Origin of the sequence: Coleofasciculus sp. G1-WW12-02, from assembly GCF_040219735.1 — a bacterium.
Classification (GTDB): Bacteria; Cyanobacteriota; Cyanobacteriia; order Cyanobacteriales; family Coleofasciculaceae; genus Coleofasciculus.
The window spans coordinates 1-57671 of record NZ_JAVJRX010000202.1 but is presented as its reverse complement, the minus strand read 5'-3'; the positions used below and the strand labels follow the sequence as shown (position 1 = coordinate 57671).

General features: G+C 44.3%; 40 protein-coding genes and 1 pseudogene (1 of these 41 running past the window's edge). 23 read left to right on the top strand and 18 right to left on the bottom strand.

The genetic code is table 11. From position 1 onward, the window contains the following. From RID09_RS31740 to RID09_RS31730, 3 genes are all read right to left on the bottom strand, one after another. Window positions 1–1723 carry the 5' portion of a sodium:solute symporter family protein gene (locus RID09_RS31740; protein ID WP_446339974.1) on the bottom strand. The gene continues 68 nt to the left of window position 1, outside the view, so 1723 of the gene's 1791 nt are visible here — the first part of the coding sequence; it begins with the start codon at window positions 1721–1723; its stop codon lies beyond the left edge, outside the window. A 223-nt stretch (window positions 1724–1946) separates the two neighbouring features. Next, window positions 1947–2495 (bottom strand): hypothetical protein, encoded by a 549-nt coding sequence (locus tag RID09_RS31735; RefSeq protein ID WP_446339946.1) that lies wholly within the window; start codon window positions 2493–2495, stop codon window positions 1947–1949. 3 nt (window positions 2496–2498) lie between these two features. Next, window positions 2499–2852, bottom strand: a complete 354-nt coding sequence (locus RID09_RS31730; RefSeq protein WP_446339944.1) for a hypothetical protein — start codon at window positions 2850–2852, stop codon at window positions 2499–2501. Window positions 2853–3205: 353 nt separating this feature from the next. On the opposite strand from RID09_RS31730, the gene RID09_RS31725 reads away from it, so the two are divergent. Continuing rightward, complete coding sequence (locus RID09_RS31725; protein ID WP_446339942.1) at window positions 3206–5164, top strand: BamA/TamA family outer membrane protein; 1959 nt, start codon at window positions 3206–3208, stop codon at window positions 5162–5164. Between the two features lie 297 nt (window positions 5165–5461). On the opposite strand, the gene RID09_RS31720 is transcribed toward RID09_RS31725, so the two are convergent. From RID09_RS31720 to RID09_RS31705, 4 genes are all read right to left on the bottom strand, one after another. Further along, on the bottom strand, window positions 5462–5815 hold the full coding sequence (locus tag RID09_RS31720; protein WP_446339940.1) for a slr1659 superfamily regulator: 354 nt from the start codon (window positions 5813–5815) through the stop codon (window positions 5462–5464). Between the two features lie 58 nt (window positions 5816–5873). Further along, window positions 5874–6467, bottom strand: a complete 594-nt coding sequence (locus RID09_RS31715) for a DUF6272 family protein (protein ID WP_446339938.1) — start codon at window positions 6465–6467, stop codon at window positions 5874–5876. A 333-nt stretch (window positions 6468–6800) separates the two neighbouring features. Beyond that, window positions 6801–8918, bottom strand: a complete 2118-nt coding sequence (locus RID09_RS31710; RefSeq protein WP_446339936.1) for a SpoIIE family protein phosphatase — start codon at window positions 8916–8918, stop codon at window positions 6801–6803. A 66-nt stretch (window positions 8919–8984) separates the two neighbouring features. After that, window positions 8985–10577: a SpoIIE family protein phosphatase gene (locus RID09_RS31705; RefSeq protein WP_446339934.1), complete on the bottom strand. Its 1593-nt coding sequence runs from the start codon at window positions 10575–10577 to the stop codon at window positions 8985–8987. A gap of 122 nt (window positions 10578–10699) precedes the next feature. Between RID09_RS31705 and RID09_RS31700 the strand changes: the two genes are divergently transcribed. After that, on the top strand, window positions 10700–10954 hold the full coding sequence (locus RID09_RS31700; RefSeq protein ID WP_446339932.1) for a hypothetical protein: 255 nt from the start codon (window positions 10700–10702) through the stop codon (window positions 10952–10954). Window positions 10955–10987: 33 nt separating this feature from the next. On the opposite strand, the gene RID09_RS31695 is transcribed toward RID09_RS31700, so the two are convergent. The 4 genes from RID09_RS31695 to RID09_RS31680 all read right to left on the bottom strand — a co-directional run bounded on the left by RID09_RS31695 (window position 10988) and on the right by RID09_RS31680 (window position 13008). Beyond that, window positions 10988–11509 carry a hypothetical protein gene (locus RID09_RS31695; RefSeq protein WP_446339931.1) on the bottom strand — a complete coding sequence of 174 codons (522 nt, stop codon included), beginning with the start codon at window positions 11507–11509 and terminating at the stop codon, window positions 10988–10990. A 20-nt stretch (window positions 11510–11529) separates the two neighbouring features. After that, window positions 11530–11958, bottom strand: a complete 429-nt coding sequence (locus tag RID09_RS31690) for a hypothetical protein (protein ID WP_446339929.1) — start codon at window positions 11956–11958, stop codon at window positions 11530–11532. 194 nt (window positions 11959–12152) lie between these two features. Continuing rightward, complete coding sequence (locus RID09_RS31685; RefSeq protein WP_446339927.1) at window positions 12153–12335, bottom strand: CsbD family protein; 183 nt, start codon at window positions 12333–12335, stop codon at window positions 12153–12155. A 283-nt stretch (window positions 12336–12618) separates the two neighbouring features. Further along, window positions 12619–13008, bottom strand: coding sequence for a hypothetical protein (locus RID09_RS31680; protein ID WP_446339925.1), 390 nt, complete (start codon window positions 13006–13008; stop codon window positions 12619–12621). A 288-nt stretch (window positions 13009–13296) separates the two neighbouring features. On the opposite strand from RID09_RS31680, the gene RID09_RS31675 reads away from it, so the two are divergent. Next, entirely contained in the window at window positions 13297–13818 is a 522-nt protein-coding gene (locus RID09_RS31675; protein WP_446339972.1) for a tetratricopeptide repeat protein, read from the top strand. A gap of 62 nt (window positions 13819–13880) precedes the next feature. Here RID09_RS31675 and RID09_RS31670 read toward each other — a convergent pair whose 3' ends face one another. Next, the gene (locus RID09_RS31670; RefSeq protein WP_446339970.1) at window positions 13881–14723 is read right to left on the bottom strand and encodes a glycosyltransferase; all 843 of its coding nucleotides are present in this window, start codon (window positions 14721–14723) and stop codon (window positions 13881–13883) included. Window positions 14724–15348: 625 nt separating this feature from the next. On the opposite strand from RID09_RS31670, the gene RID09_RS31665 reads away from it, so the two are divergent. After that, entirely contained in the window at window positions 15349–16413 is a 1065-nt protein-coding gene (locus RID09_RS31665) for a tetratricopeptide repeat protein (RefSeq protein ID WP_446339923.1), read from the top strand. A 192-nt stretch (window positions 16414–16605) separates the two neighbouring features. On the opposite strand, the gene trxB is transcribed toward RID09_RS31665, so the two are convergent. The 3 genes from trxB to RID09_RS31650 form a co-directional block, all read right to left on the bottom strand. Beyond that, entirely contained in the window at window positions 16606–18006 is a 1401-nt protein-coding gene (gene trxB / locus RID09_RS31660; protein WP_446339921.1) for a thioredoxin-disulfide reductase, read from the bottom strand. A 75-nt stretch (window positions 18007–18081) separates the two neighbouring features. Further along, window positions 18082–18339, bottom strand: a complete 258-nt coding sequence (locus RID09_RS31655) for an LmeA family phospholipid-binding protein (protein WP_446339919.1) — start codon at window positions 18337–18339, stop codon at window positions 18082–18084. Window positions 18340–18645: 306 nt separating this feature from the next. Then, entirely contained in the window at window positions 18646–20442 is a 1797-nt protein-coding gene (locus RID09_RS31650; protein WP_446339917.1) for a hypothetical protein, read from the bottom strand. Window positions 20443–20972: 530 nt separating this feature from the next. Here RID09_RS31650 and RID09_RS31645 point away from each other — a divergent pair. From RID09_RS31645 to RID09_RS31630, 4 genes are all read left to right on the top strand, one after another. Further along, the gene (locus RID09_RS31645) at window positions 20973–26576 is read left to right on the top strand and encodes a trifunctional serine/threonine-protein kinase/ATP-binding protein/sensor histidine kinase (RefSeq protein WP_446339915.1); all 5604 of its coding nucleotides are present in this window, start codon (window positions 20973–20975) and stop codon (window positions 26574–26576) included. Window positions 26577–26667: 91 nt separating this feature from the next. After that, entirely contained in the window at window positions 26668–27063 is a 396-nt protein-coding gene (locus RID09_RS31640) for a response regulator (protein WP_446339913.1), read from the top strand. An 89-nt stretch (window positions 27064–27152) separates the two neighbouring features. Beyond that, window positions 27153–29303, top strand: a complete 2151-nt coding sequence (locus RID09_RS31635) for a PAS domain S-box protein (RefSeq protein ID WP_446339911.1) — start codon at window positions 27153–27155, stop codon at window positions 29301–29303. Window positions 29304–29385: 82 nt separating this feature from the next. After that, window positions 29386–29664: a hypothetical protein gene (locus RID09_RS31630; protein ID WP_446339909.1), complete on the top strand. Its 279-nt coding sequence runs from the start codon at window positions 29386–29388 to the stop codon at window positions 29662–29664. A 225-nt stretch (window positions 29665–29889) separates the two neighbouring features. Here RID09_RS31630 and RID09_RS31625 read toward each other — a convergent pair whose 3' ends face one another. Further along, a complete protein-coding gene (locus RID09_RS31625) occupies window positions 29890–30030 on the bottom strand; it encodes a hypothetical protein (protein WP_446339907.1) in 141 nt (46 codons plus the stop codon). Window positions 30031–30109: 79 nt separating this feature from the next. Between RID09_RS31625 and sfsA the strand changes: the two genes are divergently transcribed. The 4 genes from sfsA to RID09_RS31605 all read left to right on the top strand — a co-directional run bounded on the left by sfsA (window position 30110) and on the right by RID09_RS31605 (window position 35499). Continuing rightward, complete coding sequence (gene sfsA, locus RID09_RS31620) at window positions 30110–30877, top strand: DNA/RNA nuclease SfsA (RefSeq protein ID WP_446339905.1); 768 nt, start codon at window positions 30110–30112, stop codon at window positions 30875–30877. A 184-nt stretch (window positions 30878–31061) separates the two neighbouring features. Continuing rightward, entirely contained in the window at window positions 31062–31247 is a 186-nt protein-coding gene (locus RID09_RS31615; protein ID WP_446339903.1) for a hypothetical protein, read from the top strand. 154 nt (window positions 31248–31401) lie between these two features. Then, window positions 31402–32844, top strand: coding sequence for a polysaccharide biosynthesis/export family protein (locus tag RID09_RS31610; RefSeq protein WP_446339901.1), 1443 nt, complete (start codon window positions 31402–31404; stop codon window positions 32842–32844). Window positions 32845–33144: 300 nt separating this feature from the next. Then, complete coding sequence (locus tag RID09_RS31605) at window positions 33145–35499, top strand: GumC family protein (protein WP_446339899.1); 2355 nt, start codon at window positions 33145–33147, stop codon at window positions 35497–35499. Window positions 35500–35632: 133 nt separating this feature from the next. Here the strand turns inward: RID09_RS31605 and RID09_RS31600 are convergent, their stop codons facing one another. After that, window positions 35633–36637 carry an NAD-dependent epimerase gene (locus tag RID09_RS31600; protein ID WP_446339897.1) on the bottom strand — a complete coding sequence of 335 codons (1005 nt, stop codon included), beginning with the start codon at window positions 36635–36637 and terminating at the stop codon, window positions 35633–35635. A gap of 69 nt (window positions 36638–36706) precedes the next feature. Here RID09_RS31600 and RID09_RS31595 point away from each other — a divergent pair, with 69 nt between their 5' ends. From RID09_RS31595 to RID09_RS31560, 8 genes are all read left to right on the top strand, one after another. Beyond that, on the top strand, window positions 36707–38431 hold the full coding sequence (locus RID09_RS31595; protein WP_446339895.1) for a DUF6798 domain-containing protein: 1725 nt from the start codon (window positions 36707–36709) through the stop codon (window positions 38429–38431). Further along, a complete protein-coding gene (locus RID09_RS31590; RefSeq protein ID WP_446339893.1) occupies window positions 38406–40157 on the top strand; it encodes a hypothetical protein in 1752 nt (583 codons plus the stop codon). Before RID09_RS31595 ends, RID09_RS31590 begins: the two co-directional genes overlap by 26 nt. Before the next feature lie 156 nt (window positions 40158–40313). Beyond that, a complete protein-coding gene (locus tag RID09_RS31585; RefSeq protein WP_446339891.1) occupies window positions 40314–42023 on the top strand; it encodes a hypothetical protein in 1710 nt (569 codons plus the stop codon). Between the two features lie 136 nt (window positions 42024–42159). Further along, window positions 42160–43740: a glycosyltransferase family 39 protein gene (locus tag RID09_RS31580; RefSeq protein WP_446339889.1), complete on the top strand. Its 1581-nt coding sequence runs from the start codon at window positions 42160–42162 to the stop codon at window positions 43738–43740. Between the two features lie 114 nt (window positions 43741–43854). Next, the gene (locus tag RID09_RS31575) at window positions 43855–45552 is read left to right on the top strand and encodes a hypothetical protein (RefSeq protein WP_446339887.1); all 1698 of its coding nucleotides are present in this window, start codon (window positions 43855–43857) and stop codon (window positions 45550–45552) included. Window positions 45553–45674: 122 nt separating this feature from the next. After that, window positions 45675–47294 (top strand): ArnT family glycosyltransferase, encoded by a 1620-nt coding sequence (locus tag RID09_RS31570; protein ID WP_446339885.1) that lies wholly within the window; start codon window positions 45675–45677, stop codon window positions 47292–47294. A gap of 711 nt (window positions 47295–48005) precedes the next feature. Next, window positions 48006–51731, top strand: a complete 3726-nt coding sequence (locus RID09_RS31565) for a PAS domain S-box protein (protein ID WP_446339883.1) — start codon at window positions 48006–48008, stop codon at window positions 51729–51731. 160 nt (window positions 51732–51891) lie between these two features. Continuing rightward, window positions 51892–53268 (top strand): hybrid sensor histidine kinase/response regulator, encoded by a 1377-nt coding sequence (locus tag RID09_RS31560; RefSeq protein WP_446339881.1) that lies wholly within the window; start codon window positions 51892–51894, stop codon window positions 53266–53268. A 142-nt stretch (window positions 53269–53410) separates the two neighbouring features. Here RID09_RS31560 and RID09_RS31555 read toward each other — a convergent pair whose 3' ends face one another. Continuing rightward, window positions 53411–54181, bottom strand: a complete 771-nt coding sequence (locus RID09_RS31555; RefSeq protein ID WP_446339968.1) for a hypothetical protein — start codon at window positions 54179–54181, stop codon at window positions 53411–53413. Between the two features lie 248 nt (window positions 54182–54429). Between RID09_RS31555 and RID09_RS31550 the strand changes: the two genes are divergently transcribed. From RID09_RS31550 to RID09_RS31540, 3 genes and pseudogenes are all read left to right on the top strand, one after another. Further along, entirely contained in the window at window positions 54430–55692 is a 1263-nt protein-coding gene (locus tag RID09_RS31550; RefSeq protein WP_446339879.1) for a DUF3747 domain-containing protein, read from the top strand. 37 nt (window positions 55693–55729) lie between these two features. After that, complete coding sequence (locus RID09_RS31545; RefSeq protein ID WP_446339877.1) at window positions 55730–56395, top strand: class I SAM-dependent methyltransferase; 666 nt, start codon at window positions 55730–55732, stop codon at window positions 56393–56395. Between the two features lie 113 nt (window positions 56396–56508). Beyond that, window positions 56509–57453: pseudogene (locus RID09_RS31540) on the top strand (NAD(P)/FAD-dependent oxidoreductase); the annotation flags it as partial. Window positions 57454–57671: the final 218 nt, after the last annotated feature.

The following is a 57671-nucleotide window of genomic DNA, read 5'->3' as shown; positions in this document are numbered from 1 at the left end:
GACGCAGCCACATTGCACCACTCACCGTGGCGATGAGGGACACCCAACCCGTCAGGGGTTGCAGCAGCAAAAACCCTCCGATCGCAAACATAGCACCAAATAACAATAAAATGGCAGCAAGTACCCGTTTAATATCCTGTCCCAGGTTTTGCATCGGTAGTAACCCTGTGCTTTCCTGTTGACGTTGCCAACCAGGACCTGCTGGACGAACCTGGCGATAAAACGCCTCCAGAGTCGCCTCAGATTCTGGCGGTGTCACCAACATTGCCGTAATCCATAACACACTGGTAATGGCTGTCGTCACCAACAGACGCAAGCCAAACTCCTCAATCTGGATAACCGGGACAATACTAGTCGTCAACCCCACAATAAACCCACCCAACATTGCCGTCAGTTCAGCCGTCGCGTTGATCCGCCACCAAAACCAGCGTAGAATTAAGACTAAGCCAGGACCTGTGCCAATGGCAATCACTAACCGAAAGACAGTCGCCACATCCTGAGAAAAGAACGCTGCCATAGCCCCCAACGCCGTCACCACCACTGAAGCAATTCGCCCCGCTAATACCAACTCTGACTGTTGAGCATCAGGTTTCATGAAGCGCTGATACAGGTCATTGGTTAAATAAGACGCGCCCCAATTGATAGATGTGGATACTGTACTCATAAACGCAGCCAGTAGAGACGTGACGACTAACCCCAACATCACGGGGGGTAGAAAATCCAACATCAGTTTAGGATAACCCAATTCTCGGTCTGATAAATCGGGATAGACGACAATTGCCACCAGCGCCACGAGTATCCAGGGCCAAGTTCTAACTACATAATGGAGAATATTAAATAACCACGCCGCTTTTTCTGCCTCCGCTTCATCCTTAGACGCCGCCAGACGCTGCACGAATTCCCCACCACCATCACTACGACGAAACGTCCACCACTGGAGAAAGATATAGGCAAAAAAGGTACTGGCGGTAATCCCAGCCGTTTCACTCCAGCGAAAATTATCAGTGATGGGAAAAAAGGATAAGATATCATGTCCAGTTATCTGCTGCACTTTTGGCACAAGAACATGAATTCCACCCACATGATTCACCGCCGCGATCGCGACAACAATTGCCCCAAAAAGTGCTAAAAAGAACTGAAAAAAATCGGTAGTGACCACACCCCAAAGCCCAGCAAAACCTGAGTAAATTAAAACCAGAATGCTAACGCCAACCACACTCCAAATTTTCAGATTTTCTCCCGGTTCAATCCCCAAACTCTGCCAAAGTTCCAGAGCATCCACAACTTTAATCATGGCAAGCATGGCGTAGCCAATAGCAATACAGTTAATCGGTACTGCAAATAAAAATGCTTTGGTTCCCCGCAAGATTGCTGCTGTTCGTCCGCCATAACGCAGTTCAGTCAATTCCGCGTCGGTAATAATTTCCGAACGTCGCCACAATCGGGCAAAGATATAAATCATCACCAGATGAGCAATGCCAAAACTCCACCATTCCCAGTTTCCGGCAATGCCTCGATTACCCACAACCCCGGCAATGTAAAGGGGCGTATCAATGGAAAACGTTGTCGCCGCCATACTTGTACCCGCTAACCACCAGGGGAGCGATCGCCCGGATACGAAAAAATCCACCAAACTCCCTGAAGCTTTGCGAGATAGATAAAGCCCTAAGCCCATTGAACCAATCAGGTAGAGCAAGACAATCAGCCAATCAACCTGTTGCATAGTTTTGCGATAACGTTTGACCTGAGTTGGATATAGTACACCACTTTCGGTCATGTCATTTCACTGGTTAGAGTTTCATTGGCGGAGTTTTTGGTTTAGCTACCGTATCAATTCAGATGAGCAATTGGAATTTAAGCCCCTTATTAAATCTAGATTTTTAGGTTGCAAAATCCGAACAAACAGTTTTACCTATTCCGATAATCAATATCTCCTTCCCCCGTTCTTAAACTAAGCTGTATGTTTTGACGATTTCGCTAATTTCTTCCTTCCTACTGCGATCAATCATTAGTAACTGAACGATAGTCCTTGCAATATGTCTAAAAAATTTGTTTGAAGAACCTATCTGACTGTGAGCAGCTTGATCAAATCTCAGCATACCCGACCCAAATTCTCCAAGTTTTTTTTCAGCTAAAGACTCAATAGCACCATCCAGTACACTTTGGCTGTATTCGCTGGGAAGTCCCAGTCTTATCTGATCGAATTCAGAAGCGATTGATTCAGCATAAATATTTTCATGCTCTGTGGATACTAATATCTCTATTCCAAAACTATCTGAATCATTAGGGATAAATTCAGCTCCCAAAAATCCGTAAAAAAATCTAGCACCAACAGGTATTAGTATTTCGACACTTCCTCTTTTATTTTTGTTTTTTTTTGTTAATCCATTTGCGATATTTTTCGATATAATCTCAGTTGCGGGATATATAGCTCGTGGGTTTTCGTCAATCCAGACACGGGCTTGTACATGACGATCTAGTTTAATAGTTTGCATCTTTTATTCAATACCCCAGAATTTTTTCCAATTTGAATTAAAATCATCAGGGAACGCTAATATCACATCGGGATGATAAAGACTAAATGGTGACACTTCATAGTCCTGAATAGCTTGGTTGTGAGCTGCTGTGTAGGTATATCCATTTGCCATTAATTCAGCTTCTTTTAGTTCGTGAAAATAAAAACACGCATCTGCCCCACTAATTTTTTGATTATTATCTAAAGCTTGCTGTAGTCTTTTGATCATAATATCATTAGGCTGCCAAGGGTGGAATTCTTCTTCAATATGTTTCTTTATAACTTCTATTCTTTCTTTCTCAACAATAAACTCTTGCTTTTCTAATTTGCCAAACAAGGTAACTTTGGTGTAATGGTAAACAATAGCAAGAAGTAGGACACCACACGAGTGATATATCTAGTTTGTCATAAAGTTAATAAATATATGTCAAACTCCGCAACGATGATTTCCTAAAGAGCAGGCGCTCTCCTAATTCTGACAGTTAGTAGGTAGGGCTTGGGTTCCAGTATTGTAGCAGCAAAATCCACCCAGATCGAGTACAGCCGCAGCAGAAAGGATTGAAGTCCTGAACTTATTGTGTCAGATACAAAGGTGGCACATCTGTTGGAACTTCACGGGTTCAGCCTCGGTCAGGTTAACCAAACGTAAAACTTTCTTTACCAACGAACAGGACGATTGAGGCTAATTTTATGCTATACAAAGCTGTTGCTTTTTCCACTTTGGCTGTGCTTGTCGGTGGGGACTTAACTAACCCAGTCAACGCTACTCCAGATCCCACAACTGCTAACCCGCCGTCGGAAACCAGAAACTATGTTGTACCGACAGAAGCCGCCCCAGCAACGCCTTCCCCTAGAACCGTCGCCTCTCCAGAAGCGACGCCAACCCCAGAATTTGCCCAATCTGTTCCCACATTTAATCAATCACAACCGTCTAACGATTTAGTGGTCCTCGCTACAGACGTGCAAGTCGTTGGTGTGTCTGAAGAATTGCAGCAGCTTGTCTTAAAAACGATTAGAACTCGTCCGGGGGGTCAAACCAGTCAAAGCCAATTGGCTCAGGATATTCAAGCAATTTTAGATACAGGCGTATTTGCCAACGCCACTGTCACGCCAACCGCTAACTCCACTGGCTGGGAGGTGGTTTATCAGGTTGAACCCGTTATCGCGCGATCGCTACAACTTTCGGGTAACCAGGTTCTCACTCCAGACGTTGCTAATTCTATTTTTAATCCTCAATTGGGTCAACCCGTTAGTCCCGCTAGCCTACGTCAAGGCTTACAAAAATTAGAAGCATGGTATAAAGACAATGGCTATATCTTGGCACAGGTTTTAGACGTGCGATCGACACCGGATGGTGTGATTACCGTTGAAGTGGCTGAAGGCGTTGTCGGTGACATTAATTTCCGCTTCCTAGACGAAGAGGGCGAACCCACAGACGGACGAACTCGCCAGGATTTCATTGATCGCGAATTGAGCCTACAACCGGGTCAAGTCTTTAATGTTGAGGTTGTGCGCCAAGACTTGCAACAACTTTACCAAATGGGATTATTTGAGAAGGTGGACATTTCCCTCAATGGCGATGCGACAAATGTGGATGTTATTTATAATCTCATCGAACGCCCAGCCCGTGGGGTAAATGCAGGGGCAGGATATAGCAATGATAGCGGTGTTTTTGGCACTCTCAGCTATAACGACTTCAATCTCGGCGGTGTGAACCAAAAAGTCGGACTGAATGTGCAGTTTAGCCGTCGGGACTTGCAGTTTAATGGCAACTATGGTAGACCATATCGCGCCAGTAATCCGGAACAACCGGGATATGAGGTGAATACGTTTCGACGTCGTACTGTATCCCAAACCTTCGATGATGATGTTGATCTCGCCAATGGGGATGATCCTCGTGAAGGACAGTTTGGGGGTGGTGTAACCCTATCCAAACCCGTGAATCAGGAATGGGATGCGTCGGTGGGAGTCAACTATACCCGTACCAGTATCCGCGATAGTAACGGCAAAATTAATGCGGTTGATGAATTAGGCAATCGTCTCTCCTTTAGTGATAACGGAATTGATGATTTAGTTACTGTCTCCGCCGGAGTGACGCGAGACAAACGAGACAATCCCGTCAATCCTACTCAAGGTTCTTTGGCTCGTCTGAGTACAGAACAGTCTGTACCGATTGGTAATGGTAATATTTTGATGAATCGGCTGGAGGCGAACTACTCCCAGTATGTTCCCGTTGATGTATTTAATAACAATACTCAAGAAGTCTTGGCATTTAACGTTCAGGGAGGAACTACGATTGGTGACTTACCCCCCTACAACGCCTTTAACCTCGGCGGTCAAAATTCGGTGCGAGGCTACGATACAGGAGATGTCGGCACAGGGCGCAGTTATGTGTTAGCGTCGGCGGAATATCGAATTCCCCTATTCAATCCAGTTGGCGCCGTTGTCTTTGCCGACTTTGCATCTGATTTGGGTTCTGGTGAAACCGTACCTGGAGAACCGGGTGTGGTGCGGGGTAAACCGGGAATAGGGTTTGGTTATGGTGCTGGATTGCGTGTTAATTCCCCCGTGGGTGTCATTCGCGCCGATTTAGGATTTAATGATCAAGGAGATAGCCGACTCCAGTTTGGTTTGGGTCAACGGTTCTAAGCTTTAAGCAATGGTGCGTTACGCTTCGCTAACGCACGATGGCGGCGTGACCTAGCTAAAATGGTGCAATAGATTGGCTTCGTAGTGAGGGCTTTAGCCCTCTCCAGCTAGGTTAACAAACACAGTCCTATTTTAGTTGGGTCACGGCACTACAATTTAGCTTACCCTTGAATGGTGCAAGATGTAAGTATAACCTAGTCCTTGTCAAGCGGACGAAAGTTTGTGTAGCAGCGATTTTAATCGCCGTGGAAAAAAGGGGGGTTATTTCAATTTTTTGCTATAAATCCGTGCTGTCAATTACTCCAACTCCAACTTTAATCCTGGCATTAATCGCTGCAAATTCTTTAAGGATTTTCCTTGCCAAGGAATTTGGTCAGAACCTTTAATTTCAATCTGGATAGTCTTCTTCTTGCGTACATTCAGGACAAATTTTGACAACATGCTAATCCCCGAACTATTGAGAAATTCTAGCTCCCGCAGGTTTAACGTAATCAGGGAATGGTTTTGCTGAATCATCTCATCGAGGATTTTGACGATGGGTTCGTACTCTTTCATCCCACCCAGTCGCAGTGACCCTTTAAAGTAGACGGTTGCTGTTTCTGGATCACCAATTACTTGGTAGTTTTCACCCTGAATTTCTTGCTTTTCCATAAATACATCTGCTCCTAAGACTACACATTTCAAGTAAGACTGATTAAAGGTTTCAATTCTATACCTTAAGTTGCACCATTGTTGTCACCGTAATCACTTCTGGTTCTTTTTGAACGGTTTCAAATTTCCAACCTAATTTGGCAAAATAATCATTTTTCATGGTTAGTAGCCCCAGCCCAGAAGTCCCCCCACTTTCATCTTCAGCACTTTTTTCTAACTGATGGATATAGAGTTCATCCAGATCGGATTCTAGTAGTTCTTTAATGAAGGATTGGAACTTATCCACAGATTGATGAGAAACACTATTAGTTGCCAACATAACCAACGTTATTTCTGCCGCCACCTCTAGTATATGTAGCCCAAACTTAATCGGATAGGAAGAACTATCGTCATTAAACTTCATCGCATTTTCCAGTAGCTCATTAGCAATATAACTCACCGCTCCTTTTATTTCTACCCGCTTTCCCTCAGGGTCGGGATCTTCGTCAATAGCGGGAAAAAATGTAGTTAAGTAATCAGCGACAAAATCAGCCGATAAACCATTGTTGCGCCAGCGTTGCTGAATGGGAATGGAGCTTGGTGAAAAGCCAAGAATTAAAAACTCATGTTCATTAGAAAGACGTTCATGAAATTCTCCGAATATCTTATGCATAGCCATCAATTACTAATTAAAAGACTTAATTTATTCATGATTTCATCAAGAATGTTCTGATAATCTTGGGGGTTAATTATTCATGAGATTTGACTAAAGGATAGACAGGAGGAATTGGAAAATAGGGGCGTTCCATGATTAAAGGAAATTAATATAACTTGCCAATCGGTTAATATCCATGATCAATCAGCGCTCCTGGAATAGCAGCAACCTTCCAGGAGGGATATACTCTCATGATCTCACAAAATTGCTCTCTTTCATAGAGTTCTTATTTTATCTGTATAGAAAAAATACTATCGCCAACGTCTAACTGTACCCGGAATCCCAAACTATCTATTTTTGTTTGAGTACCAATAGTGTGATATCGTCGTAAACCTTTTGAGAACCAATATGTCGCCGCACATCATCAATCACGATTTGTTGAATCGCTTCTGCTGCACCTTGCCAATTTTGACTGACAATTTGACATAACTGTTCTAAACCGTACTGTTTTCCCTCCATATTTTCGGCTTCGGTAATGCCATCGGTATATAGCACAATACCATCTCCAAACTCTAATTGCACGGAAACGTGACTGATAAACTGAGTGATTTCCTCATCCAAGCCAATCGGAAAGCCTAAATCTATCGTATCGACTCGCTCAATCTCACCCGATGCTCTCACGACTATAATCTCTTCATGCTGTCCGCTAATGCTGATTCGTCCGCCGCAATAGTTTAAGATTGCTAAGGTCATATTCCGGTCGGAGTTCATTCGCTCAACATTGTGATAAATGGTGCGGTTGATAACATCCAAAAATTTAACCAAGTCAGTTTCCTGCATTTCCTGAAGGGTTCTAATTGCCGTTTGTGCCATCAGCATAACTACACCACTTTCCAACCCATGTCCAGCCACATCACCAATGCCAATCGTCACAACATCATCGTGATGGAGAATATCATAATAGTCTCCTCCCACTTCGTCAACGGGTTCCATAAACCCCGCAATATCTAATCCTTCAATTGCTTCTAATTCTGCTGGCTTGGGTAAAACCATTTGTTGTAACTGTTTGGCGACATCGAGTTGGGCGCTCATGCGGAGGTTTTCGGCTTTAAGACGTTGGTTGAGGGCGCGAATTTCGCCATTGGCTTGAGCCAGTTGAGCGGTTCTTTCTTCTACTTTTTCTTCTAAAGTTTCAAAGGACTCATGAAGCTGTTTCGCCATGCTGTTAAAGGATTTAGCCAACTCTCCCACTTCATCCGAACGATTAATCTCGACGATTTTTTCCCATTTTCCTTTAGCAATCTCTTTGGCAGCCGTATTCAGGGATAAAATGGGTTGAGTCACCCATCGCGCTGTGAGAATACCCAGAATTGTAGCCACCCCTAAAGCAGCAAGACAGAGCAAAATAGTGGTGCGAGTATTGGCGGTAATTTGTGCCATGAAGTCCGCTTCGGGAACCCGAACCACAATCAACCAGTCTAACCCCTGTACATCGGTTAACGGTGAGACTTGTACCAGTTGTGTTTTATTGTTGAGTTCAAAGGCAAATTGTAGAGGTTGATTAATTTGATTGAGATTATCAACCTGTTGGAATAGTTCTTGAGTCGTCAATTTAATACTGGGCTTTTGGCTATTCAGAGCATTGAGGCGAATCGGTACTGAATTAGTGGAGATATAAGGAAGTTCATCGGTGGAACTAGCAACGATGTTAGCTGAACGTTCAATAATAAAGGCTTGTCCAGATTTGCTAATCTCTAAGTTCCGTAAAAAGCCACTAATTTGAGATAAAATTAAATTCGTCCCCAAAACTCCTTGCAGCGTTCCTTGTTGGTCATAAATTGGCGTCGCAGGCGTAATTTGCAAAATACCTAAATCGGCAGAAATATAGATGGAACTCCAGGTTTGGGTTTGCGCTTTCAGGGTTGCTTGATACCAGGGGCGAGTACGGGGGTCATAGTCTTGGGATTTGAGCAACTCAGTCCGCTCTCCATCCTCGTCTAGAGCATAAATCAGCCGTTTAGGGGCGGTGGCGCGATCGCGAAACTTCACCACTTTGCCACCATCCCTATATTCTTGCACACCAATGAAATTACCGTCTTGATCCCCTAAGAAAATATAATCAACAGCATCCGACAGTTGGATATCCGACCAAAACTGTTGCTGCAAGCTGGTAAAATTATTAATATCTAGATTTCCATTACGGATTGATGATACGGTTATAGCCTGCATAAAGTGTGGCGTTTCTAAATAATTTTTTAGGTGTTGATTAATCCGCTCTGTTACCCTAGTGCTTAACTGAATAGCGAGTTCATTGACCGCTTTTTGTCCCGTGCGAAAGGACAGGTATCCAATTAATCCCACTGTAGCAAAGATTTGCACTACAAAAGGAACGACCAAAACCATGGGTAGTGGCACACTGCCTGATGTTTGGCTAACTAAATGTTTTATTTTCCTAAACATTATAAACATTGTGCCTCAAGGGTTTATGCTTTTTTATACCCAATACCTAAAATTATAATTAATTTTTCCCTAAATTCATTTCTGTTTCAGCACGAGCAACGTGATATCATCATAAATTTTTTGGCTGCCAATGAAATGCAAGACATCAGCAATCACCTCCTCTTGAATAGCAGTCGCGGTTAAATGTCGATTCCGTTGAATCACCTGACACAGCCGTTCAAGTCCATAAAAATTGCCGTTGATATCTTCCGCCTCCGTAATTCCATCCGTATAAAGTACGGCGATATCGTGGGGATTTAATTGAACAGAAATTTGATTTATAAACTGAGAAATTTCCTCGTCCAAGCCAATTGGAAATCCTAAATCTATCGTATCAATCCGTTCCAATATACCGGATGAGCGGACGACAATCATTTCTTCATGCTGTCCACTCACACTCAGTCGTCCGCCTACATAGTTGGCAATGACTAGGGTCAAATTTTTGTCCGATTTCATCCGCTCAACATTGCGGTAAATCGTGCGATTGAGAACATCAATAAATTTTATCGGATCGGTTTCTTGCATTTCTTTCAATGTTCTAATCGCCGTTTGTACCATGATCATCACCATCCCACTTTCCAACCCGTGTCCGGTGACATCACCAATGCCAATTGTGACAATTCCATCATAGTTCAGGACATCATAATAGTCGCCGCCAACTTCATCAGCCGGTTTCATAAACCCAGCAATATCTAAGCCTTCAATTGAGGTTAGTTCCTCCGGTTTGGGCAGAATCATTTGCTGCATCTGACGAGGAATATCCAGTTCCGCACTCATCCGCAGATTTTCCAATTGAAGCTGCTCGTTTAGCCGCGAAATCTCTTCATTCGCTTCCACTAAATCAATTGTTCGTTCCCTGACTTGTTGCTGTAATTTTTTGGAGTGCTGACGCAAACGACGGATTGATAAGGCTAATCCAGAAATTCCCACAATTGACAAACCACCCAGCATCAAAAATGTTTCCTGTAATCCGGTACGAGTTTGGGTTTTAAACTGATCCAGAGATTGGGTAATTTCTAATACTCCGCGTACATCTCCCACTTGCCAATCTGTTTTAGGTGTACCCGGATATGTATTGTGACAAGCTACACAGCTTGGTGTCATTACATCAGCTTCAGCGTAGAGTAGTGTCGGCTTACCACTACGGGTTTCAACTCGGAAAAAGGATTGATCTGGATTAGCTTTTAAATAGTTTAGGGCGTCCCATTCAAATTGATTTTTTGGTCCCCCTTCGTCACGTCGCCAAGGAAAAGGATAATCGCTGTAGAGTCGAACGGACATATCTGTTTTTTTTTCCTGAATTTTACGACTCAGTTCGAGTAAGTAGGTTGCAGGTAGAGGAATCGCGCCTGCTTGATTCAAATAGTCATGAGTAACCCGAATCCCATCCACGGTTTCAGCTCGACTGACGATTTCTGAACTATAAACGGTTCGGGCTTTTTTCATAAGTTGTGCATAAACTTTAGCGTTTTGGAGTGCTTGCGATTCGACCAGTTGAAAGGAAAGATGGGACATACTTAATAAAGTCCCCAAAACTCCAGCACAAAATAGAACTGTCAAAACAGTAATAATTTTCTTGTCAACGACTACAATAAATGTATGCCACACTTTTCGCCATAACCGATTCATGCTTTACTCCTTAAATAGCAGGGGGAGCAATGTTCCAGACGTGCCATAGCACGTCTGGGAGCAGGGGAAGACAAAAATAGGTAATCTTCTACCGGGAAGGGAATAGATGAACCTACACAGATATGGCGCAGGATACTGCTTACTGTAGCGCGTATCTTAACGATATTGGCAGTCAGTCAGTGAAAGTCGGGGCGGGTTTAGTTAGATCTGGGTGCAACCGAAAAGACAGTCGTGAAACCCGCCCCTACAGATATGTCATGGCACGTCTGGAACCTTCAGATGCTATGTTTTCTTTCCGAAGTGAAGGATCAAAACTTACCTGCCTATCCTGGGGATTAGAAACCAAAGCTATAAAAAAACCTGCTTACGCAGGTTGATGGCAATGAACAATTAACTTAAACCTTGAGTGATTAGCGACGATGTCCAAACCATTTTGAGGCAACTGCCCCCATAACCGCCCCAACTAAGGGATTGCTAAGGAATTTGACAATGGCAGGTTGATCGGCTAAAACCTCCTGGAAGATATCTGGATGAGAGTGATAGGTAAAGGCGGCGAGTTTAGCCACATCATCCTCTGTCATCCGACTGGCGTGATGGGTTGAAAGTCCCAGTTGCTTTTCTAAGTCGCGATCGCTCAATCCGCGTTTCTTGAGTTGCTTGAAAAACTCACGCGCCACATCATCCCGTTCATTGGGCTTAATCTGGGCGATAGCCTGTCGCAGTTCAGGTTCCATCTGACTGGGAGGTATGCGATCGGGATGCAGGGATCTGCCAAACAATTGGCGTCGTTCATCTCGCGAAGAACGTTGAGCAAAGTCATCAAAGTTTTGATACTCTTGCTCTGGCTTTTCTGGAACAGGTTCCAGAGATTCCGTATTACCACCCGCCAAATCATTCATGATCTGGCGTTTATACTGGTCGCTAGTTGCCATGGTTTATTATCTCCCTTTTTTTATTGATACGTAACTTGATTGGACTGATTATTGTAATTCGCTGTCACAATGAGTTCTTTATCCGGGGCGTATACCAATACCTTCAGATCTCGATTGGGAAAATTCTGGTGAAACCCTTGAACTAAAGATCGGGCTAAATCCTTAACCTCTTGGGGACGAACTTGCGGTGTAATCACAACACCTAACTTATCGTTATCGCGCACGTAGGCATCACTAATTAATCCCTTTGCCGTTTGTACCACCCACTTCCCAAACTCTTGACCTGCTGGCGTGTTACCTTGTTCTAATTGTTGATAGGTTACACTAGGATTTAGTGCCGTTGGCGCTTTTGCGTTGGTTTGGTTGGCTTGGCAAGCCGATGTTGTAGCTAGGACTAAAATTAAAGCCAAAGCTGTGAAAAAGTGGCGAGTTTTTTGACCTAAACTCACAGCAACCTCCTGATAAAAGTACTATTGGGTTTTGAACAAATAACCAGAAGGTCTAGAGCAAGATTGCCTAGACCTCCCACTCTAGTAAGGCAGGTAGAAGTGAATCAGCCGACTAAAATAAAATCAGATACGGCTTTGGCGGCGTTCCCAATCGCGCACAACTATCTACCTGCTTCCTATTATTTACAATGCAATTAGTCAATTGCTTTTTTAGCTTTGTCTTTCACGTCTTCGACAGCGTGGCGAGCTTCAGCTTCCTTTTGCTTTGCCTTACCTTCTCCTTGATCTTCAGGATCACCAGTAACATTACCCATGGCTTCCTGTGCCTTACCTTCAATGTTTTTGGCAGTTGCTTTAGCTTTATCTTCAGTACTCATATTTTAAGAGTCTCCCAATTATGATGATTATGAATTTGCCCACCAAACTAGTAAATAATTGTTTAGGCAATTTCTTTTCCGTTAATATCCAATGTATCTGTATTTTTTATTACAATCGTCAATCTACGGGTAGATTATGCTGATCCCAGCCTTATACCTAAAGTATGAATGGGTTATATCCAATCGGGGTTTACTACTTCCTTTGTAGAGATTCCCCTACAAAATTGTCGAGACACTCTGCTAGAATATCTCGACACCCTGGAAGATAGAGTTTAACTAAAAATTAATCGAGATAACCAATCAGTTCATCAATTTCTTCCATAATATTGGAGGCGATGGGGCGATTCCCCAGAATCATTTCTGTGCCCGTAAGATGCAGGGTACTCACAGAAATCGGGCGATTTCCTGACACAGCCATGATATCTCGGACTTGCATGTTACTCGCCGAGATCGGGCGATCACCCATGGATGAAAATGTGCCAACAACTTGTAACTCACTGGTATCAACAGGACGCATCCCCCTTATTGAACCTTGATCACTCACTTTTAGGGAACTGGTGGCTATAGGACGATTTCCCGGTAGAGGGATTGAAGGTTCAACCAGAGAAACTTCCCCAGCTTGCTGCTTTTGAATAGCTAGCTTTGTTGATTGGGTTTCGTTATCTTTTGCCATAGTTGTTTCCTCGCTTTTTTTAGGGGTACGGCTATTAGTTTTACTATTAGCTTTTCTTTGGCTAGTGGCGCTACTTGCCATAGTCAATTCCTGAAATTTCTAACGGCATTTGTTAGAGAGTAGGAGACACAACCCCTGTTGGGGCGTTGTCGCTACTTTGGCTGAGACTTTGAGAATTATTATAAACGTATATCTATCTTAAAGAATAGGTATAAAACAATACAAACTTGTAAAGATTTGTAAAGATAGAGAAAAATCGACTGTGACCATTGAGGGGGAGCATCAGCAATAGACAAGAGTGAAATCGCCAGCTTTGACCAAGCGGGGGTGTTAAACCCCCAGGATACGCGCATCTGGCTGAATCGAGGCATAGCTTTGGCAGACTGGGGAAAGCATGAAGCCGCGATCGCGAGTTTTGATCAAGTGATTGAACGAGAACCCACACTTGCACAAGCCTGGAACTCTCGCGGGAGTTCCCTGATGATGCTGGAACGTAATAAAGAAGCCCTCGCCAGTTTCGATGAAGCGATCGCCTGTAATCCCAACTACGATAAAGCCTGGAGTAATCGCGGTAACGCCTTAACCAACCTCGGACGTCACAAAGCCGCCCTCAAGAGTTTCGCCAAAGCCTTGCAAATTAGTCCTGATCACCCGGAAATATGGTTCAACCAAGGCTGTCTGTTGATGAAACTCGAAAAACAAGACGATGCGATCGCGTCTTTTAATAAAGCCTTGGAACTCAAACCGAATCATGTCGGGAGTTGGATTAATAAAGGAATCGTCATTTCGGAAATGGGTCGTGAAAAATAAGCGGTTTCAGCGGGTGATTGGAGGAGAGAAGCTTTAAGCCGGCTGCTTATTGGATCAAGCAACTATAGTTTCCTAGTAAAACGTACTAAAGAAGGGGATAAAATATTAATTATTTTCCTGATCTTAACTTTTTTAGTATCCCACTTTTTGCGACTACCATATACTTGGTACACTGCCTCAATTATCTCTTTCAAATAAGAGTTTCTACTTTTAGAGGGAAACTCTAAATTAATCGTAAAGTCCGACCCCAATCTATAGAGAGGTTGCCATGCGGCGCTTACATCAAAATTAGTACGTACATTTTCTCCATGAGCAATCATGAGCCATACAGGCTTAGTTATTATTTGGCGATTTCTATAGTTTTTAATCTCAGTATGATTATACTGAAGAACTGTTTTAAAATCATTTATGTTTTCTATTAATGTATAGAATGGAGAAGTCAGCCATTCTCTTAGGTAGAGACTCTGTTCCTTCATTCGATACAAATAACCAAAAGGAAAATTGATAAATTCAAAATCTTGGCGACTAAATTTTTCTTGAACTAGGGAAACAAAATTCTGGCTAATTGCGTCGTCACTATCAATACTTGTCGTTATTAAATACCTTGTTTCATTGCTTATATTTTGCTGAATAGTTTTTCTAACTGTATTTATTAATGTGTTTTTATTCTGAACATAAACTGGTATTATTTGAATTTTTGATGCCTGGGAACAGTAACGTTCAACTTTCTGCTTAAACGAGATAGGTAAAGCCGCATCAAATAAAATTATCCAAAAAAAATTTTTGTTATTTTGGCTTAAAACCGAGGGATAACAAATTTTGTCAAACAAATTAAATCTATGATCCAGAAAAACGGAACTGTTCCGGTCGTGCCGATGCCTTGATAAGTTCCAATCCACATTCATTCGAGTAATAAGAAAATGTTCAAACAGTTTAGAGTGTTCCATTTATTTTATACTTCCATCCTAGAGTAATATTCGCCCTCATACTTCCATTTTCTAATCCAACGAATAAACTGTCAAGTTTTCTCGTAACAAAATCACGAACAAATAGCGAACATGAACCGTAAACATGAGATAGATCGCCGTTGTTTGTCCTGGAATCGAGACAAAAACCCTGATAACCCGCACTATCTGGAAACTGCATCACACCAGCCTTGGTATAGCACTACGAGGAGCGGTTATCCCAAGGGGAAGGGGAACTCATCGGCAGTAAAGAATGTCCTAACCTGTATGCGTAGTGCTATATCTGCCAGATGAATCCTTCCATCGTACCTGCCTATACTGATCCGGATTTCGGGGAGTTGGAGAAGAATAAGCAAGTAAAGGCGTTGACTAGGATAAGTGAGGAGACAACCCTAAGCCGTGAACGATCGCGGTTCTGATTGCTAAACCCTAAACCCTAAACCCCACATTCGTTTCCCGACTCCTTTATGTATTGCACTCAATCGAGAATCGTCAAGAACGTTCCCCCTCAACGCTGGAACCTGTGAAGCCAGGTCAAAAGCCTCTCATAGCCAAAAATACATCGATGAGTACTCTCCTTCTAGAAAACCCTCAAGCCGCAAACGTTAGCTACAATCACCCCTTGGAAGTCACAACCCATGAAGCTTGGTATAACTTGGGTATTGTACTGATCCAGTCCGGACAGTTTGAAGAAGCGATCGCGACAGTTGACCAAGTTTTAGAACGTGAACCGGATTTATACCAACTGTGGTATAACCGGGGAATCGCCCTGGATAAGGCGGGACGCCATGAAGAGGCGATTGCTAGCTATGACAAGGCGGTGAAATTGCAACCCGACTTTTACCAGGCTTGGTATAATCGGGGCAATGCGCTGGTGAATTTAGGACAGTATGAAGCTGCAAATGTCAGCTATAATAACGCCCTAGACCTTAAACCGAGCCTGCACCAAGGTTGGTACAATCGAGGCAATGTTCTGTTTAGCTTACAACGCTTTGTTGAAGCCATCGCTAGCTATCAAGAAGCCCTGAAAATTAAGCCGGATAAATACGAAGCTTGGTATAACCAAGGACATGCTTGGGTACACCTAAAACAGTTCCAAGAAGCCATCGCTAGCTATGATGAAGCTCTAAAAATTAAACCCGATGCTCACGAAGCTTGGAATAACCGAGGGGGTACACTGTATCGCCTTGAGCGTTTTCAAGAAGCCGTGGCAAGTTACAATGAAGCCCTAAAACTTAAGTATAAACAACATAGTACTTGGTATTATCGCGGCAATGTCCTCGTCAACTTGAGATACTTTCAAGATGCTGTAGCCAGTTACGACGAAGCTCTGAAAATCAAGCCCGACAAATATGAGGCTTGGTATAATCGAGGGTATGCATTTTTACAATTGGGAGACTACCCAGAAGCCTTGGTTAGTTTCGACAAAGTGATAGAGTTAAAACCTGACAGTGCTAATGCTTTTTACAATAAAGCTTGCTGTTATGCTTTGCAGGGCAATGTTGACCTAGCGATCGAAAACCTGCAAAAAACTATCAATCTGAATCCTGATCAGTACCGGAATTTAGCCAAAAATGACTCCGATTTGGCTAGTATTCGGCAGGATGAGCGATTTCAGAAATTAATCTAGTACACCAGAGACGTTCCAATACTGCTCGGTTAAGAAAAATTGTAGGTTGGGTAGAGCGCAAGCGTTACCCAACAAACCCAGTAAAACGTTGGGTTGAGGTAACGAAACCCAACCTACCTGCCCTTGTGCTCAAGGCTTATCCGAGCAATATTGAGAGACGTTCCGCTGGAACGTCTCTACGAACGGCTATTACTAGACCGACGCTCTAGCTGCTGAAACTTCGGCGGGTAGGTACTTCTCAATCATCTGACGGTATTCGCTTTTTTGTTTTAATCCCTTGAGTTGATCTAAGATTTCTTTGTCTTTGAAAAATTGTACCGTAGGTGTCCCAGTAACCATGGCATTTTCAGCGATTTCGGGTTCCGCTTCAATATCAACCTCGACAAAGTGAATTTTCCCCTCATATTCATCTACCACTTTATTTAAAATTGGCTTCAGGGTATGACAAGGACCACAGTTGGGTGAAACATACTTAACTAGGATCAGGCGATGGCTATCGTGGAAGAGTTTGCGTAGGGCATAACCGCCAACATGCCGTGTCTCATTGATATCAAAGGTTTCTTCTGTATCTGCTGTCGGTTTATCTTCCAACCTCTGGATAGGTTGTTCAGATTCGGGTTTCTGGTGATATTCCTGAATCAGGTTATGGGTAGATAACCAGCGTTCGGCTAACATAGCTGCCATACAGCCGGTTCCCGCCGCCGTGATGGCTTGGCGAAATTCATGATCTTGCACATCACCCGCCGCATAAACCCCTTCTACGCTGGTTTCAACCGAACCCGGTTTGGTGATAATGTAGCCCACTTCATCCAGGTCGAGTTGTCCTTGGAACAGGGAGGTGTTGGGGGTATGACCGATCGCGTAAAATAATCCTTTAACCGGTAAGTCGCTCTCCTCGCCCGTTTGGATGTTGCGGAGTTTGACCCCACTCATCCGACCATTTTCGCCAAATACATCCACCGCCTCCGTATTCCAGTGAACGGTGATATTGGGATTATTTAGCACTCGATCTTGCATGGTTTTTGATGCCCGCAGTTGGTCACGGCGCACCAATAAATGCACATGATCCCCGTATTTAGTTAAATACACGGCTTCTTCGGCGGCGGAGTCACCCCCACCCACCACGGCTAGGGATTGACCGTGAAACAGGGGAGTCGCACCATCGCAAATCGCACAGGCGGAGATCCCATGACTCCAATACTGATGTTCGCTCTTGAGTCCTAAACGTTTGGCGGTGGCACCGGTGGCGATTACAATACTGTGGGCTTGAACTTCTCGCTCGTCAGAACGGATAATAAAAGGATGCTGACTCAAATCCACAGACGTGACATCCTCGGTATAGCACTGTGTCCCCCAGCGTTCGGCTTGGGCTTTCATCCGTTGCATCAGTTGCGGACCTGTGATCCCTTCCGGAAAACCGGGAAAGTTTTCTACGTCGGTGGTCGTCATTAACTGACCGCCAGGAAGTCCCCCGGCTTGGAAGCCCTCAAACATCAGGGGTTTGAGGTTAGCACGGGCGGCGTAAATGGCAGCCGTGTAACCCGCAGGACCAGAACCGATAATCACCAGATTTTCTACAGTGGGGTTGGGCATATAAATAAACTCATAACGACTCCGTTTAAAGTTTAGTATAGCCGAATATGAACAGAGGAGTTTTGACCTCCCTTGCTAGTGCAGCGCGGCGGAAATACTTGAGCTTGACAGGCAAAGCATTTCACTCCTTGAGTCCCCAAAGAAATGTAGCTTCAAGATGAAGGAAGACTCTCCACATGAGATTGAGACTGAATCCGCCTTGCCCTGAACTGCCTTGAGGGGATTAGTCTGAATGTCTACATCCAACTCCTCCACCTCATCGAGTTGACTAGAAAACCCAGCTTCTGCTGCCTGACTGAATGCTTGTTCACTGAGTCCTTTATCCTTTGACATGATATCTCTATAGCTTTCATTTTTACTTCACTACTGGTTATTTTATAGACGGCGCGATCGCAATGTCTCTATTTAGGGATAGAATTTGGCGTTTAAAGCCCAAACTCCGCCCGTCAAAATCACTAAATGATTGTCTATAATTAAGTTGATCGGGTTGTGGTTTTAAGTTCAATGGCACTGAAAAGCGTGGATTTTTGGTCGCCGAAACCCCTGATATACCGTAGGGTGGGCAATGCCCACCAGCCTTAAGCAGCATGCCATTGTTTTAAGTTTAATACTGTAGTCATAACAGTAAATCCTAACCGTTTAGCGATCGCGTCTTTTTTGTAAGATACACTCTGCCTCTAGAACCATCAATCCCTGTGTCTCCCAAACAGCACAATCACTTCTCAACGATGCCAACACAGGTTGTTTCCCCGCTTCAAGTTTAGCTATGGCTTGATTCGCCGCAGGTTGGTACTGCATCAACCAAGAATCATTAGCAATTGATTCGGCTGTTAATGGTGTAGTCGGTAGCAGCCAAAAATCAACCCCGTATTTTTTGATAAACTCCTGGACAATCGTTAAATCTGGACTATATTGCGCTTCAATTAAATCTGACATCCGCTGCCGAAATTGGCGATAATAACCCCAATGATAGGGAATCGCATATTCGCGACCGACTAAAATTGAGCGTTGTGCATAAGTGGGTAAATTATTCGCTTCTTCCACTAAGGATGCAATTTGACTGTCCTTGGGTTGCTGTTGAAAAAACTCATATAAAGTTGGGACATTACCACCAATATAAGCCGTCCAGGGAAACGTATTCAAAACCAAGTGAGGATATCCCACGAGAGTAATCGAAATTAAACCTGTTAAACTCAGCGCCAAAGGTTTCGCCAATTTTGGAGAAATCTTGCTGACTGGGTTGGTAGTGGGCACTAAAGTGCCAGAAGCGCCGCCTCGCTGACGACAAAACTGAAAATTAGACTTAGCCGCCACCAAAACCGCGTCTAGGATTAGGGTGAGAACTATTGCCGCCGCCAGCGCGATCGCAATCCGCAGGCTATGCTGAGTATAACGGCTAGGCAGGTGCAGTTTGAACAGCAGGGCATGGGCGGCTAAAAATAAAATAGCTGACGCCAATAAAAACTTGACTAAAACTCCCATATTCCCAGTTATCTGCTTGGCGAGGGGAAAGCGAGAGGGATAGCGTAACACAACGGGTAATAGCAAGCCCAAATAACTCAGAGGCGGCGCTAAGGCTGTATCAATGCGGATACCACTGCGTCCATTAAACCAGAATGACCAAGCATCGTCGATAAAAAAGCGAGTTCGCCCTTGAGATAAGAAATCGGGTAAACTTTTGGCTTGTGTAGCCGTGATCACCGGGGCAAATTCTGACAGACTCATCCTGTAGGGTAATAACACCGCAAACGCCACCGCCAAACCCGTGAAACAGAAGACATAATCGCGGCGATTGTGAGACACACAGGGAAATTTCCGGTTAAACCGCCACAAGTGCAAAATCAGAAACGCCGCACAGACTAGCACTAATGAGGGATAGAACAATCCTAACAGCGCGATCGCGATTCCCATCCCAATCAGTGACTGGCGCATCCCATAATACAAAAACCCTAACAGGATAGGATAGATAAACGCCTTGGGAGTTCCCGATATCAACCCATCCTGCATCCACAGATTTTGATTCAGCAGTACAGATGCGATAAATCCAGTCAAAGGTATTGGTAACAATTGCACCGCCACGCCAAAACAGTAACCTGTGGTAACTAATCCCAAAACCAGGGGCAAAACTTTACTCAAAACAATCGGATCAATCCCAATCCCTGCCATGAAATCGTACAGGACACGATATCCTAATGGTGCAACCGATTGGAAATAATCGGCAATGATATCATTAGGAAATAACTCTGGGTCTAAAAATCGCCGCATCCAGAAGACATGCTGTCTCGCATCATCCTGTACCACGTATTGGCTGCTGAAGGCAAACTGAAGGGCTAAAGTGCCGTAAAGCGTGGAAATTACCAGGCTCAGCGTCAACCAAACAATCAAGTTATGCTTCGTTGTACCCGTGAGAAAACGGTGCAAATGGGTTATCCACATTCGGTCAATCAAAAGGGTTTCGATTTAGACTACAGGGACGCTAGTGCAGATACAACATCTGGCGTCTGGAAGGACAAGAGTTTACGGTTGCTGTATTACAAGTCCTATAGATGTATGATAGAAAAAAGTAAGATCAAGCTGATTTTAAGAGTTCAATAATCCCTTAACCGAGTATAATTACATAAAACTGTGCCAAATAAAGGGAAGCCACGCTAACGCTTCATTTTAGGGTGTCATTTACCATTGCCTTTGCCAGGTGGGTTTCGCGATCGCTCTGTTATAGCTAACGTGATTAGTATTTGCTATGCCAAATAGAGGGAAGCTACACTAACGCTTCATTTTAGGGTGTCATTTACCATCGTTGGTGAAGAGTCGGGGCGTTCGTCTACTCCCTAGGAGAACTCATAGAGTCATATTCGCGCCCAGATTTTTCGGTTCGACGGCTAAACTTATATCGCGACGGCTCTACGATTACCACATTATATGGTTTTTGTCAACTCTGAGTCCTCGATTTCCTATTCACACAACGTATGACGAATAACACCGCCTTAAAAATTGCCAATTACCGCATTCTGTCCCAACTCTACGAAAGTGCCAATACCATAGTTTATCGCGGTATTCAACCAGAGGAAAACAAACCTGTCATTCTCAAACTTCTCAAACAAGACTATCCCACACCCCAAGAGTTGACTCGATATCGACAAGAGTATGAAATCACCCACCATCTGAATATCGATGGCGTGGTTAAGGCGTATAGTATCCAACCCTATCAGAGAACCTTAGTGATCATCTTAGAGGATTTTGGCGGTGAATCCTTACAGCAGTGGATGAGTAACCTGACAAAGACATCCTCGTCTCTACCCCTGCGGGACTTTCTCAAAATTGCGCTCACAATAGCGGAAACTTTAGCACAGATTCACGCTGTTCATGTCATTCACAAAGATATTAACCCAAGCAATATTGTCTTTAACCCCGAAACCGGACAACTCAAAATCATTGACTTTGGTATCTCCACCCAGCTTACCCGCGAAAATCCCACACTCAAAAATCCTCATGTCTTAGAAGGAACATTAGCCTATATTTCCCCCGAACAAACCGGGCGGATGAATCGTTCTTTAGACTATCGCACAGACTTTTACTCCCTAGGTGTCACCCTCTATGAACTGCTAACCGGAAAGCTGCCATTTGAGACAAAAGATGCCATGGAATTAGTCCATTGTCATATTGCAAAAGTCCCAACTCCTCCCCACGAACTCGTCGGGATGCACGGATGGGAAACCATTCCGCCAACCGTTGCAAATATTGTCATCAAGCTGATGGCAAAAACCGCCGAAGAACGGTATCAAAGTGCTGGGGGAATTGTCGCTGATTTGCAAACCTGTCTGAGACAATTAGCAGAAACTGGAACAATTGAAGACTTTCCTCTCGGTTCTCAAGATATTTCCGCACAATTCCAAATTCCCCAAAAACTCTATGGACGAGAAGCGGAAGTGGAAACCTTGCTCGCCGCTTATGATCGCGTCGCGAATCGAGACGACAAGGAAACCCAGAAATCGGCAGATACCCCCGTCGCTAAATGCCCACTTCCCACTCCCCATACCCCCATCGAGATGATGCTGGTGGCGGGGTATTCTGGTATTGGTAAATCATCCTTAATCGCCGAAATTCATAAACCTAACACTCGACTACGTGGCTATTTTATATCGGGCAAATTTGACCAGTTTCAACGCAACGTTCCCTACTCGGCTATTGTCAGCGCCTTTAAGGAATTGGTACAGCAAATTTTGACAGAAAGCGAAGCCCAACTTAATCAATGGCAAGAAAAACTCTTAGCCGCTTTAGGAAGAAATGGTCAAGTGATTATTGATATAATCCCTGAAGTCGAACGGATTGTCGGTCAACAGCCTGCGGTGCCAAAATTAGGGTCACAAGAAGCCCAAAATCGTTTTAATATTGTCTTCCAAAAATTCATTCGAGCATTTTGCTCACCCGAACATCCGTTAGTTATTTTTCTCGATGATTTGCAGTGGGCAGACTTGGCGACGCTCAAGTTAATTCAACTGATTATGACTGATAGCGAGATACATTATCTATTTTTAATCGGTGCCTATCGGGATAATGAAGTCAGCGCGACTCATCCGTTGATGATGACACTGGATGGATTGAAAAAACAAGGAGCGACGGTTAACTTTATTAAGTTATCTCCTTTAAAATTAGACCATATTAGCCAAATTATTTATGACACATTAAACCCCAAAAAACAATCCGCCCACCATTTAGCCGAACTGGTGATGAACAAAACGGCAGGCAATCCATTTTTTGTGAATCAGTTTTTGAGGAATCTCTATGCTGAAAACTTAATCACCTTCAATTTTCAACATTATCAATGGCAGTGGGACATTAGTAAAATCAAGGAGAAAAATATTACCGATAACGTCGTCGAGTTGATGACCAACCGCTTAAAAAGGCTTCCCGATTCTACCCAGCACGTTTTACAATTAGCTGCTTGTATCGGTGCCAATTTCAACTTGTCCACCCTGGCAATCGTCTGTGAACAACCGGAGGATGTGATTTTCTCTAACTTAGTCACAGCCGTTCAATCTGAATTAATCATACCCCTATCTGAACTCAATCCCGATCTGCTGGTTCACGAGTATAAATTTTTGCATGATCGGGTACAACAAGCCGCGTATGCATTAATTGATGACTGCCATAAGAAAGAAATTCACCTACAAATTGGTCGTCTGCTTTGGCAAAGTACTGACTCTGAAACCTTGTCTGAGAATATATTTGAAATCGTTGATCATTTGAATCAAGGAATCGTCAATACGGGTGAAAACACATCGGGAGAAATTAGTCAGGATGAACGCCATCAAATCGCCAATTTGAATTTAATCGCTGGTCAGAAAGCCAAAAGCTCAGCCGCTTATGGCGCCGCGTTCAATTATTTAACTGTGGGACGAGAACTTCTCGGTGCAGATAGTTGGCAACAGGACTATGACTTAACCTTAGCCTTATATGAAGAAGCCGCAAAAGCCGCCTATTTAAGCGGAAATTTTACGGCGATGGACGAATTAATTGAAATTCTCTTGACCCATGCCAAAACCGTGCTGGAAAAAGTCAATGTGTATGAAGTCAAGATTCAAGCCATTGCCTCACAAAATAATCTTAAAGAAGCCATTCATATTGGACTGCAAGTACTAAAATTACTGAAAATCAGCTTACCCAAAGAACCCAGTTTTGCAGATTTACAAAACGGATTAGCAGAAACGGCTGCGATATTGGTCGAATATGAGATTGAAGATTTAATTAACCTTCCGGAAATGACCGCCGCTGAACCTCTAGCCGCTGTACTAATTCTATCCAATTTAATTGCCGCTGCTTATATCGCCGCACCGGAACTTTTTGTTCTGATTGCCTCATCTATGGTTCAGTTATCAGTTAAGTATGGTAACGCTCCGTTGTCAGCATTTGGGTATGCCTGTTATGGATGTATTTTATTGGATCGTCAGCAAAATTTTGAGGCGGGATATCAATTTGGTAAATTAGCGCTTAGTTTAGTGGATCAGTTTAATGCTCAGCAAGTCAAATGTAAAGTTTTAGAGGTGCTGGGCGCTCATAATTTGCATTGGAAAGAGCATTTTAGTCAAACTGTACCCATCCTGATTGAGGGCTATCACAGTGGTGTGGAAACGGGAGATTTTGAGTTTGCGGGGTATTGCGCCTTTTATACCTGCGATCATTTATATTTTAGTGCGGTTGAACTGACACAGGTGGAACAAGAAATCGCCACGTATAATCAGGCGGTGCGGCAAATTCGTCGGGAAAGTCCATTTAATTGGACAGCAATTTTTTTACAAGCGGTGCAGAATTTACGGGGTCAAGGCGAAAATCCCACGCAGTTAACGGGGAAGGCGTACAATGAAGAGAAATCATTACCCCGGGCGCTGGCTGCAAATGACCGAACAGAACTGCATTTATTTTATTTGAATAAGCTGATTCTGTGTTATCTATTTGGGGAGTTTGAGCAAGCGGTGAAAAATGCGGTTTTAGCCGAACAGTATTTAAATGGGGTTACGGCGATGATTGTGATTCCGATATTCTATTTTTATGATTCTCTCGCCCATCTTGCCATTTTTTCTGAGGCGACATCGGCACAAAAAGAGGCGTTAATTGATCGAGTTAACGCCAATCAAGAAAAAATGCAGATTTGGGCAAAGCATGGTGCGATGAATCAGCGCCATAAATTTGATTTAGTTGGAGCCGAAAAAGCGCGAGTTTTGGGTGAAGTGGTTACGGCGATGGAGTTATATGAACAAGCGATTAAAGGGGCGAGGGATAATGGCTATATTCAAGAGGAAGCCTTAGCCTACAATTTAGCCGCAATGTTTTATCAGAATCGCGGGATGGACAAGTTTGCTCATACTTATATTAAAGAAGCCCATTACGCTTACACGCGCTGGGGAGCGACGGCGAAGGCGAGAGATTTGAAAGCCCAGTATCCCCAGATTTTTGCTCCATCTTCTCGTGTCACTTTTATTACAGAAACCCGCACGACGGTGAGTAGTATTTCCGGGAGAAATCAGTCAGCATTAGATTTTGCGACGCTGATGAAAGCCTCTCAAGCCATTAGTAGTGAAATTAATCTGAATAAGTTACTGGCGGCTTTGATGGAAATTTTAATTGAAAATACGGGAGCGCAAACGGGAGTACTTGTTTTAAATAAATCGGGACAATGGGTAATTGAGGCATCGCTAAATGTCGAGACTAATCAAGTCAATGACTTGCAATCTTTATCGTTGGAAAATAACCTACCTTTATCGATTATTAACTATGTCACTCATACCCAAGAAACCGTAGTCGAAACCAATGCAGCTAAGGTCGGCAAGTTTACTAACGATCCTTATATTCAAACCCATCAAACCCAATCGATTTTGTGTGCGCCGCTACTGAATCAAGGTCAACTCAGTGGTATTGTTTATCTGGAAAATAATCTAACCACAGACGCCTTTACCCCAGACGGGCTGGAAGTTTTACAACTCCTATCCGGGCAAGCCGCGATCGCGATCGACAATGCCCGACTTTATAACAATCTAGAACAAAACGTTGCCGCACGCACCCAAGAGTTAAAAAACACTCTCGACTCTCTCAACGCCACGCAAGATGAACTGATTCAATCGGAAAAAATGGCAGCCTTGGGACAATTAATTGCTGGGATTGCCCATGAAATCAATACACCCTTGGGAGCGATTCGTTCCTCAGCCGGAAATATTTCTAAATTTTTACGCCAAACCTTGGAACAATTACCCACACTTTTTCAATCATTAACTTCAGAGGAAGGGCAGGATTTTCTAAAAATGTTGCAACGTTCACTCCAAAACGAATCGAATCTAACGGCGAAAGAAGAACGCAAACGACGGCGAGTATTAATTCGTCAATTGGAAACTGAAGATATTCAGGACGCTGATACCATAGCCGATACTTTAGTTGATATGGGGATTTATAACAACATTGAAGAATTCTTCCCTCTGTTGAAACGTCCCCATAGTTCGCGCCTCTTAGAAACGGCTTACAAACTATCTGGATTACAACGGGGAACTCAAACCATCAATATAGCAACTGAACGAGCCTCTAAAGTAGTATTTGCATTAAAAAATTATGCCCGTTATGACCAATCAGGAACAATGATTCCGGCTAACCTAACAGCAGGCATTGAAACAGTGTTAACCCTCTATCAGAATCAACTAAAACATGGGATTAAAGTAAGCCGAAACTATGAAGAGTTACCACCGATATTATGTTATGCAGATGAACTCAATCAAGTCTGGACGAATCTGATTCATAATGCTTTACAGGCAATGGATAATCAGGGAACATTAACCATTGATGTCAAGGGGCAAGACCAACAGATAAAAGTTAGTATTACCGATAGTGGGAAAGGAATCCCTCCAGAAATTAGAAGCAAAATATTTCAGCCCTTTTTTACAACTAAGTTAGCTGGAGAAGGAAGTGGATTAGGACTCGATATTGTGAAAAAGATTATTGAAAAGCATCAGGGAAAGATTGACGTTGAATCCATTCCAGGTAAAACCACTTTTACTGTTTCATTACCTTTTCGGACGGCGGGAGACTAGATCAAGAAGACAGAGGACAGAAGGAAACGAATAATAATTGTTTAGATAGACTTGATCTGACAAATGACCAATAACAAAGGACAAATGCCCAATGAATAAACCCGTCATTTTGTGTGTTGATGATGAAAAAGTCGTTCTCAAAAGTCTGAAGACTCAGCTCAAAGAAGCCTTTGGGGATGCTTATACTTATGAACTTGCAGAAGCGGCTGATGAAGCGTTAGAATTAATTGATGAGCTTGTTGAAGAAAATGTGAGCATTATTCTGATTGTGTCGGATTGGTTAATGCCGGGAATGAAAGGCGATGAGTTTCTGGTTCAGGTTCATCATAAGTTTCCCCATGTCATTAAAATTCTGCTGACAGGTCAAGCGGATGCAGAGGCGATTGAACAAGCAAAAAGGAAAGCAAACCTGCATTACTGCTTATACAAACCGTGGTCAGAAGCAGAATTAGTGGAAATCATTAAATTAGGATTATCTCAACTATAAGTTATTTGTAAATTATCCAGCAAAGCCGATAATTCAAACCCAGTAAAAAATCCTTGTGACTTCTGCGTGACGGTATAGGTAACCTAAGTATGACTAAACAGGTAATTATTTGTGTCGATGATGAGAAAACAGTACTCAGAAGTCTAAAGGCTGAGCTTAAGGAGGCTCTTGGCAAGAATTATCTGATCGAAATTGCGGAAGCGGCAGAAGAGGGATTAGAGTTAATTAAAGAACTCTTAGAAGATAACTATGAGATTCCGTTAGTTATCTCTGACCATATCATGCCAGGGATGAAAGGTGATGAACTATTAAGGTGTGTTCATGAACTTTCACCCAAAACGCTAAAAATTATGCTAACCGGACAAGCTGATCTTGAAGCCATAGGCAATGCAATTAATTATGCTAAACTCTATCGTTATATCGCTAAGCCTTGGCAGGCTTCAGACCTAATTTTGACAGTAAAAGAAGCAATCAATAGTTATCTTCAAGATAAAAAAATGGCTGAACAAAATGCCAAACTTAAACAGTTGAATCAGGATTTAAAACAATCTGTCAAATTACTCAGTGCTAGTGAGCTAAAATTTCGGGCAATTTTTAATCAGACATTTCAGTTTACGGGGATGCTGAGTGTTGATGGAATCGTCCTGGAAGTCAACCAAACTGCCCTTAATTTAGGTGAGTTACATTTAGATAATGTGGCAGGAAAACCCTTGTGGGAGTGTTACTGGTGGACTATTTCCTCCCAAACTCAAACCCAGTTAAAATTAGCCATTTCTCAAGCTGCTAGCGGTAAATTTATCCGTTATGAAGTTGATATTTTTGGCGAACAACAGCGTATTGCCACGATTGATTTTTCAATTAAACCGATTATTGATGAAAATGGTAGTATTGACTTTTTGATTGTTGAAGGTCGAGATATTAGCGATGTCTATTATGAGCTGCGTTTACGCAAACAAGCTGAAGCTGCACTGGTGAAGGCAGAACAAAAATATCGCTCTATTTTTGAAAATGCCCAAGAAGGAATCTTTCAGATTGCTCTCGATGGCAGTTATCTCAGTGCTAACCCCGCTTTAGCCCACATCTACGGCTACGATTCCCCCCAAGAATTGATCGCAATCCTTAACAGTATTCAGCATCACTTGTACGTTGATCCCCGTCGGCGTCAGGAATTTATGACACTTATGCAGCAGCATGGTGTTGTGTGTGAGTTTGAGTCAATGATCTGCCGCAAAAATGGCACAATTATCTGGATTAGTGAGAATGCCCGTACTGTTTATGATGCGTCTGGAACTCCAGTTTACTATCAGGGGTTTGTGGAAGATATTACATCTCGCAAACAAGCGGAGGCGGAGCGAATTCAGTTCACAAATGAACTGTTCCAACTCAATCAATCTTTTTCTCGTTTTGTCCCCAGTCAATTCTTACAGATCTTAAATAAACAAAGTGTCGTTGATGTAGAATTAGGCGACCAAGTTCAGCAGGAAATGTCAGTCCTTTTCTCGGACATTCGGGATTTTACTACCCTCTCGGAACGGATGAATCCCCAGGAAAATTTCAAGTTTATTAATGCTTTTTTAAAGCGGATGGAGCCAGCCATTATCGAACATCATGGCTTTATTGATAAATATATGGGCGATGCGATTATGGCACTATTTAGTGGTATTGCTGATGATGCGGTTCAAGCCGGAATTTCTATGGTACAGCGGTTGTATGAGTATAATCTGCGTCGTCTGCAATCGGGTTATACGCCGATCAAAATTGGCATTGGTATTAACACCGGCTCATTGATGCTGGGTACAGTTGGGGGAAAACACCGGATAGATAGTACCGTGATTAGTGATGATGTTAATTTAGCGGCTCGCTTGGAGGGACTAACGAAACAGTATAAGGTGTCGTTATTAATATCGGGACAGACGTTGACTCGTTTACATAACCCAACGGAGTACAGCCTCCGCTTTGTGGAGCAGGTTAAGGTAAAAGGTAAGTCAAAAGCGGTGGCAGTTTTTGAAGTGTTTGATGGAGATTCATTAAAAATTAAGGAAGGCAAGTTAGCCACAATCTCCATTTTTGAAGAAGGGTTGTTTCTCTACGCCAAGCAGGTGTTTGGCAAAGCGAAACAGCGGTTTGAAGAGGTTTTGAGAATTAATCCCCAAGATACGATTGCTCAAATTTATCTTAACCGTTCCCTGGCGCAACTCCAGCAAAAGGGGGTTTTTTTGACCATGAGGGATGAGGGATGAATTTTGGTGAAGTTAGATATATTAGATATAATAGAGAGTAGAGAGCAAAATTAATTTGAACTCAGTCAACTGAGAGAAATCAATGCGGAAAACCGTACTTGTCGTTTTATTTATTTTAGGGCTAGTATTATCAACCACTTTCAGACTAGCTCCAGCGCAAGCGACACTCCCTGATCCCCAAGTTTATACATGGGGTTTTATTCGTCCAGGAAGCCAGCAATTAGTTTGTAAGCAAATTACTATCCATCCGGAAAAGGAGGTTGTTTCCCAAACCTCGCACCATAAATCGGTAAAGATGTCCTCTAAATCTACAATTGTTGAGGAGCGTTATTGTTCCCGTTTAACTAAACCGTCTCTATAGCAGGGATCGGTGTCACAATAGGTAATGTAGAGACGTAGGATGCTACGTCTCTACTAGCGTTTCAGCCTAGGCTTAAATCCCCAGTTATACCAAATCCGCATGTTCTCTCGAATAAACTAGCAGGATAACCCAAATTCTCTGGAGTTTTATGGTCAGTTTTTTCCAAAAGGTTATCGGGAAAACCCGCCCCGGAGAGAACTAATGGGAAGCTTTTGCTGTGAAGGTTTAACCTCGTGTCATTTTGATATGAGCCATAATCTGTTGCTTTTTAGCATCTGAAGTCATCGAAAAGCCTTGCTGAGGAATTGTGATCGAGCGTTTGATGTGTTCCATGATCCGCTGTTTCCGTTGGTCTGAGTTAGCCATTTTGAGTCCATTGAATGTCACTGCGTGTTAAGTTATTTTAATATACTTATTAAGTAATGTGAACAGTTCCCAAAAATTAATGGACGATAACTCCGATTGGATTTACAAATACCCGACATTAGAGCCGGGGACGTTACTCAGACGCTATAAGCGGTTTTTTGCCGATATTCAGCTTGCATCAGGGGAAACAATCATCGCTCATTGTCCGAATACTGGTCCAATGACAGGGGTTTCCACCCCTGGAAGTTTAGTTCAGGTATCTCACAGTAATAATCCCAAGCGAAAGTTAGCCTACACCTGGGAGATGATCCAAGTCAATGACACCCAACCGACTTGGGTAGGGATAAATACCGCACTCCCGAATCGGGTGATGAAGATTATCCTGGAACAAGGGCTAATTCCGGAATTAGCCAATCGCTACAGCCAAATTCGCCCAGAAGTGGTTTATGGTGAAAACCGGAAAAGTCGGGTTGATTTTGTACTGACGGGGGAGAATGAAGCGCCTCCCATCTATTTGGAAGTCAAGAATACGACTTGGGCGCAGGGAACCTTAGCCTTATTTCCTGATACTGTTACCACAAGGGGACAAAAGCACCTGCAAGAACTCCAGAAGTTATTGCCCAAAGCCAAGGCGATCATGCTTTATTTTATCAATCGGGGGGACTGCGATCGCTTTAGCCCGGGTGACAGTACTGATCCCGTTTATGGCAAACTCTTGCGAGAGGCGGTTCTCCAGGGGCTTGAGGTGTTACCCTGTCGTTTTGAGACGAATCCCCAAGGGATTCGTTATTTAGGGTTAGCCGAGTTTGTCAGTGATGCGGGATTAGAGAATTCTTTAATGGGTTGAAATTGGTATAATTTTTGGGCAGGATAACGACAAAGACAACAGCTTTGTCAAACCTGAAACGTCTTTGTGATGAAATCTAATCCCCAAAAATCGTGAAGACTCAATCAGCCGTTCAAAGACTCCTACTCAAAACAGGTTGTACCAGTCTAATCGGATTAATCCTGCTGGTAATCTTTCTATATGTATGCCATCAGAGTTCATTCCTGCCCAATATTCTGCCTCGAAAGGAACCGAAATTGAGCAGATACTCCAGAATGTTCAGGGTGCTAAGCAACTGGTTTTATTCCCGATCGCTGGACACAACTTACTTGTCACGGTTGATAAAAAACGTTGGGCTCAAAGTGTGGAACAGTTTCTCAGGAGACTATAACGTTCTGCGGGTATGAACTTTTTCGTGCCAATTAGCTTCAACGGTAATGGGAGCTAATCACGAATGAGCTAAGACATCTGTAATAAATATGACTAAACTAAGAATTAAAAGACCCATTGAGAGTTTTCGCACCATAGGGATCGGGAGGATCAACTTGAGCAAGCATTTAACACCATCTGTGGCAGGTTTAACCCTATTCGCCTTTTTTGCCGTAACCGCACCGCTTCCGGGAATAGCGCAAGTCCCCACATTTTCGCCCTCTACACCCACGACAGTCACGAATCCACCACCCGATTTACCCTATACCCTAGGACCAGGCGATCGCGTGGGCGTGACACTCTTTGATGTCCCAGAATACAGTGGGGAATACCAGGTTTTAGTCGATGGAACCCTCAATTTACCGATTGCCGGCAGTATCCCTGTCGAAGGGTTAACCATTAATGCTGCCACTCAACGAATTTCTGGGCGATACGCTCCCTTTGTCAGACGCCCCTTAGTCACTCTAACCCTGATTGATGCTCGCCCCCTAAAAATTGCGGTCGCCGGGGAAGTCAGTCGTCCGGGTTCCTACAGCGTCACCCTCAACGAAGGGCAACAATTTCCCACCGTGACTCAAGTGGTTCAGCTCGCTGGCGGAATTAGCCGCTCGGCTGATGTGCGAAACGTCCAAATCCGCCGCCGGATGAACCCAGCTACCCGACAAACCTATACGGTTAATCTCTGGGACTTATTGCAAAATAGCGATCTATCCCAAGACGTGACCTTGCGGGATGGTGATGAAATCTTGATCCCCACCACCACCGGCATTGACCCCCTGGAAAGCCGTCAACTGGCAACAGCGAGTTTTTCACCAGAGGCGGTAAAGCCGATTAAAGTTGCCGTAGTCGGGGAAGTGGTGCGTCCAGGTCCTTATACTGTCACAGCCGCCACATCGGGAGCCGCTACGGCTGACAGGGCTAGTGGCGGTGGCGGCGGTGGCAATAATACAGAACCGCCAACGGTAACTCAAGCCATCCAAGTCGCCGGAGGTATTACTCAATCTGCCGATATTCGTAACGTGGAAGTGCGACGCACCACCAGAGATGGTACTGAGCAAGTACTTGTCATAAATCTGTGGGAGCTTTTACAAGAGGGAGATCTCTCTGAAGATGTGATTTTGCAACAGGGAGATACGATTAGAGTCCCCGAAGCCGAAACCCTGACAGCTTCAGAAGCCACGGAATTGGCATCAGCAAGCTTCTCAGCGGCAATTATCAATGTAAATGTGGTGGGAGAAGTCGAGAAACCGGGTGCAGTCTCCGTCCCCGCTAACGCCCCCTTGAATCAAGCCCTGCTAGCGGCGGGCGGATTTGATAACCGTCGCGCCCGTAAGAGTTCTGTGGAGTTGGTTCGTCTCCAACCGAATGGTACCGTTAGAAAACGGGAAATCGATGTGGATTTTACTGCCGATGTTAACGATCAAAGCAATCCGCCATTGCGCCCCAATGATGTGATTATTGTCAGACGTTCCGGTTTGACCCGAGTCACGGATACTTTGGGAACAATTGTCAGTCCGATTGGCAGCGTGTTCTCTGTGTTTAGATTTTTTGGATTTTAGAGCGTCGGTTGGCTGCTGTAGAGACGTTGCATGCAACGTCTCTACAGAAAAAAGGGAAGATATTGTCGCTTGTGTTACCGTTTTTGAGGAATTTCAGTAGATAATTGAATGACTGAATCGGTGTTCTAGGACAGATAGGGAATCAAGAGTTGATTTTAAGGGCTGATTCCCTACTCCCATCAAATTTGTAAATTTCAGCGGGATTGGTGACGATTTTGAGCCAAGCTGATACACAATTAAACAAGGTAAAATGATTTTTTGACAAACGCGCTCAATCCACGCAGAAGGAGTAGGGGGAAGATGGAGATCGGTCAGATTCAGGAACCATTATCACCCAATGGCAATGGGAAACACCCAAAGTATTCACCACCGCTAGTCTACCGGACTCCACCTCCGGAACCCGATCCTGATGAATGGACATTGCGCCAGTTGGTCAGCGTGATTCGGCGTCGTGCTTTAGTAATTGCTGGAGTCGCGATCGCGGTAACCTCGGGGATCAGTTTTTGGACGTTGAATCAGACCCCTAAGTATGAGAGCAAGTTTCAACTGCTGGTTGAACCGGTTACTGAGGAAGGAGACTTAGACAAACTCACGGAAGTGGTGGGTGGCGGTGAGGGACGGAATTCGGCACTGGATTACGATACCCAGATTCAGGTGTTACGCTCTCCTCAGCTAATGGACGCTATTGTCCAGGAGATCCAAAAGCACTACCCAGAGGTGAGCTATGATTCCTTAATGAGTCAGCTCATCGTTAGCCGACTGGGGGAAACCAAAATCCTAGAAGGGCGTTATCGAGATACTGAGCCGGAAAGAGTGCGGCGGGTTTTACACGAAGTCGCCAGAGGATATCTGCGCTACTCTTTACAAGAGCGACAACTGAACCTGAAACAGGGAATTCTGTTTGTCGATGACCAGTTACCCATGCTGCGCGATCGCGTGAATAAGCTGCAAGGACAACTGCAAGCCTTTCGCCAACAACACAACCTCCTTGACCCGGAAATCCAAGCCCAAGAGTTATCCCAACGGGTGAGTGGGATTGAACAGCAGCAGTTGCAAACTCAGGTTGAGTATCAAGAAACGCGCTCCCTTTATAATACCCTTCTACAGCAGTTGGGATTATCACCCCAACAAGCCGTTGCCACAGTCACCCTCAGTGAAGCCCCTCGCTACCAACAGTTACTCAACCAACTCGCGGAACTTGAAGCCGAGATTGCTCTAGAATCGGCACGGTTTACGCCCCAAAGTCCCACGATGCAAGCCTTACGCCAGAAACGGGATAATCTCTTACCCTTACTCAACCAAGAATCCCAAAACGTGTTGGGCGTCAGCCTAAGCGAGGCTGGGGTGTCCGGTGCTTCTCCCAATTCGATTCGCACACAATTGACCCAGCAACTGGTGCAAACCACCAACCAAATGCAAGTCCTGCAAGTGAAACAAAGTGCGATCGCGCGAGCCGCTCAACTGCTCAACCTCCAGGTTAAACAAATCCCCGTCATCGCCCGCCGCTACACAGATTTACAGCGAGAACTCCAAGTCGCCACCGATAGCTTAAATCGCTTTCTGGCGGTGCGGGAAAATCTGGAAATTGAAGCCGCCCAGAAAGCCTTACCTTGGCAAATTATCGTCAAGCCGCAAATTCCAGAAGTCCCCGTGTGGCCCAATACCCAGCGTAATATCACATTGGGTGCGATCGCGGGGTTATTGTTGGGCATGGGCGTTGCTTTGCTGATCGAACGTTTGGATAATGTCTTCCATTCTCCCGATGAACTTAAAGACTTAACCAAACTTCCCCTACTGGGCATTATCCCCTACCAAAAACAACTCAAACAGATGATGTCTACGGCAAACCTAACCCAGACGACATCAGCGCCCCCTTCCCCCAACCCGCGAAAATCTCGCCGCCCATCCCGAAACTACAATGCTTCTCCTTTTTTAGAATCGTTCCGTTCGCTCCAGACTAATATTCGCTTTCTGGGTAGCGATACGCCCGTTCACTCCATCATTGTGAGTTCAGCCACACCCTCAGAAGGAAAATCTACCGTTTCCGTCCATCTCGCCCAAGCCGCCGCCGCCATGGGTCAACGAGTTTTGCTAGTGGATGCAGACTTGCGACGCCCTCAGGTTCATCACTATTTGAACCTAGATAATAAAGTCGGCTTAAGTAATGTCATCGCCACGGGACTAACCGCGAAACAGGCAATCCAACGCATCCCGATGTGGGATCGGTTGTATGTCCTCACCGCCGGTCAAGTCCCGCCTGATCCGAGTCGTCTTCTGTGTTCTAAGAAGATGCAACATTTAATGGAGCAATTTCATGCGGTTTTTGACCTGGTGATTTACGATACACCACCTGTGTTAGGACTGGCAGATGGTCGTATCTTGGCGGCTCACGCTGATGGTGTAATTATGGTGGTTGGTTTGGGTAAGAGCGATCGCTCGGCATTAATGCAAGCCTTAGATACTATGAGAATTTCTAACGCGACCGTGTTCGGAGTGGTTGCCAATGGCGTTAAAGGGTATACCACCCGGTCTTACTATTACTATCACAATCACTATGGCACCGAATCCGATATCCTCAAAGCCAAACAGCTTTTGCTCAAACGGATGGAGGAAAATATCCAGCCGGATGACGAAATCCAGAAGGATGATAAATGAAAAAGGTTTGACCCTTCGCTTCGCTAGTTGGGAATGGTGTCTTTGTAGGGGCGGGTTTTACGACTATCTTTTCTGTTGCAAAAAGATGTGACTAAACCCGCCCCGATTCAATCTAAATTATTGACAAAATAGACTAAATGTTGTAATAAGACCGATACCATTGAACAAATTGTTCCACACCCACTTCAATGGGCGTATTTGGTCTAAATCCCACATCTTGGATTAAATCATCCACATCCGCATAAGTAATCGGCACATCTCCGGGTTGCATGGGTAGCATATTTTTCACAGCGGTTTTGCCCAAATATTGTTCTAGGGTTTCAATGAGTTGTAGCAGTTCAATCGGTTGATTATTGCCAATGTTGTAGAGTTTATAAGGGGCAGAACTTTTTGATCCTGGTGAAGCATTTCCTGAAGCTTTCGGCTGCGGAATCTTACCCATGACTCGCACCACACCCTCGACGACATCCTCAACGTAAGTAAAATCCCGTTGCATCCGACCATAATTAAACACATTAATCGGCTGCTCGGCGAGGATAGCTTTGGTAAATAAAAATAGTGCCATATCGGGACGATACCACGACCCGTAGACAGTAAAGAAGCGCAAGCCGGTTGTGGGTATGTTATACAGATGACTATAGGCATGAGCCATTAATTCATTCGCTTTCTTGGTGGCGGCATAGAGGCTAACGGGAGAATCGACATTATCCTGTACCGAAAACGGCACTTTCGTATTCGCGCCGTACACCGAACTGGATGAGGCAAACACCAGATGCTTAATGTCGGAATGGCGACACCCTTCCAGGATATTGGTAAAACCCACTAAGTTACTATCCACATAAACGTAGGGATTTTTCAGGGAATAGCGAACACCCGCCTGCGCCGCCAGATGGACGACAAACTCAAAAGATTCTTGGGCAAATAACTGGGCAATCCCCTCTCTATCGGCTAAGTCTAGTTTATAAAAGCGAAACCCAGGTTTATTCTCTAGTTGTGCCAGTCGGGCTTGTTTGAGGGAGACATCATAGTAAGCATTCAGGTTATCCAGTCCAATTACGGTATCACCTTGGGCAAGTAACCGTTGACTGAGGTGATATCCGATAAAGCCGGCTGCACCTGTAACTAAAACGTTGACCACACTTTAATTCCTCTTGTAAACTTCAGAATTGGTTAATTTCTCGCGTCCGCCTCGACAAATCAACGGGTTATGTGGCAAAGCTATTCACGAGACGCTGACACTACTATACTCAGCAACGATTATGCTTTAATTCTGGGAAGTATCACGCCAGTGACCAACAAGATGATATCAAGCCATTCCATACAAACCAATCCGGTTAATCAAGAACGAACCCACTGGAAGCAAGTCCTCGTTCAAATTCTGGTCGTAACTGCATTCCTCAGTTTGGGGTTCCTGCTGGATGGCAATATGGGCGGCGGTAATGAAGTCAATATTTTACCCTTTGCCAGACAGTATGCTGACCCGACTTGGATTCCGGGAGACTGGTATCTCAATCAGCCTCCGGGCTATCGCATCCCCTTCCTGGCGTTGTTTGGCTCAATGGCGGCGGCTTGGGGGTTTTTAGCCACGTCTTTAATCGGGCGGCTGCTGTGTTACACCCTGATGGCTTCAGGGTTAGTGTTTCTGGGTCGAAAGCTGGGGTTGAGTTTGCCGTTACTGCTGCTGGCGGTTGGTTTGTTTCTATATGTGGATGACCATCAAGGGATAGTTGCCCGTGAATGGTTGGTGGGAGGAGTTGAGCCGAAAGCTGTAGCTTATGGTCTATTGCTGTTCGTCATTGGGCTGATGTTAACGGGTCACTATCGCCTAATGGCACTTCTTTTGGGGCTAGCTACATTCTTCCACATTTTTGTCGGGGGTTGGGCGTCTCTGGTGATAGGAGGATGGTTGCTCCTCAGACGCCACCACCATTTTAGAAGTATTCGGTATCTGGGTTCTATTGTGGGGATTTATCTGATAGCCAGTGCGCTATCGATTTACACGGTTGTGGAACATTTATTGACGCCTAGTCCCACAGGTGCTGTAGAACCGTCCTATGTTTATGTATTCATCCGCACTCCTCACCATCTGAATCCCCTGTATTGGTCACAACAGTGGTGGATTAAACTGGCTGTATACTTGTTGGTGTTGGCGCTGAGTGTGGGAGTACTGCGGCGCAAGCAACAGTCTTCAGAAAATGCGGTGCGGATGGGGCTGGCGGAGTTTACCCTACTGACTTTAATACCTTTTGGCTTAGGACTTGCGATCGCGCCATTTGATGATCAGGGTAAGTTCTTACAATATTACCCCTTTCGGCTGGGGGATGTTATGCTGCCCCTGAATACTTGTCTGCTTTTTGCTTGCGCCCTTGAGCAAAGCTTTACGGGTATTGCACGGCGCATTTTGTTATTCCTTTGCATCGTGCTATTGAGTGGGGCTTGTAGTATTCAAGCTGTACAATTTCACCAAGCTTTAGTTGCACTCTCTGAGTTTCCCAGTGAACAACAGGGGATAGATTCGGAAGGGAAAGCGCTATGTAATTGGATTCGCACGAACACCCCTGATGATGCTGTGATTGTTACACCACCCGCAGAACTTACTCCCTTTACTTGGTTAGCACAACGCCCCACCGTCGCCAAATTTAAGTTTATCCCCCCGACTAAGGTGGGAGTGCTCGACTGGTATGAACGTCTGTCGGACTTGAGTGGTACATTCAACCCTTGGCCCCAACCGGGTGAACGAGTTACATTCAGTAAGATGAAGCAGGCGCTGAGCACAGGTTATAACAGCTTAACCACTGACCAAGCCCGGGCGGTGATGAGTAAGTATGGAGCCGATTATTTGGTGACGAGTAGCACTCAACCTCTGGATTTCGCGATCGCGTATCGAAATTCGCGCTATATTCTCTATGCTAAGTCTTCAGACGGGGAATAGGGTACTGACTGGCAAAGTCTCTCGCACTCAGCAGGTGTTTTGGTTGAGTTTGAGCTTGACTTTTGCGGCTATTTATGCATATCCGGCATTACAAGAGGCTTTGAGTCATGACTATATTGTCCAGGATGATGCGCGGCAACATGTTTTTTGGATGCGTCGGTTTCTCGACTCACAGTTGTTTCCTGGGGATTTGATTGCCGATTATTTTCAATCGGTTGCACCGATAGGATATGCTACATTCTATCGGCTCTTTGCCGCAGTAGGAATTGATCCGATGGCTTTAAGTAAGATTTTACCCCTGGGGCTGGGATTAGTGGCAACTGCCTACTGTTTTGGCATTACTCTACAAATTTTGCCTGTACCCGTTGCTGGGTTTATCGCGTCGTTGCTATTGAATCAAAATCTCTGGATGAGAGATGATTTAGTATCGGCTACACCTGCAGCCTTTGTCTATCCTCTGTTTCTCGCCTTTGGGTATTATTTATGGCGACGGTTATTACTGCCAACTCTTGTCGCGATCGCGCTTTTGGGGTTATTTTATCCTCAGTGTGTCTTTATTGTCGCTGGATTGTTGATTGTTCAGCTAGGGCGGTGGGAACAAGGGCGGTTTCGCTTATCTGTAGTGCGCTCAGATTATTGGTTCTGTGGGTGGGGATTAGGAGTTGCATTTTTAGTTCTCTTACCCTATGCTTTAAATCCTTCAGAATTTGGTTCTGTGATTACGTTAACACAAGCGAGGAGGTTACCCGCTTTTTCGGCTAAAGGATGGTCAAGTTTTTTTAATACTGACCCTTGGAATTATTGGATTTGTGGTAAGCGCAGTGGTATGCTGCCAACGGAATGGTGTCGGTTGATGGCAAAGTATTCGATTCTTTTAGTACCGCCACAGGTTTGGGTGAGTTTTTCTTTGCCGTTTCTGTTGAAATATCCCTCTCGGTTTCCTTTGGTTAAACGGGTTAGTAGGGGTATTTGGCTGTTACCTCAGATGCTGCTGGTATCGATGGGTATGTTTGCCGCTGCTCATTTGTTTCTATTTAAGCTACATCTTCCTAATCGCTATACAGAACACAGTTTGCGGATTTTGGTGGCGTTGGCGGCGGCTGTGGCGCTGACTATTTTATTGGATACAGTTTTTCAGGTGGCTCAAACTAAAGGGAAACCGCTTTTGGCTATTGGGTTTACGGGGGTTTTGGCTGCTATCCTACTTTTTTATCCCAGTATTTTGCAAGCTAATGATTATCCATTTCCGATTAGTCGTTACACGGTAGGTGATGTGCCAGAACTTTACAAGTTTCTGCAACAACAACCGAAAGATACGGTGATTGCTTCGTTGACGGAGGAAGCGAATAGTCTACCGACGTTTGCCCAGCGTTCGATTTTAGTGGGGGGGGAAGGATATGCGTTGCCTTATCATTTGGATTATTACAATGAAATTTATCAGCGGACGGTTGATTTGATTGAGGCTCAGTATAGTTTAGATGAGGGATTGGTGCAAGATTTTATTCGGCGGTATGGGGTGGATTTATGGTTGGTGGAACGGGGGGCGTTTACGCCGGAGTATGTGATGGGTAATCGTTGGATTCAAGAGTATGAGTCGGCGGCGATAGGGGCAAGGTTGAGTCTGGAAGGGGGAGGGGTTCAGGTTTTGGTGGAGAGGATGGAACGATGTAAAGTGTTTGATGGGGAAGGGTTGGTTGTTTTGTCTGCGGATTGTTTGGGGGATTAGTTGTTGGTATTTTGTTGGGTTAGGTTTGTTGTCTCATGCTTTTTTTTTAACGCAGAGTAACGCAGAGGGAAGCGCAGAGGAACGCAGAGGTTTTTGCGGTATGTTAATGGGGGGATTGGCGGTTTTGGGGAGGGAAATTTTTTCTCGGAAAATGCTATGACAAATGAGGAAGGAGGAAGGAGGAAGGACAGATTATTCCGTTCTCAAAGTATTTTTTGGTTGAGTCTCAGTCTGACGTTTTCTGTGGTTTATAGTCTTTTGGCACTTCAGCAGGCGTTTAGTAGTGACTATTTGGTGGATAGTGATGCCAGACAGCATGTATTTTGGATGCAACGGTTTTTAGAGCCAGGGTTATTTGCTGATGATTTAATTGCTGATTATCATCAGTCGGTTGCTCCAGTTGGGTATGGGACGCTTTACCATAGTATGGCACGTTTGGGGATGAATCCCTTGGTATTTAATAAGCTGGTGCCGACTATTTTGGGGGTGATTACCACGGGTTACTGTTTTGGTATTGGTTTGGAATTGTTACCTGTGCCAATTGCTGGATTTACGGCGTCTCTATTGTTGAATCAAAATCTTTGGACAACCTATACTCTGGTTTCGGGTACGCCGAGAGCGTTTGTTTATCCGATAGTTTTGGCGTTTTTGTTCTATTTACTGCGGCGCTCACTGTTTCCTTGTTTGGGTGCGATCGCGCTTTTGGGGGTATTCTATCCTCAGTATGTGTTGATCTGTGCGGGAATCCTGATTTTGCAGATGGGAGACTGGGAAGGGGGGCGGTGGTGTCTTTCGGGTAATCGGCGGGATTATTGGTTGGGTGGGTTGGGATTGGCGGTGGCGGTTCTGGTTCTGCTACCATACAGTTTACAGTCTAGTGAATTTGGACCTGCGATCGCGGCGTCTACGGCGAGAGGGTTACCGGAATTTATGCCAGAGGGGAGAACCCCTTTTTTTGATGCGAATCCTTGGGAGTTTTGGCTGTTTGGTAAGCGTAGCAGTCTTTTGGGCGGATTGTCTCTACCGCCGTTATTGTATCTGGGGTTGCTACTGCCGGTGCTGTGGCGCTATCCTTCTCGCTTTCGGTTGGTGAAGCAGGTGAGGAGGGGTGTGGTTATTTTACCTGAGATGGTGATAACGGCGGGTGTGACGTTTGTTCTCGCCCACCTTTTCTTGTTTAGGCTGCATCTGCCTATTCGTTATACTACCCATAGCCTGCGAATCGTTATGGCATTGGCGAGTGCGATCGCGTTTGTGGTAGTAGTAGATGCATTGGTTTATTGGGCAAGGGTTACGTCTCACCGCTTTAGAAGGTACTTCGCCTGGGTAGTTACGGCACTTTTGGGGATGATACTTATTTTATATCCCTGTTTTGTGAGTTTCCCGTTGACTCGATATAAACAGGGTCAATATCCCAGTTTATATGAATTTTTGGCTCAACAACCCAAGCCTAGTCTGATTGCTTCGGTTGATGAAGAAGCGAATAATTTGCCGACGTTTTCCCAGCAGCCTGTTTTAGTTAGTGAGATGTATGCGATTCCTTATCATGTCGGTTACTATAATCAGATTCGTCAACGGGCGATTGATTTAATTCAGGCTCAGTATAGTCCGGACTTATCCCAGGTACAAGAGTTTATTCAACGGTATGGCGTCACCTTTTTTTTAGTGCATCGTGCCGCGTTTACACCGGACTATATTGTGGGTAGTAATTGGTTGATGCAGTATCCCCCAGCCCAAGCCGCGATTGCCCAGTTGCAGGCAGGAATAAGTCCCGCCTTGTCTAAAGTTACAGAACAGTGTAGTGTATTCGAGACCGATGCTTTGATGGTTTTAGAAGCGCAATGTATTATGGGGGTTGCTGAGTAAAGGAAGCCCGGTTGTCGGGGCGGGTTTTACAGATAACTTATGGCAAAAACGTTGTCGGGGCGGGTTTAGTTAGTAAAACCCGCCCCTACCTTAAACCCGCCCTTCTAGGGCAGCGGCAGGAAGTTAGGGTGAGAACATGAAAGGTATTCGTCATCAGGTCATAATAGCTTGTGTAGCAATAACAATTATCTTGGGTTTATTTTTTCGCTTCGCCAACCTCGGAAAAAAGGTCTATTGGACGGATGAAATTTATACATCGGTTCGCGTCTCCGGACATAGGATTCAAGAGTATAGTCAGGATAACTTCAACGGCGGGATGATTCAAGTTAAAGAATTACAGGATTATCTACAACCTCGCCCCCAAAACAGCTTAAGTGATACGATGAAGGCGTTGGTCAATAAGTCTGAGCATCCACCGTTATATTATTTAATGGCTCATTTCTGGGTGCGCTGGTTTGGCAATACTCCCTCTGTCACTCGCAGTTTATCCGCCTTAATTAGTCTATTGGTATTTCCGGCAATGTATTGGCTATGTCGGGAGTTATTTGAATTTCCGATAACGGGATGGGTTGCTGTTGCCCTGATTGCTGTTTCTCCGATTCATGTCCTCTACGCCCAAGAAGCACGGCAATATAGTTTATGGACGGTAACGATTTTACTATCCTGTGCCGCTTTATTGCGAGCAATGGGAATTAAAACGTCAAGAAATTGGGTGATTTATGCCGTAACGGTATCACTGGCACTCTATTCTCATTTACTCTCATTTCTGGTGTTAATCGCTCAAGCCCTCTACGTCGCCGCTATTAATAGCTGGCGGTTAACTCAACAAGTCAAGGCATATCTGTTGGCGTTAACTGGGGGAATTGTGGCATTCTTACCCTGGTTCGTCTTAATTCGCGAAGTTCGAGCCACAGGTTGGACATCAAAAGATATCCCGCTATGGGTTCTTTTCAAACGCTGGATGTTTAATCTCGCCGCCGTATTTTTTGATCCGCAAATTAGCTACGATAAGCAACTATTCGATATTCGCTATGGTGTGGATAACGGACTATTTGGGTTAAACTATCCATTAACTTATCTCGTTATCCCGATTTTACTCCTGGTAGCTTACGCCATCTATTTTCTGATTCGCACCACACCGAAACGGGTTTGGTTATTTGTCCTAATTTTAATCAGTGTCACCGCACTCCCTTTATCCTTACCTGATTTACTGGGGCGGGGACAACGTTCGACGATTGCGCGTTACCTCATCCCTAGTTTTTTGGGTATTCAATTGGCAGTTGCTTACTTACTCACCGTCAAAATAACTTCCAGTTTGGCTAAACCTGGACAAAAAAAACTATGGCAAATAGGAACCGTTATCCTAATTTCCCTAGGCGTTTTATCCGGTGCGGTAAGTTCTCAGTCAGAAACCTGGTGGAACAAATACACCAATTATTATGACCCACAAGTCGCTCGGATTATCAATCAATCTGCCTCCCCTTTAGTCATCAGTAGCAGTGCCGTTAGAACCACCTCTCTTAGTTATTGGCTTAATCCAGAAACCCAGTTAATAGTACTCGAAGCCCCCCCACTTCCTGATAATCTGAATCAATTTAGTGATGTATTTTTATTTCAACCTACCAATGAGCTACGGGAGCAACTCGAACAGCAATCCCCCTATCAAATAAAACCAATCTATGACTTAGGATGGCTTTGGCAAATCCTCTCCCCCTAACTAAGCTTCATCAAAGAACAAAACCCCCTTCCCTCTGCGAACCTCTGCGCTTTCCCTCTGCGAACCTCTGCGTTAAAAAAATGCGCCATAGCACGTCTCTACATTACTCCCCCTATGCCAAACAATCACCAACAAAAAACTCTACTATCCCTAATCACCCACAAATCCCAATCGGCGACAATTTTCTGGTTATCCCTAAGCCTCATAATTGCCACCAGTTATAGCCTTTTAGCCCTAAAACAAGCCTTCAATTCCCCTTATATTGTCCAGGATGATGCCAGACAGCATGTCTTTTGGATGCAGCGATATTTAGACCCCCAATTATTCCCCAATGATACCATTGCCGATTATTTCCAATCCGTCGTTCCCGTCGGCTACAAAACCCTCTACCAACTCATAGCAAACCTGGGAATCGCACCCCTAACCCTAAGTAAACTCCTCCCCCTAATCCTCACCCTAATCACCACAGTTTACGCCTTTGCGCTCACCCTACAACTCCTACCCATCCCCATCGCCGGATTTATAAGTTCTTTGCTAGTCAATCAAACCCTGTGGATGCGGGATGATTTAGTCTCCGCCACACCCAGGGCATTTGTCTACCCATTACTCCTGGGATTCTGGTATTATCTAATCAGGCGATCGCTAATTCCCAGTTTAGGTGCGATCGCGCTACAAGGATGGTTCTATCCCCAAATTGTCCTCATCTCCAGTGGAGTCTTGATTCTCCAGTTGGGAAAATGGCAAGGGAAAAAGTTGCGACTGTCGCGGGAAAAGAAGGATTATTATTTCTGCGCGGCGGGTTTAGTCGTGGCGTTTTTTGTCCTGTTACCCTACGCCATCACCCCATCCGACTTTGAGCCAATTATTACAGCCACCCAAGCGAGGGGAATGCGGGAATTCTGGGCGGGGGGGCGAGCCAGCTTTTTTACTGATAATTTCTGGGATTTCTGGTTGAATGGCGATCGCAGTGGTCTTCTCCCTCGACGCCAATCCCTTCCTATCTTACTATATGGTGCATTCTTATTACCGTTTTTGGGGAATATTCCCAAACGCTTCCCCCTCACCACACAGGTAAACTCAGGAATCATCCTCCTCCCCCAAATTATCATCGTCTCCCTGACTCTATTTTTTACCGCCCATCTGCTACTCTTCCAACTCCATTTACCGAGTCGTTACACCGAACACACATTGCGACTCCTATTCCCCATAGCCACAGGAATCGCCTTAACCATTTTCTGTCATGGATTATTCCAGAAAACAAAAATTCTTGCCCTCGGTTTCGCCACAATCCTCGCCGGGATACTCATATTCTATCCTCTTCTCGTCACCGACTTCCCCAAAACCGCCTACGAAATTGGAACCGCACCTGAACTTTACCAATTTTTTACCCATCAACCCAAAGATAGCCGCATCGCCTCCCTATCCCCAGAAGCCGATAACCTCCCCACCTTTTCTCACCGTTCCATTTTAGTCAGTTGGGAATATGCCATCCCCTATCATTTAGGGTATTACATCCCCTTGCGCCAACGTGCCCTTGATTTAATTCGCGCTCAATACAGCCCCGACTTAAACGAGATCAAAGCATTCATACAAAACCATAATATAGACTTTTGGCTCATCGACCAATCCGCCTTCACCCCCGACTACATCACCCACAACAAATGGATACAACAATTTCAACCTGTCGCCACAGAAGCCAGCCTGAGAATAGAACAAGGAACCTCCTTAGCCCTCCCCCCCTTAATCCGCCAATGTACCATCTTTCACACCCAAAGATTTATTGTATTAGAAGCCAAATGTCTAGTCCAATAGTTCATAGTTGCGAGGCGAGCGCCATAAACCCTGACATTGTGAACTAACTAAGTTGTTGGTTGGGTTGACGCTTCTATTATAATGACCCAAATGGAAATCACGGGAGGGAGGATAATCAGTTCATGAAGATTGCTGTACCATCAAAGACGTTTATCAATGGAGCCTTTTGCGGCTTAGTTCTTTTTAGTCTATTGATTAATGTTTGGGGAATTAACTGGGGGTTGCCCAGTTTCAACGGCTGGGCGGCGGATGAACTCACGCCGATACGAGTACTAGAAGCCGTTGAAGAAGGATTTGCCAACGGATGGCATTATAAGTATCCACCGTTTCATTTTTACGTACTTACCCTTGTTTATTCCCCTGTATTGCTCTTGCACAAACTGGGTGTCGTAAATGTCTATAGTTTACCCACCTATACCCTTTTATTTTATATCGGTAGAGTCCTGAGTCTGATTATGGCAGCCGGGATTTTAGGGATTATATATCGGATTGGACAAGAAATATATGATAAAAAATCGGCATTCTTCGCGGCAGTAATCGCTAGCTTAAATTTGCCCTTTATTTATTATGCCAAAACAATTAACCTGGATATTCCCTATTTATTTTGGTTTATGCTATCCCTATTCTTTTATGTCCGACTCTTAAAAGAGCAAAAAACTAGGGATTATGTATTATTTGCAGCGACAGCCGCGATCGCGGTTGCGACTAAAGACCAAGCTTATGCCTTCTATTTCTTGACTCCTGGCTTTATTCTATGGCAGCACTATCGGTATTTGCAGCAACGTGATCCATCCATTACCCTAAAAAAAGCCCTCAAAGACCGAAAAATTGTTCTTTCCTTAGGAGTAGGAATTGCCCTATTCCTCGGTATCCATAATATTATATTTAACTTAAATGGCTTCTTTGCTCATGTCAATGATATTACATCAGGGGGAGCCACAATCAGTCCTCGGTTTGAGCGCAGCCTGAGCGGACACCTGACTATGTTTTGGCAAAGCTTGAGGCATATCAGAGTGTCTTTTGGCTGGCTCTTATACGGAGTCTGTATGCTGGGTTTGCTCAAGGCTTTTTGGCAACGAAAACATTATTATCTCTTCTGTTTACTGATTCCGATTGTCTCGTATTATTTATTTTTTGTGAGTATTGTCATGTACAATGCTCTACGTTATCTGTTTCCCGTTTGTCTGATTTTGGCGTTTTTTGGCGGTAAACTCATCGGGGATTTCCTCAACTCATCTGCCCAGCTATTTCGAGTTAAAGTATTATCCATTATTGCTGTATTTATTTATACCTTTTTTTATACCACATCTGTCAATGTATTGATCACCCATGATTCGCGATACCAGGTTGAACAATGGATGGCAAAAACCTTGACATCCAGTAATTTTATTTTAGGAGCCGGTGACGCTAAATATTTACCTCGACTAGAAAAGTTTAGCTCAGAAAGTCTCAAGCGCCCGACTCTGGAAACTCTCAAGCAGAAAAATCCAGATTATATTATTGGCACGAGTGCCTACGATAGTCGTCGCTTTGAACCTGGTACACCTGAGTATGAATTTTTCTCTAAACTAGAGACAGAAAAACTCGGCTACGATTTAGTTTTTCAGTATAAAGCTGACCCCCAATGGGATTTACTCAATCATGAAGAATTAGGTTATCGACATATCAATCGTATGTACGTTTACTCCAACTTTGATAAAATCAATCCTGAAATCAAGATTTACCGAAAAAGTCGTCAGTAAGTCAGCCCGATTTATTTTTTTTTTAGAAAGGGATTTAATTAACGACAAATCGATACTCTAGGCGACAGGATGCAATTGAGGGGCTTTGGTAACTTTTTTGCGTTGGCTACTGCCAACAGTATAAGATCTGACAACAGAAAGCTCTAAAAGCTTGGATGTATTGAACCGTGAGTAGGGTTCAACCGATTCAGGCATGGCTTGGTAACAATGGGGACAGAACCAGTAAACTTGGTGAGAGCGAATGTGCCTAAGTAAGGTATGTGAACAACAAATACAGCTATGATTTAACATCTTTTTCCTTCCTATTTCCAGTAGAGCTAAATTCCAGTAAGATACTGTTCCCGGTTTGGGTTGACGAGTAGGTCTGGTGTGATATAATTAACAACTATTCAGCTTTATCTCTAGACTAAAACTGAAATCTGAGGAAATTCTGAGGAAATTCTGAGGAATGATATCTGTATTAAAACTTTACATTTTCCCGAAAAGCTAACCGGGCAAAACTATAAAGAAAACCTTAAATCTAAGGCATTCAATTTATTTCTGTGATAGGTAATCAGGCGGATAAAGGGTCACAGTATCAAACTGGGTTACCAAAATAGGGATTTGAGCGCGATCGCATTGTAGATAGTAATAAGCCCAAACCCGTGATATACCGCATCAATGGCGGAACATCGGGTTGGGGCGAAAGTCACGCGAAAGCAAGAATAAAGTATGGTTATCCATTACTCTGCTAGCAACCCCAGTCAAACCCAACCCACAAACCCGACTTCATGCCCGTTTCAGGAACAAAAGGGGAATTCTGATGCTTGTGCATTTCTGGCAATCTTCAATGACTCCCTCGATGCCATGGTTATTACCGACAGTCGGGGAAAAGTACTCAAGGCAAATCGAGCAGCTTGTGAGTTATTTAAATTATCTCACGATCAACTGCTGAATCGCCATCTCAAGGAGACTACCCCAATTAGTATTCATCACTGGCGCCCCTTTCTCGCCCAAGGGCGAATCACCCATAACTTTTGTCTGTGGCGTTCCGATGGGACTCAACGAGATGTAGAATTAGAAGGCATCGCTAATATGTTGCCCGATCATCATCTATTAATTTTTCGAGATGTAACCGAACGTCAGCAAGCGGAAAAGGCATTGCGGCAATCGCAGTATGTCATTGAACAAATTAGTCAATCCATTTCCGCCATTGTTTATATCTACGACGTCGTTGAACAGCGTAATATCTATAGTAATCGAACCATCACTGATATTTTGGGGTATTCTCCTGAAGCAGTCCAAGCCATGGGAGAAACACTATTCCCTCAACTGATACACCCGGACGATTTAGCCAAAGTATCGGCACGAATGGAACGCTTTGCGACAGCTTCAGATCGAGAAATTATCGAAACCGAGTACCGAATGCGTCGTGCAAATGGGGAATGGTGCTGGCTTTATAGCCGAGATACAGTATTTACCCAAACCCCCGATGGCAAACCCCAACAAATTTTAGGCATCGCCACCGATATCACCACGATAAAATTAGCCGAAGCCAAAATATTAAGATTGAATGCTGAATTGGAACAACGGGTGAAAGAACGAACCGAAGCCTTAGAGCAAGCCAATGAAGAACTCAAACGGGAAATTCGCGATCGCCAACAGATTGAAAAAACGCTCCGAGAGAGTGAAGAACGATTCCGTTCTATTTTTGAGAATGTATCGGTGGGAATTGTCCTGCTGGATCTCGACGGGTATATTTTGACAGCGAACGAAGCCAATTGTCGTTTTTTAGGCTACTCCCCGGATGAAATCCTAGGGATTCATTTTTCTCGGTTGACGCACCCCGAAGACTTGTGTCGGGATACCGATTTATTTAATTCACTGGTGCGCGGAAAACGCAAAAACTACACTATTGATAAACGCTATCTTCGCCAAGATGGTGCCTGTGTTTGGGGTCGCCTCACGGTATCTGTGATTAAAAACGACGATGGTTCCCCGCGATATATCGCCGTCGTTTGTGAAGATATTAATGATCGCAAACAAATGGAAGAGGTAATGCGAGAAAGCCAGCAGAAATATCAAACCCTATTTAAAATCTTTCCCATCGGTATTTCCATTACTGATGAAGTAGGTAATGTGATTGAAGCCAATTCCGCCAGTGAAGAAATTTTAGGACTATCCCGTCAAGAACACACCAGTCGTACTTATGATGCTCCCAGTTGGCAAATTATTCGACTAGATGGCACTCCCATGCCAGCATCAGAATTTGCCAGTGTTCGCGCTTTAACCGAAAACCGAGTTGTGGGAAACGTGGAAATGGGAATCGTCAAAGCCAAGGATAAAATTACTTGGATTAATGTCACAGCCGCGCCCATTCCACTGAAGGATTACGGCGTCGCCATAGCCTACATTGACATTAGCGATCGCAAGCGCATGGAAAAGGCATTACGGGAAAGCCAACAAAAATATAAAACCCTGTTCCAAATCTTACCCATTGGCATTTCGATCACCGATAAACAGGGAAATCTTATTGAAGCGAATGCGGCGAGTGAGAAAATTTTGTCACTATCCGTTTCTGACCAAATCAACGCCAAATATGTTTCGCCCAACTTAAAAGTTATCCGACCTGATGGTACCGTGATGCCACGAGCAGAATTTGCCAATGTTAGAGCGTTAACCGAAAACAAAGTTATCAAAAACCATGAATCGGGAATCGTTAAGCCAGATGGAAAAATCACTTGGATCAGTTCCACAGCTTCACCCATTCCGTTACGCGATTCTGGTGTCGTTATTGCCTATTTAGATATTACAGAACGCAAGCAAGCCGAAGAAGCCCTCCAGAAAGCGACAGAATTAGCCGTTCGAGAAGCAGCACGCAGCGAAATTGCTAACCGGGCAAAAAGCGAATTCTTGACCAATATGAGTCATGAACTCCGCACACCTCTGAATGGGATTTTAGGATATGCTCAACTTCTCAGGCAAGACACAACCTTAAGTAACCAACAGCACCATAATTTGACCATCATTCACCAATGTGGTGAACACCTGCTCACTTTAATCAATGATATTCTCGACTTAGCTAAAATTGAAGCCCAAAAGATGGAACTCTATCCCACAGAGTTTCACTTACCGAACTTTCTCAATAGTCTTGCTGATTTATTTCAGTTACGTGCCCAACAAAAAGATATTATCTTTACTTATCAAGTTCTTTCGCCACTCCCTAACGGGATTATGGCGGATAACAAACGACTGCGACAGGTTCTGTGTAATTTACTCAGTAATGCGATTAAGTTTACGGATCGGGGTGAGGTAACATTTACAGTGAGTGTTGTTAACCGCTTTGATGTAAAATCGGCTTCTACAAATCAGATTTACCCTTTGCCAAGCGAAGCGTTAACACTCAGTCAGGGCGGGTTTAGTCACATCCGGGCGAGTCACAAAACGATAGACGTGAAACCCGCCCCTACAAACCATGATCTTGATCCAATAGAAGGGTCAACCATCAACTATCAACCATCAGCAAAAATCCGCTTTCAAATCAAAGATACGGGTGTGGGTATTGAGCCAAATCAATTAGCCCAAATCTTTTTACCCTTCCATCAAGTCAGCGCTCATAGCCATGCGACTGAAGGAACGGGACTAGGATTGGCTATTAGCCAGAAATTAATTCAACTGATGGGGAGTGAAATTAAAGTGAAGAGTACTCCCGGTCAAGGAAGTGTATTCTGGTTTGATATTAATTTACCCTTAGTCTCAGGATGGCAGGAACCCAATCCATCTAGCAAACGCCGGATTACAGGCTTCAAAGGGGACAAACGCAAATTAATGATTGTGGATGATAATAAAGTCAATCGTACCCTCTTGCGGGCGATGCTAAAGCCCTACGGGTTTGAAATCTTAGAGGCGGTTGATGGTTCAGACTGTTTGCACAAGGTTGTCGAGTTTTATCCTGATCTGATTTTAATCGACTTAGTGATGCCAAGGATGGATGGATTGGAAACCACCCGGCGAATGCTAAAGTTACCCCAACTTCAGGATCGGGATATCGTCGCGATCGCGCTTTCTGCGAGTGTCTACCCCCAAATTCAGCAGGAGAGCCTCGCCGCCGGCTGTCGGGGTTTCCTCCCCAAGCCTGTGGAAACCCAGCAGCTTCTCGACGCGATCGCACTACATTTAGGGCTCGAATGGATTTATTCCCAAGCGCAATCCCCCTCCCTCACTGAGTCAGCTAACTTCACCCAGATGCCGATTAGTTGCCTACCCCCTTCAGAAATAACGGCGTTAGCTGATTTGGTTAAAATGGGAGATATCCAAGGCATTATCGAACGCGCTGAATCTCTTGCCCAACATAATTCGCAATTTGAACCATTGACAACCCAACTTTGTCAGTTAGCGAGGGAGTTTAAATTAAAACAACTTCGCCAACTGATTCAAGACTATCTCGTTGATTGTTGATTTGTTATTGGCGAAGTGATTATACTCCTTCTCCTCCAATCCAGTTACATTGTTCAACCAATCACGGATTACCCCTAGATTCATCCGTTGCCTTCTGATGCCTTATCCATTGCCATATTTATTAACCTATTGGTTCCCTGATTCATAATCATCATTTATTATGACCGTTCCAGTTCCGGATCAAAGTAAACTACTTATTGTCGATGATAACCCAACCAATTTAGGGTTCCTCTTCGAGTATTTAACCAAATCTGGCTTCAAAGTATTAGTGGCGTTGGATGGGGAAAGTGCGATTGAACAAGTGAAATATGCCCAGCCCGATCTGATTTTGTTGGACGTCATGATGCCAGGAGTCGATGGATTTATAACCTGCAAACGCCTCAAAGCCGATCCATCGACCCAAGATATTCCCCTAATTTTTATGACTGCACTTTCCGATACGGTTGATAAAGTCCAAGGCTTTAAAATTGGTGCGGTTGATTATATTACGAAACCCCTACAACCTGAAGAAGTGTTGTGTCGAGTCCAAACCCACCTCACGTTGAGAAATCTGCAAAAGCAACTAATTACCCAAAATAAAACATTATTCCAGTTAAAAGAGAAAGAACAGCAAAGAGCATTAGAACTTGAACAGACATTAATAAAACTACAAAACACCCAACTCCAACTCATTCAATCCGAAAAGATGTCAAGCTTGGGTCGGATGGTTGCTGGGATTGCTCATGAAATCAATAATCCTTTAAATTTTATCTACAGCAATGTTTCGATTACCAAAGACTATATTAAAGACCTCTTCCACTTAATTCATTCTTATCAACGTAACTACAGTAAGCCGAATGCCGAAATCCTTGCAGAAACTGAAGCCATTGACCTGGATTTTTTGGAGTCAGACTTACCCAAAATCCTCAATTCAATGCAGGTGGGAGCTGAACGCATTTGTCAGATTATTCTTTTATTGCGAAGCTTTTCCCATTTGGATGAATCTGATTTCAAGTTAACGGATATTCATCAAGGAATCAATAATACACTATTTTTGTTGCAGCACAATTTTAAGCCTCAGTCAGGACGACCCGCCATTCGAGTGATTAAGGACTATAGCAATTTGCCTAAAGTTTGGTGTTATGGCGGTCAGCTCAACCAAGTATTTACGAATATTCTCACTAATGCCATTGAAGCGATTGATCAGGAGACGGAGAGATGGAACATAGCCAATGATAGTTTGGCAATCAATCCTCCAAAGCCAGTGATTCGGATTTGTACGCAAGTGAAAGACAACACCAGTGTGCTTGTTAGAATTGCTGATAATGGTTCGGGGATGGATGATGATGTAAAACGCCGACTCTTTGATCCCTTTTTTACAACAAAGCCAGTGGGTTCTGGAACAGGTTTAGGTTTAGCCATTAGCTATCAGATTATTGTGGAAAGGCATAAGGGTCAATTACAGGTGAATAGTAAACTGGGGAAAGGAACAGAATTTTTTATAGAGATTCCCCTAAGTTTAACAGAGGATTATAAACGAGAAATGCTGGATAATTAAAGCTTTGGTATGGTAGCATTGCCTGTATTTTATTCCCTATTCTCTGTTCCTCAATCTCTAGTTGACAAGTATACCGATAATTTATCAATAAAACCCGCCCTCTTGTCGTTTACAGTTGAGCCAAATGACAAATGACAACAAATTAGGCTGTCTTGAAAAACCGGATAATTTCCCGAACGTGATCCAGGAATTGACTGTCTGTGGTTAATTGAGCGATCGCTTGTTGGGCTTCCCGCGCTAAACGCTTGTGTTCAGCCTCATTCTGGGCTTCGAGTTGATCTAAAGAAGCACCCAGACGGGCGACATCTTTGCGCGTTTGTTCCCAATTACGGTTCTGCTTCGCCACCCAAGAATGATCATTTTCGGGATCGAGTTGGGGTTGTATCTGGTCAATATTCTGTTCTAAAATCATCACGCGATCGCGCAATTGATAAACATCCTCACGAGGATACTTAAATTCTTGGCGAATCATCGCTAAACGGGTGGCTAAATATTCGTAGAGTCGGATCGCTGGACGTAAAACGGTTAACAACAATGCCGCACCAGAACTAATATAACCCACCGCACTAATTCCCGTAGCCGCTAGGGTGTAAAGTCCTAGAGTAGATAGAATATGTAAAGCAATGGCAACAGTGAGCGATCGCGTTGCCACAACTTTGGCATAATTAACTTGTTTGGCGTCTATCTCAATCCCTTTTTCCGCCGATTGCTCCGCATCTACCAAAACAGACTTGGCTTCAAAGTAGACATTCCAGGGAACTGTCACAACCACCAACAGCCACCAAAAGCTAGCAACTCCAATCACCCAATCCAGAAAATGACCCGCACTGATATGCAACCATTGCAGTATGCCAAATAGGAGTAGGGTAATGATTCCCAAGGCGGCACTCCATCCGATAAAGTTAAAGAACATACCTATAACCTGCAAATGTGAAACCTTTTCCCCGATCATGCTTAGGGATTCCAGGGACAGGGGTTGAGCTTGTGATAGTTTCTGTTGTTTCACAACCGTTGAACTCTCTTGTTCATTGTTAAGAGATATTAAGGATACGCCAAATTTTGGGGAATCTGGGAAACTTTTATACAGCAGAGTCATCACAGACGTTGTGCATTAAAAACTGGTTGAAGGACTACACACCTAAAAGGATTGAAGCGGAACAGATGAGAAAGCGTGCATTTTTCACACAAGTAGCCACCCTAGCCACGATCGCCCTATCTAGCCTAATCGCTAATAAATCAGTCGCGGCGACATTTGAGCAAATTCCGGTTGAGCAAAATAAATTTATTGCTATTGCTGCACCCTTTGGCGAGAGTTCCCATCAACTGCTGATTATTGAACAAAAAAGTAATGCGCGGGATTGTTGGAGTGAAAGTGGGAGTAATCCCGTTATCGTCGATCCACTATTATTGAACTTTGACTTTACTGGAATTTGCGGACGTAGCACGGATAGTAATGGGTATTCGATCCGCGTGGCGGGTCAAGATTTGGGATTAGATTATCTGTTAAGAATCGTCAGACGCGATGGCGAATTGTTACTGGTGGGGACGAATAGCCGCGATCGCAATGCACCAGATATTGTGGTGGGTAGAACCCAAGGGTTAGCCAATGGGTTTGTCAAGATACTCTTAGAACCCGGTTGGGAATTTGCCCGACGTTCCTATCAAGGTAAAGCTTTGGGTCATATTTATCTGGCAAATAGTCAATCCTTAAGTAGTATTGGTACAGGATCGGGTTCGGGTACAGGTTCCAACCCAGGTTCGGGTTCGGGTACAGGTTCTAATCCAGGTTCCGGTTCCGGTACAGGTTCCGGTTCTGGCGGCGGTACAATGGTGACATTTCCAGATATTGCCAATGATATTTATGCCAATGAAATTCAGCAAGCCGTGGCAATGGGATTTATCGCTGGATTTAGAGAGGATAACACGTTCAGACCGCAAGCGGTTTTAACCCGTGAACAATTGGTTTCGATTATTTTTGAAGCCATGAATCAACTCCCCAACGCCAATCTACAACTTCCGACTCAAGTCTTATCTCGTCCTTATCCCGATGTTGATCCATCCCGGTGGAGTGCAGCAAAGATTCAATGGGCGCGGGATAATAATATCATCAGTGGCTATGCCGATGGGCGATTTCGACCCACACAACCCGTGACTCGTGCTGAACTGATGGCAATGGAACGGCGGGCGGCGGAGTTTGCTTTAAGCCTTCAAGGTCAGCAACCGACGCTTACGGGGAATCAGTCTGCTTTAGAGTTTAATGATACTCAAGGTCATTGGGCAGATGCGCTAATTACCCAAATGTCTGCCTATTGCCGAGTTGCGTCTCCTTTGAATGAAAGGGGGAATGCTTTTTCTCCAAATAGCCAAGCCCAACGGAATTATGCGGCGGCGGCTACAGTGCGAATGCTCAATTGTGTTAAATAATTTGTCTGATATCATTATTGCCTGTTCCCTATTGCCTATGTCTAATAAAACCCTGGGTTTAGATACCCAACTCTACAAATATTTGTTATCGGTTTCATGGCGAGAACCCGATATCCTGCAAAAATTACGGCAAGAAACTGCCACCCATCCGGATAGCACAATGCAAATAGCCCCGGAACAAGGGCAGTTTATGGCGTTGTTGGTTCAGCTTATGGGTGCCAAGAAAACCTTAGAAATTGGCGTATTTACAGGCTATAGTGCTTTAGCCGTAGCATTAGCGCTACCAGAGGATGGCAAAATTGTCGCCTGTGATGTGAGTGAAGACTATACAGCTATTGCCCGCCGATACTGGGACGCAGCCGGAGTATCTGATAAAATAGATTTGCGATTAGCGCCTGCTTTAGAGACATTAGACGACTTATTGGCAGCAGGGCAAGCTGGAAGTTTTGATTTTGCTTTTATTGATGCCGATAAAGTAAATTATCTGGCATACTATGAGCGATCGCGGCAATTAATTCGTCCGGGTGGTTTAATTGCCATTGATAATGTCTTGTGGGGGGGGCGAGTGGCTGATTCTCAGGTTCAAGATAAAAATACAGCCGCGATTCGGGCATTTAACCAAGCCATCAGTCAAGATGAAGGGGTTATCTTGAGTTTAGTCCCCATTGCTGATGGACTGACTTTGGCATTGAAGCGGCGTTAGATCCGCCAAGACTGTTAGGACAGATCATTTATGTAGAGACGTTGCATGCAACGTCTCTACTCAAGACAAATGATGACCTATAATTATGCCGACTGCTTTAGGAACGATAACTGATGGTTAATGCAGCAAGTGATAATAAATCCTCGGAACATCTGGTGATTATCGGCGGTGGGTTTGGCGGACTTTATGCCGCCCAGTCGCTGGGGAGGGCGTCGGTTCGGGTAACGTTAATTGATAAACGTAATTTTCATTTATTTCAGCCTCTATTGTACCAAGTGGCTACAGGTGGTTTATCTCCTGGAGATATTTCTTCTCCTCTACGCGCCGTACTTAAGCGTCAGAAAAATACTCAGGTATTGATGGGAGAGGTGATTGATATCAATCCCCAGGATTGCTTGATTAAACTTAAAGATGGTAACACGATTAAGTATGATACCTTAATTGTGGCGACAGGTGTAAGTCATCACTATTTCGGCAATGATCAATGGGCAGAGAAAGCGCCCGGATTGAAAACCATTGAAGATGCTTTAGAAATGCGGCGGCGCATCTTACTGGCATTTGAAAGGGCAGAAAAAGAAACCAATCCCGCTCAACGTCGGGCGTGGTTAACCTTTGTGATTGTCGGCGGTGGACCGACAGGGGTAGAATTGGCAGGGGCATTAGCCGAACTGGCTCATACGACGTTACACCAGGATTTCCGCCACATTGACACAAAAGAAACTAAGATTATTTTATTAGAAGGGATGGATCGAGTCTTGCCTCCCTATCCGCCTCAGTTGTCCGCCGAAGCACAAGGGGAACTTGAGCATTTAGGCGTTCAGGTACAGACGAAGACACTGGTTACGAATATAGACGAGGATCAGGTAACAATTCGGACTGGCGATCGCACAGAACAGATTACCGCAAAAACCATCCTCTGGGCAGCCGGGATGAAAGCCTCGCCGATAGGAGAGGTGCTGGCTAAGGCTACAGAAGCAACGTGCGATCGCGCCGGACGAGTAATTGTCAATCCTGATCTCACTGTACCAGGATATGGCAATATTTTTGTCATTGGTGACCGAGAACTAGGGATACAAGCCTCGTCCTTTTAGGACGACTTTTTATTTTCTCTTAGTCTTGTATTGTAATAAATAAGGTGTTAATCTATAAAATTAGTCTAGCACAGGCGAAAGTCGTGAGTATCGCCAATCGATTTATCGATGATTATCACGTAAAGTGATGCTAGTGCATGAGGCGCGAGAAACCTCTTAAAAACGCATGGACTTAAACGAGTGCC

Excerpts from the sequence above, each read along its gene's own strand:
- RID09_RS31735 (WP_446339946.1), bottom strand. The coding sequence starts at position 2,495 with ATGCAAACTATTAAACTAGATCGTCATGTACAAGCCCGTGTCTGGATT.
- RID09_RS31725 (WP_446339942.1), top strand. The coding sequence starts at position 3,206 with ATGCTATACAAAGCTGTTGCTTTTTCCACTTTGGCTGTGCTTGTCGGT.
- RID09_RS31720 (WP_446339940.1), bottom strand. The coding sequence starts at position 5,815 with ATGGAAAAGCAAGAAATTCAGGGTGAAAACTACCAAGTAATTGGTGAT.
- RID09_RS31715 (WP_446339938.1), bottom strand. The coding sequence starts at position 6,467 with ATGCATAAGATATTCGGAGAATTTCATGAACGTCTTTCTAATGAACAT.
- RID09_RS31710 (WP_446339936.1), bottom strand. The coding sequence starts at position 8,918 with ATGTTTATAATGTTTAGGAAAATAAAACATTTAGTTAGCCAAACATCA.
- RID09_RS31705 (WP_446339934.1), bottom strand. The coding sequence starts at position 10,577 with ATGAATCGGTTATGGCGAAAAGTGTGGCATACATTTATTGTAGTCGTT.
- RID09_RS31700 (WP_446339932.1), top strand. The coding sequence starts at position 10,700 with ATGGCGCAGGATACTGCTTACTGTAGCGCGTATCTTAACGATATTGGC.
- RID09_RS31695 (WP_446339931.1), bottom strand. The coding sequence starts at position 11,509 with ATGGCAACTAGCGACCAGTATAAACGCCAGATCATGAATGATTTGGCG.
- RID09_RS31685 (WP_446339927.1), bottom strand. The coding sequence starts at position 12,335 with ATGAGTACTGAAGATAAAGCTAAAGCAACTGCCAAAAACATTGAAGGT.
- RID09_RS31680 (WP_446339925.1), bottom strand. The coding sequence starts at position 13,008 with ATGGCAAAAGATAACGAAACCCAATCAACAAAGCTAGCTATTCAAAAG.
- RID09_RS31670 (WP_446339970.1), bottom strand. The coding sequence starts at position 14,723 with ATGAATGTGGATTGGAACTTATCAAGGCATCGGCACGACCGGAACAGT.
- RID09_RS31665 (WP_446339923.1), top strand. The coding sequence starts at position 15,349 with ATGAGTACTCTCCTTCTAGAAAACCCTCAAGCCGCAAACGTTAGCTAC.
- trxB (WP_446339921.1), bottom strand. The coding sequence starts at position 18,006 with ATGCCCAACCCCACTGTAGAAAATCTGGTGATTATCGGTTCTGGTCCT.
- RID09_RS31655 (WP_446339919.1), bottom strand. The coding sequence starts at position 18,339 with ATGTCAAAGGATAAAGGACTCAGTGAACAAGCATTCAGTCAGGCAGCA.
- RID09_RS31650 (WP_446339917.1), bottom strand. The coding sequence starts at position 20,442 with ATGTGGATAACCCATTTGCACCGTTTTCTCACGGGTACAACGAAGCAT.
- RID09_RS31645 (WP_446339915.1), top strand. The coding sequence starts at position 20,973 with ATGACGAATAACACCGCCTTAAAAATTGCCAATTACCGCATTCTGTCC.
- RID09_RS31640 (WP_446339913.1), top strand. The coding sequence starts at position 26,668 with ATGAATAAACCCGTCATTTTGTGTGTTGATGATGAAAAAGTCGTTCTC.
- RID09_RS31635 (WP_446339911.1), top strand. The coding sequence starts at position 27,153 with ATGACTAAACAGGTAATTATTTGTGTCGATGATGAGAAAACAGTACTC.
- RID09_RS31630 (WP_446339909.1), top strand. The coding sequence starts at position 29,386 with ATGCGGAAAACCGTACTTGTCGTTTTATTTATTTTAGGGCTAGTATTA.
- RID09_RS31625 (WP_446339907.1), bottom strand. The coding sequence starts at position 30,030 with ATGGCTAACTCAGACCAACGGAAACAGCGGATCATGGAACACATCAAA.
- sfsA (WP_446339905.1), top strand. The coding sequence starts at position 30,110 with ATGGACGATAACTCCGATTGGATTTACAAATACCCGACATTAGAGCCG.
- RID09_RS31615 (WP_446339903.1), top strand. The coding sequence starts at position 31,062 with ATGCCATCAGAGTTCATTCCTGCCCAATATTCTGCCTCGAAAGGAACC.
- RID09_RS31605 (WP_446339899.1), top strand. The coding sequence starts at position 33,145 with ATGGAGATCGGTCAGATTCAGGAACCATTATCACCCAATGGCAATGGG.
- RID09_RS31595 (WP_446339895.1), top strand. The coding sequence starts at position 36,707 with ATGTGGCAAAGCTATTCACGAGACGCTGACACTACTATACTCAGCAAC.
- RID09_RS31590 (WP_446339893.1), top strand. The coding sequence starts at position 38,406 with ATGCTAAGTCTTCAGACGGGGAATAGGGTACTGACTGGCAAAGTCTCT.
- RID09_RS31585 (WP_446339891.1), top strand. The coding sequence starts at position 40,314 with ATGACAAATGAGGAAGGAGGAAGGAGGAAGGACAGATTATTCCGTTCT.
- RID09_RS31580 (WP_446339889.1), top strand. The coding sequence starts at position 42,160 with ATGAAAGGTATTCGTCATCAGGTCATAATAGCTTGTGTAGCAATAACA.
- RID09_RS31575 (WP_446339887.1), top strand. The coding sequence starts at position 43,855 with ATGCCAAACAATCACCAACAAAAAACTCTACTATCCCTAATCACCCAC.
- RID09_RS31570 (WP_446339885.1), top strand. The coding sequence starts at position 45,675 with ATGAAGATTGCTGTACCATCAAAGACGTTTATCAATGGAGCCTTTTGC.
- RID09_RS31565 (WP_446339883.1), top strand. The coding sequence starts at position 48,006 with ATGGTTATCCATTACTCTGCTAGCAACCCCAGTCAAACCCAACCCACA.
- RID09_RS31560 (WP_446339881.1), top strand. The coding sequence starts at position 51,892 with ATGACCGTTCCAGTTCCGGATCAAAGTAAACTACTTATTGTCGATGAT.
- RID09_RS31555 (WP_446339968.1), bottom strand. The coding sequence starts at position 54,181 with ATGTTCTTTAACTTTATCGGATGGAGTGCCGCCTTGGGAATCATTACC.
- RID09_RS31550 (WP_446339879.1), top strand. The coding sequence starts at position 54,430 with ATGAGAAAGCGTGCATTTTTCACACAAGTAGCCACCCTAGCCACGATC.
- RID09_RS31545 (WP_446339877.1), top strand. The coding sequence starts at position 55,730 with ATGTCTAATAAAACCCTGGGTTTAGATACCCAACTCTACAAATATTTG.